The organism is Bacillus sp. FSL W8-0920, assembly GCF_038593215.1.
GTDB lineage: Bacteria > Bacillota > Bacilli > Bacillales > Bacillaceae > Bacillus > Bacillus pumilus.
The window spans coordinates 2,709,435-2,767,105 of record NZ_CP151974.1 but is presented as its reverse complement, the minus strand read 5'-3'; the positions used below and the strand labels follow the sequence as shown (position 1 = coordinate 2,767,105).

At 42.0% G+C, this 57,671-nt stretch carries 60 protein-coding genes, 1 riboswitch and 1 other annotated feature (1 of these 62 only partly in view); of the genes, 39 read left to right on the top strand and 21 right to left on the bottom strand.

Annotation, left to right across the window (positions count from 1 at the left end; translation table 11 throughout):
• Positions 1-117 precede the first annotated feature (117 nt).
• On the top strand, positions 118-522 hold the full coding sequence (locus tag NSS78_RS13985) for a phage holin family protein (RefSeq protein ID WP_003217754.1): 405 nt from the start codon (positions 118-120) through the stop codon (positions 520-522).
• A gap of 43 nt (positions 523-565) precedes the next feature.
• Entirely contained in the window at positions 566-874 is a 309-nt protein-coding gene (locus NSS78_RS13980; protein ID WP_003217683.1) for a hypothetical protein, read from the top strand.
• A 29-nt stretch (positions 875-903) separates the two neighbouring features.
• Here the strand turns inward: NSS78_RS13980 and NSS78_RS13975 are convergent, their stop codons facing one another.
• The gene (locus tag NSS78_RS13975) at positions 904-1,695 is read right to left on the bottom strand and encodes an AIM24 family protein (RefSeq protein ID WP_003217675.1); all 792 of its coding nucleotides are present in this window, start codon (positions 1,693-1,695) and stop codon (positions 904-906) included.
• Positions 1,696-1,717: 22 nt separating this feature from the next.
• Entirely contained in the window at positions 1,718-2,371 is a 654-nt protein-coding gene (locus NSS78_RS13970; RefSeq protein WP_226803847.1) for a TerD family protein, read from the bottom strand.
• 248 nt (positions 2,372-2,619) lie between these two features.
• On the opposite strand from NSS78_RS13970, the gene ytkD reads away from it, so the two are divergent.
• On the top strand, positions 2,620-3,096 hold the full coding sequence (ytkD, locus tag NSS78_RS13965) for an RNA deprotection pyrophosphohydrolase (RefSeq protein WP_034665337.1): 477 nt from the start codon (positions 2,620-2,622) through the stop codon (positions 3,094-3,096).
• A 30-nt stretch (positions 3,097-3,126) separates the two neighbouring features.
• Here ytkD and NSS78_RS13960 read toward each other — a convergent pair whose 3' ends face one another.
• The 3 genes from NSS78_RS13960 to NSS78_RS13950 are packed head-to-tail and all read right to left on the bottom strand — an operon-like array spanning position 3,127 to position 5,695.
• Complete coding sequence (locus tag NSS78_RS13960) at positions 3,127-3,921, bottom strand: ABC transporter permease (RefSeq protein ID WP_003217647.1); 795 nt, start codon at positions 3,919-3,921, stop codon at positions 3,127-3,129.
• Positions 3,908-4,678, bottom strand: coding sequence for an ABC transporter ATP-binding protein (locus NSS78_RS13955; RefSeq protein WP_106035199.1), 771 nt, complete (start codon positions 4,676-4,678; stop codon positions 3,908-3,910). The genes NSS78_RS13960 and NSS78_RS13955 overlap by 14 nt, the downstream gene beginning before the upstream one ends.
• Before the next feature lie 15 nt (positions 4,679-4,693).
• Positions 4,694-5,695 carry an ABC transporter substrate-binding protein gene (locus NSS78_RS13950; RefSeq protein ID WP_212046432.1) on the bottom strand — a complete coding sequence of 334 codons (1,002 nt, stop codon included), beginning with the start codon at positions 5,693-5,695 and terminating at the stop codon, positions 4,694-4,696.
• 173 nt (positions 5,696-5,868) lie between these two features.
• Here NSS78_RS13950 and NSS78_RS13945 point away from each other — a divergent pair, with 173 nt between their 5' ends.
• The 6 genes from NSS78_RS13945 to NSS78_RS13920 are packed head-to-tail and all read left to right on the top strand — an operon-like array spanning position 5,869 to position 11,005.
• On the top strand, positions 5,869-6,597 hold the full coding sequence (locus NSS78_RS13945; RefSeq protein WP_327840748.1) for a carotenoid biosynthesis protein: 729 nt from the start codon (positions 5,869-5,871) through the stop codon (positions 6,595-6,597).
• A complete protein-coding gene (locus tag NSS78_RS13940) occupies positions 6,566-7,312 on the top strand; it encodes a lysophospholipid acyltransferase family protein (RefSeq protein WP_212046430.1) in 747 nt (248 codons plus the stop codon). Before NSS78_RS13945 ends, NSS78_RS13940 begins: the two co-directional genes overlap by 32 nt.
• Entirely contained in the window at positions 7,297-8,424 is a 1,128-nt protein-coding gene (locus NSS78_RS13935; RefSeq protein ID WP_212046429.1) for a glycosyltransferase, read from the top strand. The genes NSS78_RS13940 and NSS78_RS13935 overlap by 16 nt, the downstream gene beginning before the upstream one ends.
• Positions 8,421-9,902, top strand: coding sequence for a phytoene desaturase family protein (gene crtI / locus NSS78_RS13930; protein ID WP_212046428.1), 1,482 nt, complete (start codon positions 8,421-8,423; stop codon positions 9,900-9,902). The genes NSS78_RS13935 and crtI overlap by 4 nt, the downstream gene beginning before the upstream one ends.
• Before the next feature lie 26 nt (positions 9,903-9,928).
• The gene (locus tag NSS78_RS13925) at positions 9,929-10,723 is read left to right on the top strand and encodes a prolyl oligopeptidase family serine peptidase (protein WP_106033018.1); all 795 of its coding nucleotides are present in this window, start codon (positions 9,929-9,931) and stop codon (positions 10,721-10,723) included.
• 39 nt (positions 10,724-10,762) lie between these two features.
• On the top strand, positions 10,763-11,005 hold the full coding sequence (locus NSS78_RS13920) for a DUF2584 domain-containing protein (protein WP_003217584.1): 243 nt from the start codon (positions 10,763-10,765) through the stop codon (positions 11,003-11,005).
• 45 nt (positions 11,006-11,050) lie between these two features.
• Here the strand turns inward: NSS78_RS13920 and pckA are convergent, their stop codons facing one another.
• A complete protein-coding gene (gene pckA, locus NSS78_RS13915) occupies positions 11,051-12,637 on the bottom strand; it encodes a phosphoenolpyruvate carboxykinase (ATP) (RefSeq protein ID WP_003217554.1) in 1,587 nt (528 codons plus the stop codon).
• Between the two features lie 227 nt (positions 12,638-12,864).
• Positions 12,865-12,998, top strand: a riboswitch (SAM riboswitch).
• Positions 12,999-13,193: 195 nt separating this feature from the next.
• On the opposite strand from pckA, the gene metK reads away from it, so the two are divergent.
• A complete protein-coding gene (gene metK / locus NSS78_RS13910; protein ID WP_050943510.1) occupies positions 13,194-14,396 on the top strand; it encodes a methionine adenosyltransferase in 1,203 nt (400 codons plus the stop codon).
• A gap of 148 nt (positions 14,397-14,544) precedes the next feature.
• Entirely contained in the window at positions 14,545-16,443 is a 1,899-nt protein-coding gene (gene asnB / locus NSS78_RS13905) for an asparagine synthase (glutamine-hydrolyzing) (RefSeq protein WP_106028996.1), read from the top strand.
• 143 nt (positions 16,444-16,586) lie between these two features.
• Here asnB and NSS78_RS13900 read toward each other — a convergent pair whose 3' ends face one another.
• Positions 16,587-17,102, bottom strand: a complete 516-nt coding sequence (locus tag NSS78_RS13900; RefSeq protein ID WP_212046427.1) for a gamma carbonic anhydrase family protein — start codon at positions 17,100-17,102, stop codon at positions 16,587-16,589.
• Between the two features lie 45 nt (positions 17,103-17,147).
• On the opposite strand from NSS78_RS13900, the gene NSS78_RS13895 reads away from it, so the two are divergent.
• Positions 17,148-17,927 carry an alpha/beta hydrolase gene (locus NSS78_RS13895; RefSeq protein ID WP_003217757.1) on the top strand — a complete coding sequence of 260 codons (780 nt, stop codon included), beginning with the start codon at positions 17,148-17,150 and terminating at the stop codon, positions 17,925-17,927.
• A 30-nt stretch (positions 17,928-17,957) separates the two neighbouring features.
• Positions 17,958-19,037, top strand: coding sequence for a tetraprenyl-beta-curcumene synthase family protein (locus tag NSS78_RS13890; protein ID WP_212046426.1), 1,080 nt, complete (start codon positions 17,958-17,960; stop codon positions 19,035-19,037).
• A 15-nt stretch (positions 19,038-19,052) separates the two neighbouring features.
• On the opposite strand, the gene NSS78_RS13885 is transcribed toward NSS78_RS13890, so the two are convergent.
• Both NSS78_RS13885 and NSS78_RS13880 read right to left on the bottom strand, forming a co-directional pair.
• Positions 19,053-19,634 carry a class I SAM-dependent methyltransferase gene (locus NSS78_RS13885; RefSeq protein WP_137055389.1) on the bottom strand — a complete coding sequence of 194 codons (582 nt, stop codon included), beginning with the start codon at positions 19,632-19,634 and terminating at the stop codon, positions 19,053-19,055.
• Positions 19,631-20,596 (bottom strand): TIGR01212 family radical SAM protein, encoded by a 966-nt coding sequence (locus NSS78_RS13880; protein ID WP_003217704.1) that lies wholly within the window; start codon positions 20,594-20,596, stop codon positions 19,631-19,633. The genes NSS78_RS13885 and NSS78_RS13880 overlap by 4 nt, the downstream gene beginning before the upstream one ends.
• 152 nt (positions 20,597-20,748) lie before the next feature.
• Between NSS78_RS13880 and NSS78_RS13875 the strand changes: the two genes are divergently transcribed.
• From NSS78_RS13875 to NSS78_RS13845, 7 genes are all read left to right on the top strand, one after another.
• The gene (locus tag NSS78_RS13875; RefSeq protein ID WP_342468147.1) at positions 20,749-21,024 is read left to right on the top strand and encodes a YtzC family protein; all 276 of its coding nucleotides are present in this window, start codon (positions 20,749-20,751) and stop codon (positions 21,022-21,024) included.
• Positions 21,025-21,166: 142 nt separating this feature from the next.
• The gene (locus NSS78_RS13870) at positions 21,167-21,346 is read left to right on the top strand and encodes a hypothetical protein (protein ID WP_212046425.1); all 180 of its coding nucleotides are present in this window, start codon (positions 21,167-21,169) and stop codon (positions 21,344-21,346) included.
• 17 nt (positions 21,347-21,363) lie between these two features.
• Positions 21,364-21,756, top strand: a complete 393-nt coding sequence (locus NSS78_RS13865) for a GntR family transcriptional regulator (RefSeq protein WP_003217551.1) — start codon at positions 21,364-21,366, stop codon at positions 21,754-21,756.
• Positions 21,749-22,627, top strand: a complete 879-nt coding sequence (locus NSS78_RS13860; RefSeq protein ID WP_050943515.1) for an ABC transporter ATP-binding protein — start codon at positions 21,749-21,751, stop codon at positions 22,625-22,627. Before NSS78_RS13865 ends, NSS78_RS13860 begins: the two co-directional genes overlap by 8 nt.
• On the top strand, positions 22,621-23,604 hold the full coding sequence (locus NSS78_RS13855) for an ABC transporter permease subunit (RefSeq protein WP_050943516.1): 984 nt from the start codon (positions 22,621-22,623) through the stop codon (positions 23,602-23,604). Before NSS78_RS13860 ends, NSS78_RS13855 begins: the two co-directional genes overlap by 7 nt.
• A gap of 21 nt (positions 23,605-23,625) precedes the next feature.
• Complete coding sequence (locus NSS78_RS13850; RefSeq protein ID WP_044142163.1) at positions 23,626-24,324, top strand: ABC transporter ATP-binding protein; 699 nt, start codon at positions 23,626-23,628, stop codon at positions 24,322-24,324.
• Complete coding sequence (locus NSS78_RS13845) at positions 24,314-25,624, top strand: ABC transporter permease (protein WP_050943518.1); 1,311 nt, start codon at positions 24,314-24,316, stop codon at positions 25,622-25,624. The genes NSS78_RS13850 and NSS78_RS13845 overlap by 11 nt, the downstream gene beginning before the upstream one ends.
• A gap of 57 nt (positions 25,625-25,681) precedes the next feature.
• On the opposite strand, the gene NSS78_RS13840 is transcribed toward NSS78_RS13845, so the two are convergent.
• Both NSS78_RS13840 and NSS78_RS13835 read right to left on the bottom strand, forming a co-directional pair.
• On the bottom strand, positions 25,682-26,383 hold the full coding sequence (locus NSS78_RS13840) for a hypothetical protein (RefSeq protein WP_137055386.1): 702 nt from the start codon (positions 26,381-26,383) through the stop codon (positions 25,682-25,684).
• Positions 26,384-26,469: 86 nt separating this feature from the next.
• Positions 26,470-27,273 carry an STAS domain-containing protein gene (locus NSS78_RS13835; RefSeq protein ID WP_003217570.1) on the bottom strand — a complete coding sequence of 268 codons (804 nt, stop codon included), beginning with the start codon at positions 27,271-27,273 and terminating at the stop codon, positions 26,470-26,472.
• 425 nt (positions 27,274-27,698) lie between these two features.
• On the opposite strand from NSS78_RS13835, the gene NSS78_RS13830 reads away from it, so the two are divergent.
• The 6 genes from NSS78_RS13830 (at position 27,699) to NSS78_RS13805 (ending at position 35,299) form a co-directional block, all read left to right on the top strand.
• Positions 27,699-28,028 carry a DUF4257 domain-containing protein gene (locus NSS78_RS13830; protein WP_223250657.1) on the top strand — a complete coding sequence of 110 codons (330 nt, stop codon included), beginning with the start codon at positions 27,699-27,701 and terminating at the stop codon, positions 28,026-28,028.
• Between the two features lie 103 nt (positions 28,029-28,131).
• Positions 28,132-28,353, top strand: a binding site (T-box leader).
• A 97-nt stretch (positions 28,354-28,450) separates the two neighbouring features.
• Positions 28,451-30,865: a leucine--tRNA ligase gene (gene leuS / locus NSS78_RS13825; protein ID WP_050943523.1), complete on the top strand. Its 2,415-nt coding sequence runs from the start codon at positions 28,451-28,453 to the stop codon at positions 30,863-30,865.
• A gap of 130 nt (positions 30,866-30,995) precedes the next feature.
• Positions 30,996-31,898 carry a dienelactone hydrolase family protein gene (locus tag NSS78_RS13820; protein ID WP_050943525.1) on the top strand — a complete coding sequence of 301 codons (903 nt, stop codon included), beginning with the start codon at positions 30,996-30,998 and terminating at the stop codon, positions 31,896-31,898.
• A gap of 46 nt (positions 31,899-31,944) precedes the next feature.
• Positions 31,945-32,697 (top strand): NAD(P)-dependent oxidoreductase, encoded by a 753-nt coding sequence (locus NSS78_RS13815; protein WP_050943526.1) that lies wholly within the window; start codon positions 31,945-31,947, stop codon positions 32,695-32,697.
• Positions 32,698-32,916: 219 nt separating this feature from the next.
• Positions 32,917-33,777, top strand: a complete 861-nt coding sequence (locus NSS78_RS13810) for a carbohydrate ABC transporter permease (protein WP_095117953.1) — start codon at positions 32,917-32,919, stop codon at positions 33,775-33,777.
• 25 nt (positions 33,778-33,802) lie between these two features.
• A complete protein-coding gene (locus tag NSS78_RS13805; protein ID WP_050943527.1) occupies positions 33,803-35,299 on the top strand; it encodes an extracellular solute-binding protein in 1,497 nt (498 codons plus the stop codon).
• Between the two features lie 45 nt (positions 35,300-35,344).
• Here NSS78_RS13805 and NSS78_RS13800 read toward each other — a convergent pair whose 3' ends face one another.
• The gene (locus NSS78_RS13800) at positions 35,345-36,184 is read right to left on the bottom strand and encodes an aldo/keto reductase (RefSeq protein ID WP_212046423.1); all 840 of its coding nucleotides are present in this window, start codon (positions 36,182-36,184) and stop codon (positions 35,345-35,347) included.
• A gap of 12 nt (positions 36,185-36,196) precedes the next feature.
• On the bottom strand, positions 36,197-37,384 hold the full coding sequence (locus NSS78_RS13795; protein WP_137055381.1) for an MFS transporter: 1,188 nt from the start codon (positions 37,382-37,384) through the stop codon (positions 36,197-36,199).
• Between the two features lie 155 nt (positions 37,385-37,539).
• On the opposite strand from NSS78_RS13795, the gene NSS78_RS13790 reads away from it, so the two are divergent.
• Positions 37,540-37,911: a winged helix-turn-helix transcriptional regulator gene (locus NSS78_RS13790; protein WP_003217763.1), complete on the top strand. Its 372-nt coding sequence runs from the start codon at positions 37,540-37,542 to the stop codon at positions 37,909-37,911.
• Positions 37,912-37,951: 40 nt separating this feature from the next.
• Here NSS78_RS13790 and NSS78_RS13785 read toward each other — a convergent pair whose 3' ends face one another.
• Positions 37,952-40,252 carry a helix-turn-helix domain-containing protein gene (locus NSS78_RS13785; protein WP_212046422.1) on the bottom strand — a complete coding sequence of 767 codons (2,301 nt, stop codon included), beginning with the start codon at positions 40,250-40,252 and terminating at the stop codon, positions 37,952-37,954.
• A gap of 231 nt (positions 40,253-40,483) precedes the next feature.
• Between NSS78_RS13785 and NSS78_RS13780 the strand changes: the two genes are divergently transcribed.
• The 7 genes from NSS78_RS13780 to NSS78_RS13750 all read left to right on the top strand — a co-directional run bounded on the left by NSS78_RS13780 (position 40,484) and on the right by NSS78_RS13750 (position 45,767).
• On the top strand, positions 40,484-41,449 hold the full coding sequence (locus tag NSS78_RS13780; protein ID WP_212046421.1) for a sugar ABC transporter permease: 966 nt from the start codon (positions 40,484-40,486) through the stop codon (positions 41,447-41,449).
• Between the two features lie 18 nt (positions 41,450-41,467).
• The gene (locus NSS78_RS13775; RefSeq protein WP_212046420.1) at positions 41,468-42,580 is read left to right on the top strand and encodes a glycoside hydrolase family 105 protein; all 1,113 of its coding nucleotides are present in this window, start codon (positions 41,468-41,470) and stop codon (positions 42,578-42,580) included.
• Entirely contained in the window at positions 42,577-43,101 is a 525-nt protein-coding gene (locus tag NSS78_RS13770) for a lipoprotein YteS (RefSeq protein WP_212046419.1), read from the top strand. Before NSS78_RS13775 ends, NSS78_RS13770 begins: the two co-directional genes overlap by 4 nt.
• A 17-nt stretch (positions 43,102-43,118) precedes the next feature.
• A complete protein-coding gene (locus NSS78_RS13765; RefSeq protein ID WP_212046418.1) occupies positions 43,119-44,411 on the top strand; it encodes a Gfo/Idh/MocA family oxidoreductase in 1,293 nt (430 codons plus the stop codon).
• 22 nt (positions 44,412-44,433) lie between these two features.
• Positions 44,434-45,117 (top strand): YesL family protein, encoded by a 684-nt coding sequence (locus NSS78_RS13760; RefSeq protein WP_050943535.1) that lies wholly within the window; start codon positions 44,434-44,436, stop codon positions 45,115-45,117.
• 54 nt (positions 45,118-45,171) lie between these two features.
• The gene (locus NSS78_RS13755; RefSeq protein ID WP_003217560.1) at positions 45,172-45,483 is read left to right on the top strand and encodes a rhodanese-like domain-containing protein; all 312 of its coding nucleotides are present in this window, start codon (positions 45,172-45,174) and stop codon (positions 45,481-45,483) included.
• A 101-nt stretch (positions 45,484-45,584) separates the two neighbouring features.
• A complete protein-coding gene (locus NSS78_RS13750) occupies positions 45,585-45,767 on the top strand; it encodes a sporulation protein Cse60 (RefSeq protein ID WP_003217582.1) in 183 nt (60 codons plus the stop codon).
• Positions 45,768-45,796: 29 nt separating this feature from the next.
• On the opposite strand, the gene NSS78_RS13745 is transcribed toward NSS78_RS13750, so the two are convergent.
• The 4 genes from NSS78_RS13745 to NSS78_RS13730 all read right to left on the bottom strand — a co-directional run bounded on the left by NSS78_RS13745 (position 45,797) and on the right by NSS78_RS13730 (position 49,784).
• A complete protein-coding gene (locus NSS78_RS13745) occupies positions 45,797-46,321 on the bottom strand; it encodes a CbrC family protein (RefSeq protein ID WP_050943536.1) in 525 nt (174 codons plus the stop codon).
• A gap of 325 nt (positions 46,322-46,646) precedes the next feature.
• Positions 46,647-48,179 (bottom strand): BCCT family transporter, encoded by a 1,533-nt coding sequence (locus tag NSS78_RS13740; protein WP_050943537.1) that lies wholly within the window; start codon positions 48,177-48,179, stop codon positions 46,647-46,649.
• 139 nt (positions 48,180-48,318) lie between these two features.
• The gene (locus NSS78_RS13735; RefSeq protein WP_106065786.1) at positions 48,319-48,516 is read right to left on the bottom strand and encodes a hypothetical protein; all 198 of its coding nucleotides are present in this window, start codon (positions 48,514-48,516) and stop codon (positions 48,319-48,321) included.
• On the bottom strand, positions 48,513-49,784 hold the full coding sequence (locus NSS78_RS13730; RefSeq protein WP_212046416.1) for an NAD(P)/FAD-dependent oxidoreductase: 1,272 nt from the start codon (positions 49,782-49,784) through the stop codon (positions 48,513-48,515). Before NSS78_RS13730 ends, NSS78_RS13735 begins: the two co-directional genes overlap by 4 nt.
• Before the next feature lie 175 nt (positions 49,785-49,959).
• On the opposite strand from NSS78_RS13730, the gene NSS78_RS13725 reads away from it, so the two are divergent.
• Positions 49,960-51,582, top strand: a complete 1,623-nt coding sequence (locus NSS78_RS13725) for a polysaccharide biosynthesis protein (RefSeq protein WP_327840766.1) — start codon at positions 49,960-49,962, stop codon at positions 51,580-51,582.
• A 16-nt stretch (positions 51,583-51,598) separates the two neighbouring features.
• Entirely contained in the window at positions 51,599-52,315 is a 717-nt protein-coding gene (locus tag NSS78_RS13720) for a pseudouridine synthase (protein ID WP_327840767.1), read from the top strand.
• Between the two features lie 69 nt (positions 52,316-52,384).
• Here the strand turns inward: NSS78_RS13720 and NSS78_RS13715 are convergent, their stop codons facing one another.
• On the bottom strand, positions 52,385-52,606 hold the full coding sequence (locus NSS78_RS13715; RefSeq protein WP_008356419.1) for a DeoR family transcriptional regulator: 222 nt from the start codon (positions 52,604-52,606) through the stop codon (positions 52,385-52,387).
• A 371-nt stretch (positions 52,607-52,977) separates the two neighbouring features.
• Positions 52,978-54,276: an NCS2 family permease gene (locus NSS78_RS13710; RefSeq protein ID WP_050943541.1), complete on the bottom strand. Its 1,299-nt coding sequence runs from the start codon at positions 54,274-54,276 to the stop codon at positions 52,978-52,980.
• A 94-nt stretch (positions 54,277-54,370) separates the two neighbouring features.
• Here NSS78_RS13710 and pepV point away from each other — a divergent pair, with 94 nt between their 5' ends.
• Both pepV and NSS78_RS13700 read left to right on the top strand, forming a co-directional pair.
• Entirely contained in the window at positions 54,371-55,771 is a 1,401-nt protein-coding gene (pepV, locus tag NSS78_RS13705; protein WP_212046415.1) for a dipeptidase PepV, read from the top strand.
• 22 nt (positions 55,772-55,793) lie between these two features.
• A complete protein-coding gene (locus NSS78_RS13700; RefSeq protein WP_003217567.1) occupies positions 55,794-56,420 on the top strand; it encodes a Type 1 glutamine amidotransferase-like domain-containing protein in 627 nt (208 codons plus the stop codon).
• A gap of 217 nt (positions 56,421-56,637) precedes the next feature.
• On the opposite strand, the gene cysK is transcribed toward NSS78_RS13700, so the two are convergent.
• On the bottom strand, positions 56,638-57,570 hold the full coding sequence (cysK, locus tag NSS78_RS13695; RefSeq protein ID WP_212046414.1) for a cysteine synthase A: 933 nt from the start codon (positions 57,568-57,570) through the stop codon (positions 56,638-56,640).
• Positions 57,571-57,661: 91 nt separating this feature from the next.
• Here cysK and thpR point away from each other — a divergent pair, with 91 nt between their 5' ends.
• Positions 57,662-57,671: the beginning of an RNA 2',3'-cyclic phosphodiesterase gene (gene thpR, locus NSS78_RS13690; protein ID WP_137055367.1), read on the top strand. 542 nt of this gene lie beyond the right edge of the window; only the first 10 of its 552 coding nucleotides appear in the window; its start codon is at positions 57,662-57,664; the stop codon falls past the right edge of the window.

Here is a 57,671-nt window from a genome sequence, read left to right as displayed (position 1 = left end):
ATCACTCTCTCTGATTTAAAAGGCGACGCCTTTATTTTTTGTCGTCCAAGCTATTGCGAGGAGCTGGCATATACTATTGAGGTAAGGAGTTCCACTCTGAAAGGATGTTGATGCCAAGTGAGCAAAGATTTAGGCATCTTTTCGTTGTTTACAGTCAGTTTGTCAGCGATGGGCTTTCTGTTTGGTGGAGCAGGATATTTACTGATGATATTAGTAACACTCATGGCCATTGAATTAATTTGTTCAAGCCTAAGAGAATCTTTGACAGGACAGCTCACAATGAAACGTTTTTCTACACGGCTTGTTCGAAAGATAGTGACGGTCTCCTTAATATCCATGGCGCATTTCTTCGATGTCATGCTGAAGACAAATGGGATGATTAAGGATTTAGCGATCATCTTCTATATTATTTATGAATCTTACCAAATCGTCTCGACAGCCAATGCCCTCGGAATTCCCATTCCACAGTTGTTTATTGATGTGTTGGACATGTTAAAAAATAAATTGCGCAAAAAGCCGTAATTTCTTCATATCTGGTCATACTAAAGGAAAAAGGATGAATCAGATGACGAGACACACATATTATGTATCCGTACAGGATGGGTCGATATCTCAGCATAGAGATGCGGCGGCTTGGCAATTTCAAATAGAAGCAGACGATGATCAAATTTTGCAGCTGAGAGACTATTTCGATGAACAGTATATGACAGATTGGAAAGGCTTCTTTCGAGCGCATGTTCCGTATCTTGAATATCATTATGACAGTCCGAATGATGAAATGGATCGAAAAAGAAAAGAGATATACTCAATGATTTTCGAGCTCGGGAATGAAGAGACAAAGAACTTTATTGAAACAAATGGATTAATGAATTGAAAAAGCATGTAGAGATTTTCTACATGCTTTTATTTTCGCGGTTGTAAGATGCCTCCGATCAGATCACTAAGCCCGCCTCTATTCTCTTGCTGAGATGTCTGTGAATTAGTGAATTCATGAGAGGAGTTCTGGCTCTGAGGCTTATAACGGTTATCATCTAAACCAACCCGTAAGCCGGATGTACGCTCAGATGGCTGGATAATGACAATTTGGTCTTGTTCTTGGAACTCAAATAAGTAGGATTCACCAGATGTTTGTCCGATGAGGGTCTTCCAGTTCACATCTAATTTGACCTTCGGTGCTTTACCTGTCCAAGCGACGATGGCGTCAGGGTCTACACGGCAAGGGGCTTTTAAAATGAGCGGGTTTCCATTTGTTTTAATGGCGACCTGCGCCCCGTGGCCTTGATAGGAGAGCTTTGATGTAAACAGTCCTTTCTGTGATAAAATCCCTACGCCTACTGGTGTCACGCCGTAATGACATTCCTCAGTAAAGGCAAGTAAATCCTCACTTTCTACACTTACATGCTGCCAAGGACCGCTCGGCTCAAGATTAATCACTGTCACGTGCTCGCTGGAATCAGCCAAATAACAAGTACCTTGTCCACTGACCTCCATCACTTCAAGGTTTTCACCTGTCAATTTCCTGCTGATATGGTTAAATACTTGACTGACCATATTTCCTTTGTTCGTACCGAGTAGTCGTTTGCGGTATTGAAACGTACCTTGATCGGCAATCATTGCGCCTTTTTTCGCAAAAAAGATTCCGCTGCCTTCTGCTTGTAAAGTGAGTTCTTCTATTGTGTTGAATTGAAATCCCATTGGTGCCGGCTCCTTTCCTGCGTCAAGATGTGAATCCATAGATGCGGCATAAATCATTTAAATCTAGCGTAGTTCCTTGTCCGGTGGCGATAATTTTCCATTCTTCCTCATCTCTTATGAGTTGGGCGCAAATGATGGAGGTACAATACGAATAATCTTCTGTTAATTGAAAGGTACAAATCTCTTGTTGTGATATTTGATCAGTCAGATGCACATAAGCGTTCGTCACTTGTCCAAAATGATGCTTGTGCTCGTGTGCATCATGTATCGTGGCTGTTACAACGATTTTATGAATATCAGGAGAGACTCTGCTTAATTGCATAATGATCAATTCATTGTCTCGATATCCGCCGCCAACTTGATGATCACCAAGATGGCGAACAGCTCCGTCTAAGCTCTGCTGCTGATGATAATAGATCAGATGGCTTGGAGACAACAGTTTGTCCTCTTCATTTAAGAGAAACACTTGCGTATCTAAATCAATTGGCTGGCCAGCCAAATCCCAGCCAAGCCCGATTTGAATTTGGTCGATATTTGGATTGTCTTTAGTTAAATCTAGCTTTTGCCCTTTGATGAGGTGTTTCTTGATCACCTCATGAGGGGCGTCATCTTTTTCAATTTTACTGGGCGTAAGCGATTGATCTTTTTCTTGTTTTGACCCATTTGTTATCCTCATGCTGTTTTCCTCCTTGTCGTAATAGGACAAACACTAATTGATTTACGTCATCAAGGGATAAAAGGTTTCATGATTAAAATAGGGTGAAGTTGGGGATGATAAAAAGGTTTTAGCAACTAGACCTCATTTTAAATACAGACGAAATGAAACCACTCGTTTGTTTCACTTTTGATAAAAATTCTTCAGAGAAATGTGATCTGTGGTATGATGTTTTACAAGAAGCAAGGACAGGATATGAGGGATTTCACATGCATGTATTTAAAGACTATTATCATAATACGGTCAAGCTCTCCTTTGAAGAGAAGCCTTTTTCAAGTCATCCAAAGCATGTTTGGGCTATCTGCCGTTACCAGGGGAAATGGCTGCTCACTGAACATGAGGATCGGGGCTATGAGTTTCCAGGAGGGAAAGTTGAGCCAAATGAAGAAGCAGACCAAGCCGCTATACGTGAGATTCAAGAAGAGACGGGTGCTGTTGTTCGTGAATTAACGTATATTGGTCAGTATCAGGTGCTAGGCAGAGAAAAGGTCATCGTAAAAAATATTTATTTCGCTGATATTGAAAGGCTAGTGAAGCAAGACACGTATTTTGAAACGAAAGGACCTGTTCTTTTCGCAGACTTGCCAAGATCCATCGCAAAAAATAAGAATTTCAGTTTTATTATGAAAGATGATGTGTTAAGACAAAGTCTTGCTTATTTAGAAAAGAACGGTTTGATTCGTTAAAAAAAGCGCAGGGAGATCTCCCTGTGCTTTTTATTTTTGGAGAAAACGGCGTTCGAGCCATTCCACAAGCTGGTACATGATGGTCGCAAACACAGCAATAATGAAAAGACTTAAGAACACGAGTGTAAAGTTGAAGACTTGAAAGCCGTAAATGATCATGTAGCCGAGCCCTTTTGAGGATACAAGAAATTCCCCTACAATGACCCCAACCCAAGAAAGACCAACATTCACTTTGATGGCAGAAATCATCGTTGGAATACTAGCTGGCAAAATGACCTCACGAAAGACGACGCTTTTTTTCGCGCCAAAGGTTTTCATCACCTTTAAATAATTCTCATCGACCTCTTGAAAGGCAGTGTAAATGACGATCGTCGTAATGATCACACTAATGATCGCACCCATGGCGACGATGCTGATCATACCAGGTCCAAGGGCAACAATTAAAATGGGGGCGAGGGCAACTTTCGGCATGGCATTTAAAATGACTAAATAAGGATCAAGAACGTTTGCTAATCGGGTGGACCACCATAAGGCGGCAGCTAGCAAAATGCCGCAAAAGGTACCAAGTAGAAAACCGAGCACCGTTTCAAATAATGTAATACTCATATGATTCATTAAAGAACCATCTTGAATTTTTTGCACAAACAATTGGCAGACCGCAGATGGTGAACTGAAAATAAGCGGATCAATGAACCTGAAATGACTGGCAAGCTCCCAAAGCGAAAAGAAGCTGGCAAATATGATGAGCTGATAGATACGTGTGATCCGTTTTTCCATTCGGTATTTTTTGCGATAGGCTTCATGTAAAAGGTCACTGTGTTTCAACTGTTTTCAGCTCCTTCCAAATCGTTTGAAAGAGCTCTTGGAAATGCGGGGTCTGTCTCGCTTCAAATGGAGAGAGAGCCCTTATGTCGTCTGGAACGGTAAAGATTCGCTGGATAGAGCCTGGGTGCTTTGAGAATAAGAAAATGCGGTCACTCATCGCAATGGCTTCGCCAATGTCATGTGTCACAAGAACCGCTGTTTTTTGATAGTCTTTTAATGTGTGAAAGACGAGATCTTCTAATGTGAGTTTTGTTTGGTAGTCTAGCGCTGAAAATGGCTCATCTAGTAAAAGCAGACCGGGATCAACTGCAAGCGTTCGGGCGAGAGCCGCACGCTGCCTCATTCCGCCAGACAGCTCCTTCGGATATTTTTCCTCTACTTCAGGCAGTCCAAGCTTTGGCAGTAAATCAAGGGCAGCTGAGACGGACTCATGTGAATCTTGTTTCGCAATTTTTAACCCGAGAATGACATTTTCCTTGATGGTCTTCCAAGGAAACAAATAATCTTGCTGGAGCATATAGCCGATTTGATGCTCCTGTTGATTTGGTTCTTTTCCTTCGATTAAAATTCGACCTTCAGAGGGCGGCGTAATTCCTGCGATGATAGACAGCAAGGTGGTTTTTCCGCAGCCGCTGGGACCAATAAATGAGATGAATTCACCTTGGTCTATCTCCATATTGATGTGCTGTATAGCTGTTGTTTTTTCTTTTAAAGAGAAGTACGTATGGGTCACATGGTCAATTTGAAGGAAAGACATGTGCTACCTCCTATTCTATTTGTGATCTGTGACCTTCTTTGCAATGGATGAATCGACAAGTTGTTTGTACGGAATAAATTCCGGCAATTCACCGCTCTCCTTCATGATTTCCTGCAATTTGTTCCATTCTTCTTCATTTAGAAGGGGATCTATTGCATAGGAATCTTGCTGTTTGTAGCGTTTGATGGCAGTTGATAAGACATCAAGGTCTGTATCAGGAAAATGAGCTTGAATGGCCTTTGCAATCTCCTCAGGCTGCTTGGTTTCTACCCATTTCTGCGCTTTGTAAATGGCTCGGGTGAAGGCTTCAGCGGTCTCTTTGTTTTCCTCTAAGTAACTCTTCTTTGCCATGAAGGTGGTATATGGCACCTTGCCAGAAGCTTCTCCAAAGGAGGCGGTAATGTACCCTTTACCTTCTTTTTCGAGTAAGGAAGCGGTCGGTTCGAATAACTGTACAAAATCGCCAGTTCCAGAGGAGAACGCACCTGAAATGTTGGCAAAATCAATATTTTGAATCATACGAAGATCCTTTTTTACATCAATGCCTTCTTTTTTCAAGACATATTCACCGACCATTTGCGGCATTCCGCCTTTCCGCTGTCCTAAGAAATCTTTACCTTTTAATTGATCCCAAGAGAATTGGTTTACTTTCTCCCTTGAAACAAGAAATGTGCCGTCTGTTTGCGTCAGCTGTGCAAAGTTTATGACAGAATCCTTTGTGTCTTGAGCCTCTACATAGATAGAGGATTCAGACCCGGTCAGTGCGATATCAGCACCGCCTGATAAGAGAGCTGTCATTGTTTTATCGCCGCCCCAAGTGGTTTTTAGTTCAACCTCCAGGCCTTCTTCTTTGAAGAAATCCTCTGATAAGGCGACATATAGCGGAGCATAAAAGACCGAATGGGTCACCTCGGCTACTTGTACGGTCTGCTCCTGTTCTTTTTTACAGGCGACAAATGGAATAAAGAGCAGGACGACGACGATGAATGCCAGTCTGACTTTGATGGAACGATTCAAGAGTAATTCGCCTCCTTTGTTCTAGATCACTATTAAAGTATGTGAAAAGGGATTTTTGGTGAGTGCCTAGATGAAAATAAGAAGCGCATTGTTTATTTATAGAACGCGTCTTTTTTTCTATACTAGAGGCATGAAGGCTTTCTTGAATTTGGCAGAAATAAAGGAGCGGTTTCGTGTATAGATTGAGTTGGGTATTTATTGGATGGTATTTAGTAGGTCTGATCTTAATGGTCTTTTTTGAAGTGCCAGCATGGCTTCAGTTTGCAAACGGAATCTTTCTTGTGCTGTATGCTTGCTACGTCATAGAGATTGGGCGACAGATTTATGGCTCCTGGGGATTTGTCATCAAAAGGGCAGTCATTGTCGGGGTGCTTACATTTACGGTGGAGTGGGTAGGGATCACAACGGGGTTCCCATTTGGTGCCTATGACTATTATCCGACGCTAGGTTTTCTAGTGGCGGGGGTCCCGTTAACCATTGCATTTGCTTGGGTTGGCGTGTTTTTAAACAGCCTTTTTTTATCCAATCAGCAGTCAAAGTGGAGACGAGCCGTCGAAACGGGGATATGGATTGTGTTGCTTGACCTCATATTAGATCCAGTAGCAGCTGAGCGGAAGTTTTGGATGTGGTATGACGGCGGTGGGTTTTATGGTATTCCTTTTGAGAATTTTGTGAGCTGGGGTATGATTGGAGCAGGACTTTCATTTCTTTTCCCGCTTGTCTCAATTGATCAAAAGGCACTCAGCTGGACGAGTCGTATTTATCAGGCGATGGTGTTCTTTTTTGGTCTTTTGGCATTAAAGGGCGGACTCGATGTCATTTTTTATTTAGCACTGATCATTGTCATTTTGTGTGAAGGAAGGGTTCGATTTGAAAGAAAGCGACAAAAGCCGATCGTTTAGACGTCTATTTTCACTTTATCTAGAGCGATATTTGCTCCATAAGCATTTCCGCTGTGTGATGATGAAAGGCTCGGTGGACCCGAAGGAAAACCTGCCTGTTCTTTATCTCGCCAATCATAGCTCATGGTGGGATGGACTGATCATTTTTCTTTTAACAGAAAAGGCGTCTGAACTTGATCACTACATGATGATGGAAGAGAAGCAGCTGAAGCAATATGCTTTTTTCCGTAAGCTTGGGGCGTTTCCGGTTCATAAAGAGAACCTGAGAAGCGTGAAACAAGCTTTAATGATAGCAAAAGAGAACATGCAGGACGGCGGAGCGGTATGGCTTTTTCCACAGGGGAAAATTATGCATCAGGACGTGAGACCGCTTGAACTGGAAGGCGGGGCTTCTTTTTTAGTGAGGCAATTTGAGCAAGTCGTGGTGAAGCCTGTAACCTTGCAGTATACATTTAATCAATATCAAAAGCCGATAGTTTCTGTTGTGTTCGGTGATGATGCCATCGTATCTGGAAGCTCCCTGCGAAGCAAAGATATGACGCGTATGCTTGGCGATCTGCTTGAAACGCAGTTAAACAGGCATCAAGCACAGGTCATTGCGGATCCTGATTTTTCAATAAACGAAGAATTTAAACAGATCACAAGGACAAGTCAGTCAACAAGTGATGCGTTCGATTCTTTTAAAAAGTGGGTGAGAACATGGCGCTCTTCTTAACCGTAATCAGTGTGCTGCTGCTTTGCCAGTTTCTATTCACCATATGGAACATGAAGCAGTTTCCCGTGTTAAAGCCCGCTTTCTTTTCATCAGATGAACCCATTTCGTTATCGATACTGATTCCGGCTAGAAATGAGGAGAAACGGATAGAAGCCTGTCTTCAGTCAATCGTTAATCAACGTCTTTATCCGAAAGAGGTGATTGTACTTGATGATCATTCGACCGATCAGACAAGAGCGATTGTGGAGCGCTTCTCACAAACATATCCATGGATTCGTGTGCAATCAGGCCGGCCGTTAAAGCCAGGCTGGCTAGGAAAATCATACGCCTGTTCTCAGCTCGCTGAGGTGGCGGCTTCTGATTGGCTGCTTTTTTTAGATGCGGATGTCCGGTTGAAACGGGGAGCACTTGAAGCTGTGTACGAGCAGTTATGCGCGCAAAAAACGGGCATGCTGTCAGGCTTCCCCGAACAAAAAACAGGTACATTCTTTGAGCATCTTGTCGTTCCCATGATGATGTTTACCATCGGCTGTCATCTGCCTGTGAAGTGGATCATAAAATCAAAGAATCCGGCTTTTGCCGCCGCACATGGAGGCTTTATTGCCATTGAAAAGAATTGCTATCACAATATCGGCGGGCATGAAGCGATTAAGGATTCGCTAGTGGATGATATGGCATTGGCTAGACGGGTGAAGGAACAAGGCTTTCCGTTCACACTAGCAAGCATTCATCCATTTGTGTATATGAGAATGTATGAGAGTGGACAAGAGGTATGGGAAGGTTACAGGAAAAATTTGTTTCCAGGTGTCAATCGAAGCATTGCTTTGTTAAGCAGTGTCTTTTGTTTATACACCCTGCTTTATTTGGCTCCTGTCATTTGCTTGATGATGGCTTTGCTGCAGCTGAATGTGCTCAGTATATGCTTAGCCATTCTTTGCTACGGACTGGGTGTGTCGATCAAAGCGGCAATTGATATTGAGAACGGAAGAACATCTGCAATGGCCTTTTTATTACCGATCAGCATTTTAAGTCTGATCGCCATTGGCCTTGCTTCTATGAAAATCGGGCTGAAAAAAGAAGGGTATGAATGGAAAGGGAGAAGGTACGAATGAAAAAAGTGATCATCATCGGCGGCGGTCTTGGCGGATTATCAGCAGCGATCCGCTTACAGTCACGCGGAGTTCAGGTCACCATATTAGAAAAAGAAGCGGCTTTAGGCGGGAAATTGCAGCGTCATCAGGGGGCTGGCTACTCTTTTGATCTAGGACCGAGTACCATTACAATGAAGTCATACTTTGAGGAAGTATTTGCTTCCTGTCATAGACGGATGGAGGATTACGTCACATTTTATCCGATTTCTCCTCTGACCAAAAATGTTTTTTCAGATGGACATACGGTCGAATTTACGCCGAATATTGAACAGATGGAATCGCAAATTGCAGCATTCAGTCCTGAAGATGCGAAGCAATACCGTGCATTTTTACAGGAATCAAAGATGCTTTTTCAAAAGGCTGAGGATCAGTTTTTAAATCGCTTGTTATTGACGTGGAAGGATAAGGCGGACGTAAAGCTCGTGAAAGCCCTTCTCTCTGTCAAACCGTTTACAACCGTTCAACGCTTGCTGCGTCAATATTTCCATCATCCGCATACATTGGCGATGTTTGGACGGTATGCTACTTACATCGGCTCTTCTCCCTATCAGGCTCCGGCTATTTTTAATATGATGGCGTATTTAGAAGGGGAGAAAGGGATATATGGCATAAAGGGCGGTACATATCGTTTAGTTGAAGCATTTGAGACTTTGGCAAAGGAATTAGGCGTACAGATTCACCTGAATGAACAAGTCAACAAGATTCATGTGAAGGACCGGCGAATCAAAGGAGTAGAAACGGCTCACCAGATGTATGAAGCAGATCAAGTCATTGCCGGAGCGGACGCGCTGACTGTCTACCGCCATCTGATTGATGAAAAAGACCGCCCAAGCTTTTTAAATCAAAAGCTTACTGCCATTGAACCGTCACTATCTGGCTTTGTTCTCTTATTAGGTGTACCTAAAGTCTATGAACAGCTGTCCCATCACAATGTGTTTTTCCCAGAGAATTATGAGCAAGAATTCAAGGATATTTTTCAGAAAAAACAACTGCCTCAGGATCCAACGCTTTACATCTGTTATTCAGGTCATTCAGAACCAGCTTTAAGCGGAGGACCGGGAAGAAGCAACTTGTTTGTACTGGCGAATGCGCCTTATGTGACAAATGAGCACGATTGGGACATGCTAAAGGAGACATACCCGCAGCATATGAAAACAAAATTAAAGAAAAAGGGTCTCTTTGATCTGGATAAGGTGGCCGAATATGAAGCGGTTCAAACTCCGCTTGATCTGCAGCAGAAAACGGGCGCATATCATGGAGCCATTTATGGTATGTCTTCCAACTCGTTCAAGCAGGCGTTCTTCCGCATCAATAATCAGTCAAAGGACATTGAAGGGCTATGGTTTGTTGGAGGAACGAGTCATCCAGGCGGCGGCACGCCGATGGTGACTAAATCAGGCCAGCTCGTTGCAGAAGCGATCATCAAGTATTTGACGTAAGAACAGATGAAAAGGAGAGAAATCAAGTGATTGTGGAAAAAAGAAGGTTTCCGTCCCCCCATCCGCATATTCACTTATTTACAGTGACCTATGAGGCAGATGGACTTCGGATCAAAGGGCTGCTCGCAGAACCGGCCGGAGAAGGTCTCTATGACGGCTTTTTGTATTTAAGAGGCGGCATAAAAAATGTGGGAATGGTCAGACCAGGCCGGATTGTGCAATTTGCCGCGCAGGGATTTGTTGTATTTGCGCCCTTTTACCGAGGAAATCAGGGAGGCGAAGGGAACGAAGACTTTGCCGGAGAGGACCGGAAAGATGCTTTTGCTGCCTTTCAATTGTTAAAGCATCATAAAAAGGTGAAGCAGGAGCGTATTCATATCTTTGGTTTTTCGCGCGGAGGCATTATGGGCATTTGGACCGCTGTTGAAATGAAACAGGAGGCCGCTTCCTTTGTGACATGGGGAGGCGTCAGTGATATGAAGCTCACCTATGAAGAGCGTGTGGATATGAGAAGGATGATGAAACGTGTGATTGGCGGTCCCCCGCACAAAGTGCCAGAGGCATATGAGAACAGAACCCCTTTAAATGATGTAGACAAAATTGAAGCGCCTGTTCTCATCATCCACGGAGAAGAGGATCAGAATGTATCCATTGAGCATGCGTATTTATTAGAAGATGCGCTGCGCCAGCACGGAAAGTCAGTGGAGACTTGGTATTTCCATGGATACAACCATTATTTTCCGCCGCAGCATAATCGGGAAATTGTCAGAAGGCTGACGACGTGGATGCACAGCCGGAAAAGCGGAAATGTGGTAAAATAAGCAGTATAACGAAATTTAGAAAGTAGGGGGATTTTCAATATGGGAATGCCTGTTGAATTTAATACAATGATTGTCACGAAGGGAAAAGAGACAAGAATTGAAGAGAATGTATTTGAACTCATGAAGGAAGGGTACCGCATATATCCATTAAATATTCCGCTTGAGGTGCGTAAAACGAAAGACGGAGAAAAAACAGGGACAGCACACGTTGAAAAGCTAGAGCTTACAGACAATGTGACAAAGGTCACTTACCGTCTCGTCTCATTACATTCAACAAACTAACAAAAAAAGCTGAGGGAATGATTCCCCTCAGCTTTTGTCATTTGATTATACGAGTGGTCCGCCTTTGGCTTCAATGTCACTTGCTGCGTGGCTGAATTTTTGGAAGTTCTTTTTAAATTCATTGGCAAGGAAGTGTGCTTTTTCTTGATAAGCCTCTTGGTCATCCCATGTTTTAGAAGGTTGAAGCACTTCATCTGGAACGCCAGGAATATGAAGCGGGATGTGTAATCCAAAGATGTCATCAGTGATCATTTCGGCGTTGTCGAGGTCGCCTTCGATCGCTGCTTGCACCATTGCTCTTGTATGCGCTAGGTTCATACGTTTGCCTGTACCATAGCCTCCGCCAGTCCAACCTGTATTCACAAGGAATACTTTTGCGCCGTGCTCATCAATTTTCTTGCCAAGCATTTCAGCATAGACGTGAGCTGGAAGCGGCAAGAATGGTGAACCGAAGCAAGTAGAGAATGTCGTTTCTGGTGATGTGACACCGCGCTCAGTTCCTGCTAATTTACTTGTGTAACCGCTCAAGAAATGGTACATCGCCTGTTCTTTTGTTAAACGGCTGATTGGAGGTAAAACGCCAAATGCATCAGCTGTCAAGAAGACAATGGCAGATGGGTGTCCTGCGATACTTGGCGTCACGATGTTATCAATCATTTCGATTGGGTAAGCAGCGCGTGTGTTTTCAGTAAAGAACGTGTCATCATAATCCGCTTCACGTGTTTCTTCATCAAGCACAACATTTTCAAGAACTGATCCGAAGCTGATGGCTTTGTAGATTTGCGGTTCTTTTTCTTCGCTTAAGTTCACACATTTCGCATAGCATCCGCCCTCAATATTGAAGACTCCTGAGCCAGACCAGCCGTGTTCATCGTCACCGATTAGCTTGCGGCTTGCGCTTGCAGAAAGCGTCGTTTTCCCTGTACCTGAAAGGCCGAAGAATAGTGCGACATCGCCTTCTTGACCGACGTTTGCTGAGCAGTGCATGGATAAAATATCTTGCTCAGGAAGCAGGTAGTTCATGACAGAGAAGATGGACTTTTTCATCTCTCCTGCATACTCTGTTCCACCGATCAGAATGGTACGTTTTTCAAAAGAAACGATAATAAACGTTTCAGAGTTTGTGCCATCTGTTTCAGGATCTGCTTTAAAATGCGGTGCAGATAAGATGGTAAACGGTTTTTCGTTTGAAGAAGGTGTTGATCCGTCAGGTCTGATGAATAGCTGCTTTGCAAAGAGATTGTGCCATGCAAATTCGTTTACCACTGTAATAGGCATACGGTATCTTTCATCTGCACCGGCAAATCCTTCAAAGACGAATAGTTCATCACGTTCTTTTAAGTATGACACAACCTTTGTATATAAACGGTCAAATGCTTCTTTAGAAATCGGCTGGTTGACTTGACCCCAATCAATTTTATGTTCAGAGCTTTCTTCTTTCACGATAAATTTATCTTTAGGCGAACGTCCTGTGTAGGCACCCGTTGTAGCACGGACAGCTCCTGTTGATGTTAAAACGCCTTCATCACGTGCCAAAATCTTTTCAACAAGTTTCGGAACAGATAAATTTTGGTGCGTATTTTCTAATGAGAGCAATGACTGCAAATCTTCTTTTAAATCCACTGAGTTCATAAAAAAACCCTTCCTTTACCGTTGAATTTGTTTTGTTTCGATTAGTATAACACATTCATAACAATAGTCTATACTATTTAAATATTTTTGTGTGTGTTTTTTCATTTCTGCTATGAAAATATGCTTTTTGGTGATGCTAATAACGTGGTGAAAAAAAGGGAAGATAATTCTGATGAAGCATTGACATGATGCAAGTATTTAAGATAAGATATCTTATTGAACGGATACTCTTATCCCGAGTTGGTGGAGGGACAGGCCCGATGAAGCCCAGCAACCGGTTTCTTATGAAAAGGCATGAATATGCTGAGAAACCAAGGTGCTAACCTGATGCAAGGTACAAGAACACCTTGAGCGATAAGAGTGAAAGGCATGCGATCTCAGACCCTTTCCTCGCAATGAAGGAAATGGTTTTTTTATTTTTGGGATATCATATGAACAAATTGCCAATAACATCTCTAATAGAAACGTTTTCAAATATAAGAGGGAACGAGTTCCGTATCATATTGGAGACCTCATCTTGGGATGATGTGGTCTTGTACAGGAGGAAATAGCCATTATGAGTCAAAATCGTCGTTTATTTACTTCAGAATCAGTGACGGAAGGACATCCGGATAAAATCTGTGATCAAATTTCAGACAGCATTTTGGATGAAATTTTAAAGAAAGATCCAAATGCACGTGTTGCCTGTGAAACTTCTGTTACAACGGGTCTCGTATTAGTAAGCGGAGAAATTACAACGTCTACTTATGTCGATATTCCAAAGACGGTGCGTGACACGATTAAGGAAATTGGCTACACGCGTGCGAAATATGGTTTTGATGCGGAAACATGTGCAGTGCTCACATCTATTGATGAACAGTCTGCTGATATTGCGCAAGGTGTAGACAAAGCGCTTGAAGCACGTGAAGGCACAATGACTGAAGAAGAACTTGATGCGATTGGTGCAGGTGACCAAGGATTGATGTTTGGTTTTGCCAACAACGAAACCGAAGAACTTATGCCGCTGCCGATTTCACTAGCGCATAAATTATCTCTCCGTTTAACTGAAGTACGCAAGGATCAAACACTTGCTTATCTACGTCCAGATGGAAAAACACAAGTAACAGTAGAATATGATGACCAAAATAAACCTGTTCGTATTGATACAGTGGTTATTTCAACGCAGCATGCACCAGAAGTAACGCTTGAACAAATTCAAAGCGACTTAAAAGAGCATGTCATCCGCCCTGTCGTTCCAAGTGAACTAATTGATGAACAGACAAAATACTTTATTAACCCGACTGGCCGTTTCGTGATCGGTGGACCTCAAGGGGATGCTGGTTTAACTGGACGTAAAATCATCGTTGATACGTATGGCGGATACGCTCGTCATGGCGGCGGTGCTTTCTCTGGGAAGGACGCAACAAAGGTTGACCGTTCTGCGGCATACGCTGCTCGTTACGTAGCGAAAAACATCGTAGCTGCTGGCCTTGCAGATTCTTGTGAAGTACAGCTTGCTTATGCAATTGGTGTTGCACAGCCTGTATCGATTTCAATTGATACTTTCGGAACAGGAAAAGCTTCTGAAGAAAAATTAATTGAAGTGGTTCGTGCGAACTTCGATCTTCGTCCAGCTGGCATTATTAAAATGCTTGACCTGCGTCGTCCGATCTACAAACAAACAGCTGCATACGGACATTTCGGCCGTCATGATTTAGATCTTCCGTGGGAAAAAACGGATAAAGCCGATACGCTTCGCAAGGAAGCATTAGGACAATAACAACATATAAAACCGCTTATTTTAAGCGGTTTTCCTTTTGATTAAAAAAAATTCTACAAAAAGCGAAAAAATGTGAAACAAAATCGGACAAATAACTGTCTAATTATAGGTCTACTTTTAAGAAATAACATAACGTGGAGGCAATAATATGTGTGGGTTTGTTGGTGTGTTTAATCACCGTCCATTGTCCGAAACTACTGAGCAGGAAGAGTTAATTAAACAAATGAATCGTCTCATCGTTCACCGTGGTCCGGATGATGAGGGGTACTTTCATGATGAGCATGTAGGATTTGGATTTAGACGTTTAAGTATTATAGATGTTGAACACGGAAAGCAGCCGCTTTCTTATGAAGATGAAAAGTACTGGATTATTTTTAACGGGGAAATTTATAACTATGTGGAGCTGAAGGAAGAGCTTGTGAAAAAGGGCTATACGTTCAGCACAGATTCTGATACGGAAGTACTGCTTGCCACATACCGTCATTATAAAGAAGAAGCGGCTTCTAAGCTTCGCGGCATGTTTGCATTTTTAATTTGGGATAAAGAAGCGCAGCAATTATATGGCGCAAGAGATCCTTTTGGCATCAAACCGCTTTATTTCACACAAATGGATGAGCAAGTGTACTTTGCGTCTGAGCGCAAAAGCTTGATGGCTGTGAACGAGAACATTTTATTTGATGAGACTTCATTGCAGCAGTACATGTCGTTCCAATTCGTTCCTGAGCCAAATACGCTTGATCAAAAGGTGCATAAAGTTGAGCCTGGTCATCAGTTTATTTTACGCCCAGGACAGGAGATCGAATTTAAGACATACTGGAAAGTTCAATTCAAGCCTGAGCAAACACAAGAACAGAAGTTAATTGAAGAAGTACGCGATGCGATCTATGATTCTGTGAAAGTTCACATGAGAAGTGATGTACCTGTTGGTTCATTCCTATCAGGTGGTATTGATTCTTCCTTCATCGTGTCTGTCGCAAAGGAATTACACCCTGAGCTAAAGACATTCTCTGTTGGCTTCCAGCAGGATGGCTTTAGTGAAGTCGATGTCGCTAAGGAAACAGCTGACAAGCTAGGCTTACAAAACTTCAGCGCCGTCATTTCTCCAGAAGAATATATGAACGAGCTTCCGAAGATTGTCTGGCATTTAGACGATCCTTTAGCTGATCCGGCAGCGATTCCATTGTATTTCGTGGCAAAAGAAGCGAAGAAACAAGTGACGGTTGTTCTTTCAGGTGAAGGAGCGGACGAGCTGTTCGGTGGATATAATATTTACCGTGAGCCTCTTTCTCTTAAACCATTTGAATCTGTACCATCTATGCTGAAAAAGCTTCTTCTTCGTCTGGCTCGTTTAATGCCAGAAGGAATGAAAGGGAAGAGCTTTATCGTTCGCGGCTGTACGCCATTAGAGGAACGTTATATCGGTAATGCGAAAATCTTTGAAGAGCCAGTGAAGAAAAATCTCCTCAAACATTATGATCCAAGCATCACATATCGTGACATAACGAAGACATACTTCGAGGAAAGCGCAGGCTACAGTGATATTAACAAAATGCAATATGTTGATATCCATACGTGGATGCGCGGAGACATCTTATTGAAAGCAGACAAGATGACGATGGCGAATTCTCTTGAGCTTCGTGTTCCATTCCTTGATAAGGTCGTTTTTGAAGCGGCTTCTAAAATTCCAGAAGAGCTGAAAACAAAAGATGGCACAACGAAATATTTATTGCGTAAAGCAGCAGAAGGCATTGTGCCTGACCATGTGTTAAACCGTAAAAAGCTTGGTTTCCCTGTGCCAATTCGTCATTGGTTGAAAAATGAGATGAATGCTTGGGCAAAAGACATCATCAAAAACAGTCAAACAGATGAATACATTAACAAAGAGTATGTGCTTGATTTATTAAATGAGCATTGTGCTGGTAAAGCAGATCATAGCCGTAAGATTTGGACCGTCCTTATCTTTATGATTTGGCACAGCATTTATGTGGAGCGCAGCATTGATCCAGAGCAGTTGAATCATCAACCGAAAGAAGTTATCTTTAGTTAATGAAAAAAGGTTTTCAGCACAAAGCTGAAAACCTTTTTTGTTATGATAGAAAGCGGCGGAAAAGGGTAAAATAACAAGCGGTTCATAGTTATTGCTTAATATCCTGAAAAAAACATGATAAAGTGAAGATAACGCGTATGATGTTAACGGGGTATAAGGGAACGATAGTATTGTCCTTTTTCTACATATTCTCTACGGATTCTGTCCATGTCTTGGATATCTTCATCTGTTAACTGCCGGACGACCTTGGCTGGACGGCCGAAAGCGAGTGATCCTTTTGGAATGATCTTTCCTTGAGGGACAAGACTACCTGCACCGATAAAGGCACCTTCGCCAATTTCTGCACCATCGAGAATGATAGACCCCATACCAATGAGGGCATTTTTTCGAATGATTGAGCTATGTAATGTGACTTGGTGTCCAATGGTAGCACCATCTTCTATTAGAAGTGTTTTTCCAGGACTTTGATGCAGACAGGATAAATCTTGAATATTGACGTTTTTTCCAATTCTCACAGGAGCGACATCGCCTCTGATGACGGTTTGGAACCACACGCTCGAATATTCTCCAATCGTGACATCTCCTGTAATGGTGGCGTTATCTGCGACAAAGACCGATTCATGAATCTCAGGTGTAAACTGCTGATATGGATAAATCACTTTTTCGACTTCCTTTCTTAATACAACATTTGTGAGGTGTTTACTTTGTGGACTTGGCATGCTGAAAGACCAGTTGGTACAATTGTGATAGTACATGGTGCGAGTGAATATCACGGCCGATATAAATGGCTGATCGAAATGTGGCGAAATGCCGGCTATCACGTCGTCATGGGTGACCTGCCTGGGCAAGGGACGTCGACACGTGCGCGCGGCCACATTCGTTCGTTTCAAGAATACATTGATACAGTAGATGAATGGATCGAACATGCGAAATCATTCAGGCTTCCTACTTTTTTACTTGGACACAGTATGGGCGGACTCATTTCAATTGAGTGGGTCAAGCAGTATACCCATACGAAGATTGATGGCCTTATTTTATCATCACCTTGTTTAGGTCTGCAATTTAAACCGAAGAAGCTAATGGATTTTGCATCAAAAGGTCTAAATGTGCTCGCACCGTCCTTTAAAGTCGAGTCAGGGCTGTCGATTGAACTAGCCACACGAAATCAGGCTGTGATTGAAGCAGACTCAAATGATTCCCTTTACGTAACAAAGGTGTCGGTTCGCTGGTACCGAGAGCTGATCAAAAATATTGATGCAGCCATGCAGCCTACGAATGTATTTAAATCGATTCCGCTCCTTTTAATGCAGGCGGGCGATGATAAGATCGTCGATAAAACGAGGGTGATCAAATGGTTCAATGGCATTGAATCAACCAATAAATCATATCGTGAATGGGAAGAACTGTATCACGAAATTTTTAATGAACCGGAAAGAGAAGATGTGTTTAAGGCAGCAAGAGCCTTTACAGATCAATATATTTGATGGTGAGCTTTAAGTTAGGGGTGGATTGATTTGTCAGTACCAGAGCGTCCTTTTGCACTGATGACAAAGGTGTATAAAGATATTTTTCCGCTTGTTCATCAGGAGCTAAAAAAGTGGCGGGCTCATGCAGAAATGATTGAAAATGAAGAACTGCGTACGCAGGCGTTAGCGAGCATATCGAGTAAAACCTTCCACTGCGAAGGTGGAGGTATCTTATCTCTTCTAGCAGGTGAGGCGAAAGAAACGTGTATTGAATTCATTGTGGCGTATCAAACCATCAGTGATTACTTAGATAACCTGTGTGACCGCAGTACGTCGCTTGATCCAAAAGATTTTCATATGCTGCATCAAGCGATGAGAGATGCGCTTGATATTCATGCTGAGCTCAAGCCATACTACCAATTCCGTGATGATCAAGAAGATCATGGATATTTACACTCGCTTGTCCGCACATGCCAAGACGTGCTGTCGCGTCTTAAGCATTATCCGATCATTCAGCCATATTTACACACGCTGTGCGATTACTACAGTGATTTGCAAGTACATAAACACGTCGTTCCTCATGAGCGGGTTCCGCGGCTAGAATCGTGGTTCCGCCAATATGAAAAGGATTTGCCTAAGATGGAATGGTATGAATTTTCAGCTTGTGCAGGATCAACGTTAGGGATTTTCTGTCTTGTGGCGTATGCGTTGCAGTCGGACTTTACAGAAAAGCAGGCGAAGCAAATATACGAAAGCTATTTCCCTTATATTCAAGGTCTGCACATTTTACTTGATTATTTAATTGACCAAGAAGAAGACCGGCTTGGAGGAGATCTGAACTTTTGCTCCTACTATGCTTCTCATCATGAGATGATGGATAGACTTCAGCATTTTATTGAAAAAGCGGATGAGCAGCTGAAAGGCATTCCGCACGAAAACTTTCACAAATTAATTAACAGAGGATTATTGGCAGTCTATTTGTCCGATGAAAAAGTAACAGCCCAAAAAGAGATGAATAAGCTGGCAAAACGGCTGATCAAATCAAGCGGGAAAACATCGTTCTTTTTCTATATCAACGGAAGAGCCTACCGGACCTATCAGAAAATGCCTTGGATGAAATCCTCATAAAAAAGCTCAAATCCATTAGGATTTGAGCTTTAGCTTTTTTTCAATGGCGACCACAAAAGGCGGGTCGTTTTGAATATTCATGTATTGATATGATAAAACTTGTACCTCTTCATGAGGAAGTGATCTGCAATAGTCGAGAAGTACTTCTTTTTCTTTTTTCCCTTCGGGGTGTCCATGATAAATCACAAGGACGATCAGACCTCCGGGTTTAAGCCAGTCGAGGAGCTGCTCAATGGCTTTAATGGTTGTTTCGGCCTGAGTAGTGACGGCTTTATCGCCTCCTGGCAAGTACCCAAGGTTAAACACCGCGCCAGAGATATGTCCATAAACATCTCTTGGCAAGTGTTGAGCCAGTTTTTCATGACCATCGTGAATGAGATGAACATATGGATATCCCTCGCCAAGCCTTTTACGCGTCTGCTGTATGGCTTCTTCTTGTACGTCGAATGCGAAAACTTGTCCATCATGACCGACAAGATCAGCTAAATAGAGTGTATCGTGGCCATTTCCCATCGTTGCATCAATGACGATGTCGCCTTTTTGACAAGCCCGTTCTAACAGCTCTTTACTAAAAGGGAGCATGCGTTTCAAGATCATTTTGCTGCTTCTTCCAATCTGACGAAACGTTTGCCTTGGTAGCTGTTACGTCTTTCAAGCTCAGCATTAATGGCATTTAATACTTCCCATTTGTTTACACTCCACATTGGACCAACCATTAATTCAATCGGGCCGTCGCCTGTAATACGATGAATAATCATTTCTGGCGGCAGGATCTCCAGCTGATCACAAACAAGCTGGACATATTCTTCCTGGCTTAGAAACTCCAATTTGCCTTTTTCATATTGCTTGACCATTGGGGTTCCTTTTAAAAGGTGAAGCAAATGAATTTTAATTCCTTGCACATCTAAATCAGCAACAGCTTTTGCTGTCTCCATCATCATGTCCCGGTTTTCAAGAGGCAAGCCGTTGATGATATGCGAGCAGACACGAATGCCGTGTTTTCGCAGTTTTTCTACACCTTCTACGTAGCATTCATAATCATGGGCACGGTTAATGAGCATCGCTGTCCGTTCATGAACCGTTTGAAGACCAAGCTCTACCCAGAGATAAGTACGCTCATTTAATTCAGCTAAATACTCCACCACGTCATCTGGCAGGCAGTCAGGTCTTGTCGCAATAGATAAGCCAACCACACCATCCAAATTCATCACGGTTTCAAATTTTTCCTTTAAAACAGGAAGCGGGGCGTGTGTGTTTGTATACGCCTGAAAATACGCCATATATTTTCCGTCTTTCCATTTAGTATGCATCCGGTCTTTGATTTCGTTAAATTGAGTGATGAGATCATCCGCACGGTTTCCTGCAAAATCACCAGATCCTGCGGCACTGCAAAATGTACAGCCTCCATGGGCTACAGTACCATCACGGTTTGGGCAGTCAAAGCCGCCGTCTAAGGCCACTTTAAAAACTTTATGACCAAAGTGCTCTCGCAAATGATAGTTCCATGTGTGATAGCGTTTTTCGCTGTTTGAATATAAAAAAGGGTTATGCTGATCCAAGTCAGTAACCTCCTTGCGTAATAATAGGCATCCTTAAAGTTTAACAAAAATCATGAAGGAGGACAATTGAATCTGTCCAACATTTTCTTTAGTGAAAAAGCTTTACGTGGGCAAAATAGGCGGGAGCAATGATGAAATGGAGGGAATGCAAGATGGCAACAAGGCAGTCAATCGATGAATTTATCCAAAAAAGTACTGAAACCCTTGAGTTTGCAAATGAGCAATTTGATTTGAACTTACGCCAAGAGCATTATAATGAGGACGGATTTTCTAAGGCACAGCTTATGCTTGAAGATGCGGTGAACGAATTAGAAAAATTAAAAGATGTCGCCAATGACCAGCAAAGAGAGCGGTTAGACAGGGCACGTGTTCAAATGCAAAGCTTGCAAAATCAAATGATTTTAGGCATTTCTTACGACAACGAATGATGAACAGATCCTTTTTTAAAGGGTCTGTTTTTTATTTTTTGAAAGGCTATTGACTTTTTATTTAAGTGTCTATATTGTATTAAGTGTACTATATCAACTAATACACTAAAGACACTTAAAAAGTGAAGAAAGGTGTTTAACCATGAAAAAAGAAAAAAAACCAATCAATTTGAAGTGGATGGTGCTGGCTGTTGTGTTAGCATGTACATTTTTTTTCGTTCTCGTTTTCATTGGTTTTGAAGTTCAAAAAGATTTGATACTTAATTCAATCCCTTTAATGCAAGGGCATGAACATGCAATAGGACTGCAAAAGCATGAATGAGGAAAGAGGGAGCCATCATGATTCAAATAGATCCACGAAGCGCTGCGCCAATATATGAACAAATCATTGAGCAACTCAAAATTTTATGTCTAAAAGGTGTAATGAAACCTGGTGACAAACTGCCCTCTGTCAGAGAGCTCGCCACTATTATCATCGCCAATCCGAACACCGTCAGTAAAGCATATAAGGAGCTTGAGCGGGAAGGGATTATTGAAACACTAAGAGGGCGCGGTACGTATGTAACAGAAGAGGCTCGGTTAAAGCTGAATGAAGGGAAGGTATTGGAGATGAAGGAGCAATTAAGACAACTCATTATAGAAGCTCATTATGCCGGTATTGATATTCAACAACTGAAGGAATGGATAGAAGAGATTGGCTCAAGTCTCGAGGGAGGAAATAAAGTTGATTGAGGTTAGAAATGTATCGAAGACATTAAATGGACGTGAAGTACTCAGTAACGTTTCCTTCAAAATAGGCGAAGGTGAGATCTTTGGTTTGCTTGGCAGGAATGGCTCTGGTAAAACAACACTTCTCCGCTTGATTCAGCAAATTCTTCTTCCAGATGAAGGAGAGATTTATTTTAAAGACGTGCTTGTGAAAGACCACCCGTTAGTAAAGCAAAATATTGTGTATATGCCAGTCGTCAATCCCTACTTTGACAGATACAATTACGGGCAGCTTGTCCAGCTGTTAAAGCATATTTACCCGAAGTTTGACGTGACATATGCCAATGAGCTTGTGAATCGCTATGAAATTCCGGAAAAAGTGAAATATCGTGAACTATCGACAGGGTTAAAAAAACAGCTCTCATTAATTTTAAGCTTTGCGATCAAGCCAGCCGTGATTCTGTTAGATGAACCAACAGATGGTATTGATGCCGTCACAAGAAATGATGTTCTTCAGCTCATGATCGACGAGGTAGCGGAACGTGAAACGTCGATTCTCATCACATCGCACCGATTAGAGGATATTGAGCGTATGTGCAACCGAATCGGGTTTTTAGAAGGAAATCAACTCACAAGTGTCATGGATCTAGATGAATTAAAGAATGATTATGTCAAAATCCAGATGGCTTTTGAAGAAGATATGAACTTGAGTATACGAAAAAATGGCGTTGCTATATTAGATCAAGCGGGCATTTTTTATACAGCACTTATTCTTAAAACCGATGTAGAGGCCAAAGAGTACTTGAAGTCGCTGCAGCCAAAAGTATGGCATGAACTGCCTGTGAATTTAGAAGAAGTATTCATTGCAAAGTTTGGAGGGAAACGGAGATGGTAAAGCGGCAATTATTATATAAGGAATGGAAGCAATCAGAGCTGACATTTATTTTAGTGATGCTGGTTGCGGTGTTTGCGACGCCATTATCTCTCTTTATGGGTTACTCAACTTTTCAAGATTGTTTGAAAAGTCCATCTTGTATAAGTGATACAGCAACATTCACTTATATGTTTAACCAAGATGCATTTCTCTCACTTTCATGGATAATGGGAATATTTTTTGCTGTGATTCAGCTAGGATTTGAGAGAAATAAAGGGCAAATAGACTTTACATTATCCTTGCCATTTAGCAGAAGTGCCATCTTTCATTCCAAGTTTTTTTTAGGGGCTGGAATCATTGCAAGCGTTCATGTTGTCTCATACCTTATCATTTATTTACTTAAATTAGGTCTTCATCCAATAGAGACACCTGAGTTCAACAGTCGTTATTTTTATGCACTGTTGTCAGCCTTGATGGTCTATAGTTTATTTTTAGCAGCAGGTACATTAACAGGAAGTGCCATATCTCAAACAATCGTTGGATTCAGTACATCCATTCTACCATTTTTGATGATTGGACTTCCGATCGTTCATTTAGATTTTATCATTAGACCAACTGAGAATTGGATAGATACGAGCTTCAATTATTTGATATCGCCTCTATCTCCAATTACTTATATTACAAATGACTATTTTCAACAGGATTATCAGCGTTGGTTCAATGGTGAAGAATTCATCATTCCACTTGTCATGATGGTCATATTTTACCTAGTTGGTTTGTTTAGCTTTACCAAACATCCAACCGAACGAAATGGGAGGTTCTTCCTCTTTTCAGCGATGGATTGGCCAATTCAAATTATGGTCATCGTGTTCGGTGTTTTAGGTTTTGGCTGGGTTGGCTTCTCTTCCGATTCGTTATTAGGTTATTTTGTCGGCATGATCATAGGCGGCGTTGTAGGTGCACTAACAAGTTATTTCTTAATATATCGAAAAAGATAAACAGAGAGTAGGGGAGTAGAGATGATTCAAGTTCAAGCGTTAGATCATGTGTTTACAATTGGTAAAAAGGGCAGAGAGAATGAGATTCCTGTGCTGAAAGGGATTGACCTATCCATCAAAAGAGGCGATATTGCTTGTATAGTGGGGCGAAGTGGTTCGGGGAAATCTACCCTATTGAACTTAATTTCAGGATATATTACGCCAACGAGCGGACAAATTGTCATTGATGGTACCGATGTGACTGGGTTTAATGAAAAAGAATGGGCGGACTTCCGCTTAGATCACTTTGGTTTTATCTTTCAAAGCTTTCAATTGATCGGGAGCTTAACGACGTATGAAAATGTTGAACTTCCGCTCACTTTAAAAGGTGTGAAGCCGTCTGAACGAAAGGCGAAAGTAGAAGAAATGCTGAAACGAGTAGGTTTAGAACATCATGCAGGGCATTACCCAAATGAGTTGTCAGGCGGGCAGCAGCAGCGTGTGAGTATTGCAAGAGCCTTGATTTTAAATCCATCTATTATTTTAGCGGATGAACCAACAGGCAGTCTAGATTCAGAAACCGAAGGAGAAATCTTAGCCTTTATCCAGCAGCTTAATCGTGAAAAAGGAATCACGTTTGTCATTATTACACATGACGATGAAGTCGCTTCAATCGCAGATACAACGTTCCAGCTTCATGATGGTGTATTAAAGAAAGGGGAACAATCCATTGAAATTTAGAGATCAGGTCAAATTTATTAGAAGAAACATGAAGAAAAATAGATTGCGTGTGTTTATGACCATTCTTGCGACGACAATGGCATGCTCTTTCTTAATCGTTTTAGCATCTGTCGGTTTTGGTCTGCAAAAATCGGCGCAAGATGAAATCATGAAACAGCAAATCATCACAGAAGTGAAAGTGTTAGGCAAGGAAAAAGGTGACGTCAAGACAGATGATTTAAAGAAATATGATCATGTGAAATCTGTCGTCTCAAGAACGGCGCTCATTCCATTGGTAAACGTCGAGCTCGATGATCGCTCAGGTGAAACGCAGGCTGCTCTAACCGATATGAAAGAAGAAAAAGAAGCAGGGCTTGAGCTAGACCGAGGAAAAGTCCCAACATCAGCGAACGAAATTGTGGTCGGGTATCATATGGCTGAACAACTGTGGACAAAAAAAGAACGCCAAGCCTATGAAAAAAAATTAAATCAGACATCAAATGGTGAAGAAACACCAAAAGAGCCTAAGGGCTACACGAAAGATATTTTAAATAAAGTGATTCAAGTCAAGGTACCAAAACTCAACGAAGAAAATGAAGTCGTCAAAGAAAAAACATTTGATTTCCGTGTAGTAGGTGTTTTGAAAAAGCCGAATCTGGAGTGGCAAGAGGATCATAAAATTTTTATTCCGAATGCGTATGAAAAGGAATTTGGTCAAGTACTCGATCTATCTCCTGAAGCAGGAAATGTCGAGAAAAAGACCTCTGTTTATGCAGATAAATTCGACAATGTCGGTGCACTCACGAATAAGCTGACAGATGAGGGCTATCAAGTCATCTCTGTGACGAATCAGCTCGAAGGAATGGATATGTTCTTTACAGTCTTCAAAATTGGACTTATTTTTGTTGGATGTATTGCGGTCATTATTTCTGCAATTGGTATTTTTAATACGATGACAATGGCAGTAACAGAGCGGACACAAGAAATTGGGATTATGAAAGCCATTGGCGCGAATCCATCGATTATCAAGCGAATGTTCCTCATGGAAAGTGCTTACATTGGGGTGATTGGGTCGATCATCGGTATTATCATCTCATATATCATTAGTTTCGCCGTCAATTTAATCATTCCAGCCATTTTGTCGTCCATGTCAGAGGGAGGGTCAAGCGATCAATTCTCGATCACCTTCTCCTATATTCCGCTCAGCCTTGTAATTACAGCAACAGTGATTAGCGCAGGGGTAGCAATCCTTTCAGGGCTTAACCCAGCACGTAAAGCAACAAAAACGAATGTATTAGCAGCATTAAGAAGAGAAATCTAAAAAAAGAACCTCCTAAGGCACCCAATTGGGCTGACAGGAGGTTCTTTTTTCGTATAGCTATTGCTTAGGTGCCCGGTACCCTGCACGCTCTGCCTCTTCTACAGAGCAGAATAGCTTGGTTACATTCTTTGTTCTAGAGTAGTATCTGCTGCTCGGTGTGTGATAAATACCGTTGACACTTCCTTTGATGTTACAGGCTGCAGATTCTTTTTTTGTTTCCTTCTGTGACTCATGACCGCCTGTGCTTTTTCCTTCATCTTTAGGAGCGGACCGCTGAACGGTAGAAGACTCCGTATCGCTGCTGCTTTTCTTGTTCTCTTTTTTGAGTGTTTCGTTGCTTGAGGCAAGCTTGTCTATTTTCTCTTCAAGCGCTTGAATGGTCTTTTCTTGCTTTTTGATTGTTTCTTTTTCTGAGGTGATGGTTTCTAGCTTTTTCGCTAGTTTTTCTTTATCCTTTGTTGCGTCCTCTAAAGAAGCGGTAAGCTCCTCTTTATCAGCTTTTAAGCGCGTTATGTCAGATGTGAGCTGCTTTTGATCCTTTAACAGCTGTTCTGAAGATGGATCTGCTTGTGCCTTCGGTGCATCTGTGGCAGCAAACGGTAATGACATAATGGAAAAGATGAGACCCAAGATCAAGAAAGGATAAAATAGTTTCTTTGAAAAGATCTGCGCATTCTGGTGTTTGAGTAATAAGAAATTGACGGCATATCCTATGGCAAAACAAACACATAAAAGACCTATGAAGAGTAACATCATCATCTAGTAGCCCCCCTACATCCTTTATTACACCTATCATACCTCATTTTTCCATTTTTAGGGGGCGTTTCAACTAAAAAAACCCTGTTTTACACAGGGTTTTCAGCTAATGGTAATCCTTTGATTGCTTCCTTAACCGTCAAATAAGTGATTGTATCCTGAAAATCTGTATCCAAGTCTTTCATTTTCATTGCAAGCTGAGGTTTGATCCCTGTGATGATCAGTTCGGTTCCGGTTAGATTAAGAAGACGATGCAGCTTGAAAATGCGTGCTGCAACGGAATCATCGACATCGATTAAACCAGAAAGATCGACAATTAAATAATCATCCTTTGAATCATCTAATATACAAGTTAACTTCGCGACAATGGCATCAAAGCGTTCTTCAGATAGTTTTCCAATGAGTGGCAGAGCAGATACACCATTTTTGATTGGGACGATTGGCGTCGAAAGAGAGGTGACTTCCTGTAAGGAATCTTCTAGGAGCTGTTCATATTCTTTCTGTTTCGTAATATCCTTTTGAAAGCCAATGAAAAATGTTTTATCATCTTGTTCAATGTATAGAGGATCTATATTGAGTTCATTCCAAAAAAAAGTACCGTCTTTTTTATAATTTTTTAGCTGTGTGGTAATAGGTGTTTTATTCTGTATTCCATGACGTATTAAATCAAGCTGCTTTTGATCTGTGTCTTTCCCTTGAAGGAATCGACAATTACGCCCAAGAATCTCATCTGGTTTGTATCCAGTCATGTGTGTAAAGCCATGATTCACATAAACGATAGGGTTATCCTCTAAAGAAGGGTCTGTAATGACAACACCGATCCGCGCATGATCTAGCGCTTTTTTTATGAGTTCAAGCTGTTTTTGTAAGCCGAAGATGTTCGAGCTGACCATATTACCCTCCTTTGTTGCTACTATCAGACATATCAAATGGTTGTCTTTTCAACCAAAGGTATTCCTTACTAACGTAACATAACATATGTTCTGTTTCAACGATTGCAATGGCTTTGTTAAATTTGTCATCATAGTTTGTCCTCCATTAGAATATAGTAAGTAAGGAGACTTTTCTTTAGAAAAAGAAGGAATCAATTGCTCATAATTCATAAAATGACAAAAATAGTCAATATGGATTAGGTAAAAATGATTCCAATGCATCAAGATTGTTTTGGGTCATTCACATATAATGGAAGAAACAAGCTTTTTTTCTTCGTTAGAGAGAATAGACCTTTTACATGGATTATGACGGAACAGCAGAATGGCATTACAGGGGGCTGGACAGCCTGAAGTCGCTTTACTATTCTAAGGGCTTTAGGAAGGTGATGAAAATGCTGCAACAAGTCATTATTGCTTGCGCCATTGGAGGGGTCATGGGCATTCTCGGTCACGTAAAGAAAAAAGGCAGGCTAGAGAAGCCCAGAATGACAAAAAAGTTTATTTATTTAGGGTTTATTGAAGATTGGCTCGTTGGGATGATTGCCGCTACACTGCTTGTCTTATCCTCAAATCCCGATTCTAGTCTGCACTTGGTCATCTTATCAATTATTTCAGGTTACGGAGGAGAAGCAGTTCTGCGAAGCTTTGATTTTGTAAGAGAACAGCATTCACAGAATGCAGACTCCAACCGTCATAACCGATCTCCACACGAATAATATCCTCTACTTTACCCTGATCTAGGGTACATTCCCATTGTATACAAACCTGCTTGCACTTATGATCATAATTCTATAAAATACTACTTAGATGACGGTTACGATAAGAACAGTGAAGAGGAGTAGTAGGAAAGCAGTATTTGTCTTTAGAGAATTGACGGCTGGTGAAAGTCAATCAAATCTGCTTCTGAACTCGCCTCAGAGTTGCAGTTGCGTTAAAGCTTCTGTCGCATGTCTGCGTTAAAGATATTAAGTGAGCGTACAAACAGAAAGTTACGCTAACAAGGGTGGTACCGCGGGAACCAAAAAATCTCTCGTCCCTTTCCAGGGATGAGGGTTTTTTGTTGATTTTAGAAAAATCTGAATTCTCGCAGTGGTCATCTGAGCAGATACAGCCGTACATATTAAAGGAGGTTTTCACATTGAGTTTTCAGCATCGGGAAATTGAAAAGAAGTGGCAGGATTATTGGCTGACACATAAAACATTCGCCACATCTGACTCGGAAGATAAACCAAAGTTCTATGCACTTGATATGTTTCCATATCCATCAGGAGCAGGACTTCATGTCGGCCACCCTGAGGGCTACACAGCAACGGATATTTTATCACGCATGAAACGTATGCAGGGATATGATGTTCTTCATCCAATGGGATGGGACGCATTTGGTCTTCCAGCAGAACAGTATGCGCTAGATACAGGGAATGATCCGGCGGTCTTTACAGAAGAGAACATCAATAACTTCCGCCGCCAAATTCAATCACTAGGGTTCTCATATGATTGGGATCGAGAAATCAACACGACTGATCCAAATTATTATAAATGGACACAATGGATTTTCTTGAAATTGTACGAAAAGGGATTGGCGTATATCGATGAAGTACCAGTGAACTGGTGCCCAGCGCTTGGCACAGTCCTTGCAAACGAAGAAGTCATTGATGGAAAAAGTGAACGCGGAGGGCATCCGGTTGAAAGACGTCCGATGAAGCAATGGATGCTAAAGATTACGGCATATGCGGACAGGCTGTTAGAAGATTTAGAAGACATTGATTGGCCTGAAAGCATTAAAGATATGCAGCGTAACTGGATCGGACGTTCAGAAGGTGCACATGTTCATTTCGAAGTAGAAGGACATGATGAACAGTTTACTGTTTTCACAACGCGTCCTGATACATTGTTTGGGGCAACCTATGCGGTACTTGCACCAGAACATGCACTTGTTGAAAAAATGACAACAGCTGCTCAAAAAGAAGCAGTCGAAGCATATATGAAAGAAATTCAATCTAAGAGCGACTTAGAGCGGACAGATCTTGCAAAAACGAAGACGGGTATTTTCACAGGCGCTTATGCCATCAATCCATTAAATGGTGAAAAGATGCCGATCTGGATTGCAGATTACGTGCTGGCTACTTATGGAACAGGTGCGATTATGGCGGTACCTGCCCATGATGAGCGTGACTATGAATTCGCCAAAACATTTGATCTTCCAATCAAGGAAGTTGTCGAAGGCGGAGACATTGAAAAAGAAGCTTACACAGGCGATGGAAAACACATTAACTCTGATTTCCTCGATGGATTAGGAAAAGAAGAAGCGATTGAAAAAGTCATTGCATGGCTGGAAGAACATCAAAAAGGCGAAAAGAAAGTCACTTACCGTTTAAGAGACTGGCTATTTAGCCGCCAGCGTTATTGGGGTGAGCCAATTCCAATTATTCATTGGGAGGACGGAACGTCTTCAGCTGTTTCAGAGGAAGAGCTTCCACTCATTTTGCCTAAAACGACTGAGATCAAGCCAAGTGGCACAGGTGAATCACCTTTAGCCAATATTAAAGATTGGGTTGAGGTTGTCGATCCTGTCACAGGTAAAAAAGGACGCCGTGAAACCAATACAATGCCGCAATGGGCAGGCAGCTGCTGGTATTTCTTACGTTATATTGACCCGCATAACTCAGAAGAGCTTGCATCTCCTGAAAAGCTGAAGAAATGGCTTCCTGTTGATGTATATATTGGCGGAGCAGAACATGCTGTACTTCATCTTCTATATGCGCGCTTCTGGCATAAGTTCTTGTATGATATCGGCGTTGTTCCGACAAAAGAACCTTTCATGAAATTGTTCAACCAAGGAATGATTCTTGGGGAAAATAATGAAAAAATGAGTAAATCAAAAGGAAATGTTGTCAATCCAGATGATATCGTAGAATCTCATGGTGCGGATACATTGCGCCTTTATGAAATGTTCATGGGACCTTTAGATGCATCAATCGCTTGGTCTGAAACAGGACTTGATGGTGCTCGCCGCTTCCTTGATCGTGTATGGCGTCTATTCACAAACGAAGATGGCACAATCAGTGATAAAATAACAGAGCAAACTGGAGGCGCATTAGAACGCAGCTATCATGAAACCGTGATGAAGGTAACAGACCATTATGAAGGCCTGCGCTTCAATACAGGGATCTCACAATTAATGGTGTTTATCAATGATGCCTACAAGGCTGATACACTACCGAAAGAATATGCTGAAGGCTTTGTGAAACTACTTTCTCCAATTGCACCGCATGTAGCGGAAGAGCTTTGGAATAAACTTGGTCATGAAGGGTCTATCTCTTATGAAGCATGGCCGCAATATGACGAGTCAAAGCTTGTCGACGATGAAGTAGAAATTGTCGTACAATTGAATGGGAAAGTGAAAGCAAAATTAACTGTTCCTGCTGATGCAACTAAAGAACAGTTAGAAGAGCTTGCAAAAAATGATGCACGTGTAAAAGAACAGCTTGAAGGGAAAACCATTCGCAAAGTGATTGCGGTTCCTGGGAAGCTTGTCAATATTGTTGCGAATTAATGATGACACCCATCGGTATGAACCGGTGGGTGTTCTTTATTTCCCGGGACATAATTTTGTCGAAAACAAGGTGATTGCACGATCGATCTCGTATGTTAACAGATGATCAACAAAAGGAGGAGTGACGTCAATGGAAAAGGAAAGCAAACGTGAACAACTGCTCAGTCTGTTAGGAGAAATGCCAGAACGCCATCGCGTGGAGGCATATACGTTAAAGGTCGAGGATCGTGAATCGTACGTTATCGAAACACTCATTCTTTCAATCCATGGTGTAGAGGAAGTGCCCGCTTATTTTGTGAAGCCGAAGGATACGGTGAAAAAAAGACCAGTTGTGCTGTTTCAGCACTCTCATGGCGGGAACTACGTCGATGGGAAGGAAGAGCTCATCAAGGGTGCTCATTATTTGCAAGCGCCTTCATATGCGAAAGAGTTCACCTCAAAAGGCTATAGTGTTCTGGCTATTGATCATGCAGGATTTGGTGAGAGAAGAGGAAGAACCGAAAGTGAAATTTTTAAGGAAATGCTTTTAACAGGGAAAGTGATGTGGGGCATGATGCTGTATGAAAGCATGTGTGCAATTGATTATGTGCTGTCTCGACCTGATGTGCTGCCGGACCGGTTAGCTATTTTTGGAATGTCAATGGGCGGGCTTCTTTCCTGGTGGACGGCTGCGCTTGATGAGAGGGTCAGTGTGTGTATTGATCTTTGCGCACAGGTCGATCACCACACATTAATTGAAACGAACAATTTAGACAGGCATGGCTTTTATTACTATGTACCAAGCTTAGCAAAGCACTTTACGGCAGCTGATATTCAGGAAATGATTTTTCCAAGGCCGCATTTAAGCTTAGTTGGAAAACTTGATCCACTCACGCCTGCTGAAGGCGTCGCTCGCATTCAAAAGGGATTGAGCCAAACTTATCAAGCGGCTTCATTGAAAGAACGGTATCAGCTTGTTGGTCTTCATGCAGGTCATTTTGAAACAGCCGCTATGCGTCACGAGGCCACTCGATTCTTAAAAAAATGGCTGTAATCTATAAAGGCTTGGACATACTACGTCATTAGAAAGGAGGAGACACATGAAGAAGATCACGATCATTGGCGGGTGCGGTGTGATCGGCCGTATTTTAACAAAAACGCTCTCTTCTGAGTATGAGATCACCATTATTGATCAAACGGGCTGTGTAAAAGGAGACATTTTAGCAGATGCAACGAATGAACAGGAATTATATGAGGCGATTCCGCGAGATACAGATGTCATCATACACCTTTTAAACATGGAGATGACGCATGATGTGATGAATCATGAGGAGTTTGAAAAAATGAATGATATTTTTTGGAGGAGCTCTTATTCTATGTTTCGATCAGCTGCAAGTCTCGGCATACGAAAAGTCATTTTTGCAAGCAGCAATCACGTGACCGATCGTTATGAAAAAGATGGACGCTCCTTACTAGGGAGACATATTACAACAAACGATGTACCTGCGACTCAAAATGTCTATGGCATTTTAAAATTTGCTTCTGAACAGCTAGGCCGTTTGTTCCACGATCAAACGGGAATGTCTGTTATCAATTTACGGATTGGAACGGTTGTGACAGATGAGATGGAGGCATTACACGAGAAAGAACGGACGAAACGAACACTTCTTTCACACGAGGATCTAGCACGGATGATAAAGGCAGCGATTGAAACGACCGTTCCCTTTGGGACATATTATGCCGTATCAGAAAACGAAGAAAAGCCTTGGTCTACGGAAAACACGAAGCAGGAGTTAGGCTATAGACCCGATGTGAATACGACGGAAATCCTTGAAGAAAACGATCAGGCATAGGGCATAATCATGTCATTAGCTGATGATCTTATTCTTTTGTTTCATGAGCATAAAAGCACGACTGACAGGATCGATCCAGTTGGTCTGTCAAGATGATTATAGACGCTTTCTTCCCCCGTTTGTTACATTTTAATCACGATATCGTCACAGGCTGCAGCTCATTTTCGGATAAAATGATAACGCTTTCAAAGAAAGGGTGTGATGAACATAGATCGTTCTATTAAAGACCGATTGTTCAACTTATTTAATTACTCTTTTCTACTCATGTTCGCATTAATATGTGTGCTTCCGTTCATCCATGTCATTGCTGCCTCTTTTGCTACAGTAGAAGAGGTCATCACGAAGAAGTTTATCTTGTTCCCGACCACGTTTTCTTTAGAGGCCTATCGGTATATTTTCTCTACGGATATTGTGTACCGCAGCCTTATCGTGTCCATTCTTGTGACACTCGTTGGAACAGCTGTCAGCATGTTTTTGTCCTCACTCATGGCATATGGGCTGTCTCGTCAGGAGTTAAAAGGCCGGAGAACATTGATGTTTCTCGTTGTCTTCACGATGCTATTTAGCGGGGGTATGATTCCGACGTTTATTGTTGTGAAAACTCTTGGTCTACTTGATACCTATTGGTCACTGATTCTACCGGTTGCGATCAATGCGTTCAATTTGATCATCTTGAAAAACTTCTTTCAAAACATTCCCGCAAGCCTTGAGGAATCAGCGAAGATGGATGGCTGTAACGATTTAGGGATTTTCTTTAAAATTGTGCTGCCACTTTCTTTGCCAGCTATTGCGACCATTTCACTTTTTTATGCCGTGACGTATTGGAATACGTACATGACCGCCATCCTGTATTTAAATGATTCAGTGAAATGGCCGATTCAAGTACTTCTAAGGCAGATTGTCATTGTTTCGAGCGGAATGCAGGGAGATATGTCGGATATGGGATCATCCACACCACCGCCAGACCAAACGATTAAAATGGCTGTCATTGTGGTAGCCACCATTCCCGTTCTGCTTGTCTATCCATTTATTCAAAAGCATTTCAACAAAGGGGCATTACTAGGTTCTGTAAAAGGTTAAAAAGAAGGAACAACGGAGGGATCTTATGGGGAGAAAGAAATTATGGTTGATTGCGTTTGTTCTGTTATTTGCAGCAAGCGGTATTTTATCCGCATGTTCAAGCAAAGGAAGTTCATCGAATGAAAAGGTTGATTTAGACAAAAAAGTGAAGCTGACATGGATGGCGATTTTGTATCATCAGCAGCCGCCGAAAGATTCGGTTTTAAAAGAGATTGAGAAGCTTACAAATACAGAACTTGATATTACGTGGGTGCCTGATGCTGTGAAGGAAGATCGGTTAAATTCTGCCCTTGCAGCTGGGAATCTGCCGCAGATTGTGACGATTCAAGACATTAAGAATTCATCTGCTATTAATGCATTCAGATCAGGTATGTTCTGGGAAGTCGGTCCGTATTTGAAGGATTATCCAAATTTAAGTAAGATGAACGAACTGATCAATAAAAACGCCTCTATAGACGGTAAGCTTTATGGTATTTATAGAGAGAGACCACTTTCAAGACAAGGAATTGTCATTCGAAAGGATTGGCTTGAAAATTTAAATTTGGATACACCAAAAACGTTGGATGATCTTTATGAGGTAGCGAAAGCCTTTACTGAAAAAGATCCGAATCAAAACGGAAAAGCGGATACAATTGGCTTTACGGATCGGAACGATTTGATTTATGGGGCATTTAAAACGCTGGGTTCATATGAGGGAATGCCAACAGACTGGAAAGAAGATAACGGCAAATTCACGCCAGACTTTATGACAGATGAGTACATGAATACGATGAAGTACATGAAGAAACTGCGTGATAATGGCTATATCAACAAAGACTTCCCTGTGACAAGCAAAACACAGCAGCAGGAATTATTCTCACAAGGAAAAGCAGGAATCTATGTTGGAAATATGGTAGATGCTGTGAACTTGAGAGATGACGCGACAGATAAAAACATGAAAGTCGATATCTTGAACCGAATCAAAGGTCCAGATGGCAAAGAACGGGTGTGGGCATCAGGTGGTCATAATGGCATCTTCGCATTCCCTAAAACAAGCGTGAAATCAGAGGCAGAATTAAAGCGAATTTTGGCCTTCTTTGATCGCATTGCAGAAGAAGATGTCTATGGTCTCATGACGTACGGTATAGATGGTGAGCATTATAAGAAAGAAGAAGGGAATACATTTGTCAGGGAAGAAAGCCAAGTGAAAAGCTGGCAGACAGATGTACAGCCGCTTGTCAGTCTAGTAGGCATTGATAAACGCTACTTGAAAAATAAAGGGGATGCGGTTCGTACAAAATATGAAGAGCTGGAAGAAGACAATCAAAAGATCATCGTCGCCAACCCTGCTGAAAGCCTGTATTCAGAAACAGCCTCAGAACGAGGAAATGAATTGAAAAAAATCATCGATGATGCGACCTATAAGTTCATTCTTGGAGACATCAGTGAAGATCAATTTAAGAAAGATGTAGAGAAGTGGAAATCAAATGGTGGCAATAAAATCATAGAAGAATATGAAGCTTCCTTTAAAAAATCAAAATAATCAACATCAACACCCCCGCCTAGTTAAAGAGCGGGGGTGTTTCTATTAAAAGTCAAAGTTGTCTGGGTCTGGACCGATCCGTTTGTTTTCATTTAAATCAGACAGGCGTTTCATATCCTCATCAGATAAAGCAAAATCAAATATATCTGCATTTTCTTTTAAACGATGCGCTTTCGTTGATTTTGGAATGGTGATGACGCCTTTTTGCACATCCCAGCGCAAAATAATTTGAGCAGGTGTTTTGCCGTATGTGTCCGAGAGTTTTTTGATCACCGGATGATGAAGCAGTTCCCCCTGCATGAGCGGTGACCAAGCTTCCATTTGAATGCCATGTGTGTTCAAATACGTATAGAGTGCTTCCTGCGTTAGTTTTGGGTGAAACTCGACTTGATTGATGGCTGGTATGATGTCTGCATCTTTTAATAGTTCGTCTAGATGATGCGGCTGGAAGTTGCTCACACCGATTGCTCTCACCTTTCCTTCACGATACAAGGTTTCCAGCGCACGCCAAGCGTCTTTATATTTGCCCTCAACCGGCCAATGGATTAAATATAGATCCAAATAGTCAAGCTGAAGTTTTTTCAAACTTTCCTCATATGCTTTTAGAGTGGATTCATATCCTAAATCGGCATTCCACACTTTTGATGTCACAAAGAGGTCTTCGCGGCGCAGTCCTGTTTCTGCAAGACCAAGTTGTATGCCTCGTCCAACCCCTTCCTCATTGCCATAAATAGCCGCTGTATCAATACTGCGATAGCCTATTTGAATGGCTGTTTTGACGGCGTCTATTAATTCTGCACCATCTTCAACCTTGAATACACCGAGACCAAATCCTGGCATGTGGACTCCATTGTTTAATGTTTTTGTACTTTGTAAATGATTCATATTGAACACTCCTTAGATGGTTTGATTTTGTTCTTGTTGTTCGATTCGAAAACTAATCATCGTGAGAATCGCAGCGATGAGGACCATGATACCACCGACCCAGCCTGTATGCACAAGCCCAAGAGTATCTGTCACGATGCCGCCTAAAAATGAGCCGATGGCGATACCAGCATTAAAGGCAGCGATATTCATAGCGGAAGCGACGTCGACTGCTCCTGGTGTGTATCTTTCTGCAAAATCAACGACAGCTACTTGAAGCCCTGGGACATTCATGAAAGCAAACAGTCCCATCAGCATGACGGTTGCGATGCCTAGCACCGTAAATCCAGCAGTCAAGCTAAGGATAAACAAAATGATGCTTTGGATGATAAACATGTAAATGAGTGCTTTCATTGGCTTCTCATTTGCAGCCTTTCCGCCAATGACATTTCCAGCTGCGATCGTGATCCCGTATAAAAGCAGGATCAATGCCACCGCCCCAGGCGCAAGACCTGTCACATGCTGTAAGAGAGGGGATAAATACGTAAAGACGACAAAGGTTCCTCCGTATCCTGTTGCTGTAATGACAAATAGAAGCAAGATTCTTTTTGTTTTTAATAAAACAGCTTGATCCTTAAATGATGTTTTCACGCCTTGCTTTAATTGAGATGGAACAAGAAAATAGTTAGATATTAGTGCGATCAGACCAATAATGACAATCACACCGAATGATGTCCGCCAGCCGAGCTCATGACCAAGAAATGTCCCGAATGGCACGCCCGTCACAGTCGCTACTGTTAAACCAGTGAACATAAAGGCAATCGCGCTTGCCCGTTTTTCTTTCACTACAAGGCTTGCAGCGATCGTAGAGCCGATGGACATAAAGATTCCATGGGATAAGGCTGAAATGACCCGGCCGATTAATAGCACTGAAAAGGTCGGAGCCATCGTGGCGAGTGTATTTCCAATCAAAAAGACGAGCATAATGAGCAAAAGCAATGTTTTTCTTTTCATCGCTGAAGTCAGAGAAGTCAAAATAGGGGCGCCGAATGTCACACCAAGTGCATATAAAGAGACGGTCCAGCCCGCCTGGCTGACGCTCACTCCAAAGTCCTCTGAAATCATCGGCAAAAGACCGACACTAATAAACTCAGTGGTTCCTATAGCAAAAGCACTAATAGCTAGTGCGAGAAGGGCAAATTGGTTTTGTTTTTTCTTCATGAATCAGTTCACATCCTTCTGAGATGACATTTTGATAGACGAAGCCGATCGGCAAGAGTTATTATCTAACATGGATGACGAAAAAAAAAGTACGTACTTTTTTGTAATATAGGTACTAAAAAGTGCCTATTCGTATAAAGAGGAGTGAGGATTTAATGGAAAAGAAAAAATATAATATCTCCGTGGAAGCGACCCTTGAGGTCATTGGCGGGAAGTGGAAGTGCGTGATTTTATGTCATTTAACACATGGAAAAAAACGCACAAGTGAATTGAAGAGACTCATGCCAAACATCACACAAAAAATGCTCACGCAGCAGCTGAGAGAGCTTGAAAGTGATGGAGTGATTAACCGGATTGTGTATGAGCAAGTACCGCCTAAAGTGGAATATGAATTAAGTGAATACGGTCAGTCGCTCGAAAGAATTCTGAATGCGCTATGTGATTGGGGAGCAGCTCATATTGAACGTGTGTACGGAGAGCCGCTTTCAGTGCTAGAAGACAGCATTTTAAATGAACAATTTAAATAAAAAAGTCCCGCTTCCTCCTATGAGAGCGGGACTTTTTGTCTTATATGCCTTTTTTCTGGTCGCGGTATTTGCCAGGGGTCGTGCCTTCTAGTTTTTTGAAGGAACGGATGAAGTTTTGCGGGTTTTTATATTTCAGTTTTTCCGAAATTTCTTTGACGGACATATCGGTCTCCACGAGCCAGTTTTTGGCGACATGGTGTCTGTAGGATGAGAGATATTCACTAAAGGAGATATCCATTTCCTTTCTAAAGATACTGCTTAAATAATTTGGGTTGTAATGCAGGCGTGTGGCGATTTCATCCAATGTGAGATCTGAGTCGAATTCTTGATGAATGATATGGATGATCTTTTCTGAGATGTTTTTGTATTGTGATTCCTCGCGTGCACCTAGCTGGTCAATAATCGGCCGAATGATCTCATGTTTCAGCCATGCTTCGGTATCTTCAAACGTTTTAAATTCAAAAATCGTATCATACAGCATTTTATTGTCTTCGACCTCAAATAATTCAATGCCAAGCAAATGCATCAGCTCAATCAAATTGTTTAAAAAACGGGCGAGGGCGATATGGTACTCGTGCGGTCCTGCATTTTTAGAGAAAATGGATTGCAGGAGCACATGTAAATAGTGATCTGCCTTGCCTTGATCACCTGCTTTCATCGCATCAAATAAATCATGTTGAAGCTGCTTTGGAAAATGAGTTTTAAACGTTTTTCCTTGCTGGATATGTTCATATAAGATAATGGACTTTTTCTCTGCTTTGAGTCTGTATTTTAAGGCCTCTTTTCCTTCAATGTAAGCCTGTTTTGCCATCGTGAGCTCCTGAAACTGACGGCTGATTCCGATGCTGATCGATAAACCAAGCTCTTCCTCGATACGTAGCTGAGTCGTTTCCGCTAATTGGTTTAAATATTCAGTAAACTCTTCATCTGACTTTGAGTGATTTAGGATAATCGTCGTTTGATGCTGATTGACAACTGTTGGCTGAAGGTGCTCCTCTTGCGGAATAATCTGCTCAATGAGTCCATTGATCGCAAATAAAAGTAAGTCAGCATCCTTTTTTTCATAAGGTGTCCCTTTTAGCGTATCAATTTGGGTCACAAGCATGGATAAGTGAGACCAGTCCTGAGGGAAGCCTAAACTTTGGAACCGGTTGTTAATTTCTTCTTCTGTCAGCTTTCCGAGCAATAGCCGCACCATAAAGTATTGCTGGAGGTGCGTGACTTGCTGCTCAATACGTTCCTCTAAATCATTGTTTTGATCCTTCATTTGTTTAATACTCGACTCAATCAACTCAAATTCATTTTGAAAAGGCTGCTTTTGCAAAAAGGATTCATTGCGTGCAAAGGACTCGTATAACAAGCGGATTGGTTTATAAAAATGTCTGGACCCAAACCATGAAAATAACAATGAAAGCGCTAACAAAATAAAGCAGATAATAAAGGTGATCCACCCAATTGATTTCGTTTGTGCCTTGAGTTCTGGTATGGAAACAAAGGATAGGTACGTCCATTCGTTATAGTCTGATTTTTGAAACGTAATTTGATAGTTTAGTTCCTCGATCTTCATGTTAAATTGACCTGAGCGTTTTTCACGCGATAGGACATGCTTGACGAACTCTTGATTTTTCAAGGATTCACCAATTTGTTCTTTGCGGTTATGTAACAGCACTTTTCCGTTAGTATCAATGACAAACATACTGTCAGATTGAGAGAAGTCAGGCATATTGTCAGCAATCGTGCAGCTGGGAATGCTGGCGACAGCGATCCCTTTTTTCTGGACACTGTTCATAGGGAGTTGTTTGATTAAGTTCACATTGTATTTGCAAAAGGAGGCCTTTCCTTCCTTTGTCACAACAAGTGGATTATTCTCTTCAAGTGCCCAGCTGGAATGACTCGGAATATTGAGGTAAGAGGTGAGCGCTTTCTCTTGGTCCCCGCTTGTGACATGATAAAGCCCCGAATTGTTCATGTACCAGTCTTCCATTTTACTGACGAGCGTAATATTGGAAAGATCGGTGTCAAAGGTTTGCAGGTAGTTCAGTTCCTGCTGTACTTGATTATAAAGCTGGAATTGGTCTGGATTTAAAGGTTCTGCCAGTGTTTGAAGGAGAGGCGGCGAACTGACATAGTGAGTGAGAGAGTGATCAACTGTCTTTAAAATATGCTCAATATTGGATTGCGTTTGTTTAACGCTGTCCAGCTTTTCATTTGAGATATTTTCGAGTGCTGTTTTTTGTGAATGCTGATAAGAAAAAATACCGACAATGATGACAGGAATCGTACTAAGCATGAAAAAAAACGTGACGAGCTTGTAATAAAATTTATATTGCCTTCTTTTCATAAAACCCCCCATTTCAAACGGAACAATCTTTTCCTCTTTATTTATTAATCCAAAAATTTGGTAGGTTTGTCAATAATCATTTTCTGAGATTAGGATCATTTTCTCATGTTTTATGTAACGTTTTGAGTAGCTTCCCCTAAGTAAATATGATCTGATGATATGATTGTAGACGGATTTTTCATCCTTAAGATACAGTTAACACATGCACCAGCATGAGGGGAGGCTTTATCTATGAAAACAGAGGATGTTACTGCCAAGGGTGTGCCTGCGGCAGCTTTGAAAAAAGAAAGAAGAAAGCGCTTACTTAATCAAATGTTTAGTCAAAAGTTTTTGTATGTCATGATTTTGCCAGGGCTCATTTATTTTCTTGTCTTTAAATATGTGCCGATGTGGGGGCTGATCATTGCCTTTCAAGATTACCAGCCGTTTCTCGGTATTCTCGGTAGTGAGTGGGTTGGCTTCAAACACTTTATTCGATTGTTTACAGAACCAACATTTTTCATCTTATTAAAAAATACACTGATTTTATTTGCCATGAATGTCGTGATTTTCTTTCCAATTCCGATCTTATTGGCCCTGCTTTTAAACGAGGTCAGATTGGCATTGTTTAAGAAATTTGTGCAGACGATGATATACATTCCTCACTTCATGTCATGGGTGATTGTCGTGTCCTTATCCTTTGTTTTGTTAACAGTAGATGGTGGGTTAATCAATGAATTAATTGCTTTCTTTGGAGGGGAAAAGATTAACTTCCTTCTTAGTCAGGAATGGTTCAGGCCGATGTACATTTTACAAGTAATCTGGCGGGAAGCAGGCTGGTCGACGATCATTTACCTTGCGGCGATTACAGCGGTAGATCCGCAGCTATATGAAGCAGCGAAAATGGATGGAGCCGGCAGACTGAGACAAATGTGGCACATTACGCTCCCTGCCATTAAAAGTGTGATTGTCGTTCTGCTTATTTTAAAAATTGGTGACACATTAGAGCTTGGCTTTGAGCATGTCTATTTATTACTCAATGCAACGAACCGGGAAGTAGCAGAAATCTTTGATACGTACGTTTATACAGCTGGTCTTAAGCAAGGGCAATTCAGCTATAGTACCGCTGTTGGTCTATTTAAAGCAGCCGTTGGACTCATTTTGGTTATGCTGGCGAACCGTTTAGCGAAGAAATTTGGGGAAGAAGGTATTTACTAAAAAGGGAGATGAAAAAGAATGACATTATCGACTAAAAAGGGATCACCACTTGAGCATGCAGAGAAATTAGCACAAACAATTATGAAAGCGCATACACCAATCGAGCTACCTCCAGCTGGAAGATGGCATTATCATCAAGGCGTTTTTCTTTGCGGTGTGATGAAGCTATATGAGTCAACGTGGAACGAGACGTATTTCAATTATGTGAAAAGCTACGCAGATTCGCTCATTGATGAGTATGGAAACCTGTTATTTCGAAGAGATGAGCTTGATGCGATCCAAGCTGGGCTCATTTTATTCCCTCTTTATGAACGAACAGGAGAGAAGCGGTATGTGCTGGCAGCGGAGAAGCTCCGCGGGCTTTATCGCACATTGAATCGCACATCTGAGGGCGGATTTTGGCATAAAGACAATTATGCTTATCAAATGTGGCTGGATGGTCTCTACATGGGCGGACCTTTTGCCTTAAAGTATGCAAAGCTGAAAGATGAAGAGGAACTGGTGGATATGGTGATCCAGCAAGAGCATCTCATGAGAAAGCATACAAAAGATGAAAAAACAGGTCTGTATTATCACGCGTGGGACGAACGAAAAGTGATGCCATGGGCTGATCAAAAGACAGGCTGTTCTCCCGAGTTTTGGGCAAGGTCATTTGGCTGGTATGTCCTTGCATTAGCAGATATGATCGAGGATCTGCCAGAGCAGCATGAAGGGCGAAAGATGTGGAAGGAAACGCTGACAGACATGCTGGAGAGTGTAGCTAGGTACCAGGATCAAGACACAGGTCTCTGGCATCAAATCATTGATAAAGGTACTCATAGCGACAATTGGCTTGAAAGCTCTGGATCGTGTTTATTCATGTACGCCATGGCAAAAGCCATGAACGAAGGGTATGTCAGCCCCCGCTACACAGATCATGTGGTGAAAGCTTACCAAGGCTTAATTCAGCATAAGACGGCTGTGACAGAAAACGGTGATCTTACCATCAATGATATATGTATCGGAACATCCGCTGGATTTTATGATTACTACGTCGGTAGAGAAAGAAGCACAAATGATTTACACGGGGCAGGCGCTTTTATTATGGCGTTAACTGAGCTAGAGAAGCTGCCTGTTTTTCAAAAGGCATGAAGAGGCAAAAAAGGGCTGTGGCATGGCTCCTCAGCTTTATCGCTGCCTTTTGTTTGTCAGCCTGTCATGGGAAAACAAACGGTATCGATGTTCTGATTTTTTCTGACATGTCAAAGGGGATGAAGGATCAATTAGTCGAGAAGGCTTTTCAAACGGAACAAGAAACGTATAGCGTCCACATCTTCCCGGCGATTCCCGAAAAGCTTCTTGTTGAAATTACCGCCAAAGAGGGGGACATCATGCTTGTCCCGGAAGAAATGTTTCGAACATATGATGATCCTGAAAGCTTTCAGCTGCTTGAAGAGATGGGTATTGATGATCAAGCGGCAGGGCCATATACGATCGAGGATCAAAGGACAGGTGAAACGGTTGATTATGCGGTTCAAGTTAGTAAAGGCACGAAAAAGCTAAACGGCTATACCTTTCGATTACATCGAGATATGGTCGCTTTTATTCCCGTGTATGCAGACAAGTCTAAAGAGGCGCTGTCTCTCATGAAACAGCTTCGTGAAAATCGATAGAAAAAGGGGTGGGGCCTGTGAAACGGGTCGTGGTTTGCGGACTCAGTCATCGTGCGTTCAATATGTTTATTAAACCGCTCACAGAGGATTTCAATGAGCATTACAGGATTACAGGGCTTTTAGATATAGATCATCATCGGTATACACTTTGTCAGGAGCGTTTTCCATCACTGCGGGGCGTCTCGTTTTTTCATGAAGAGGCATTTGACCAAATGGTGAAGGAAGCAAAGCCAGATATCGTCATTGTGGCAGGCAGGGATGACACACATGTCACCTATATTTTGCAAGCACTTGGCCATGATCTCGATGTCATCACTGAAAAGCCAATGGTCACAACAGCAAAAGACGCCAAAAAAGTAATGGAAAAAGAAAAGGAAAGTAAAGGAAAGGTCACAGTCACTTTCAATTATCGCTACAATCCATTTCATCGAAAGATCAAAGAACTCATTTTAGAAGGAAAGATTGGTAGGGTCACATCTGTTGAACTGAGCTGGCTCATTGATACGTATCATGGCGCTAGTTATTTCAAAAGGTGGAACCGCACGCGGCAATTCTCTGGCGGACTATCCATTCATAAATCGACGCATCATTTTGATTTGGTCAATTGGTGGATCAATCAAAAGCCGAAGCAAGTATTTGCCTACGGGGCGCTGAACTATTACGGAGATAAAAGTCCTTGGAATCCTTTGCAGGGGGAAGAAAACAGGTATTGCGGAACATGTCATGTGAAGGATACATGTCATTATGAAGCAAGGTGGAATCCGAGGGTAGTACGCTCAAATGTCGAGGACGATCATATTGAATCCGGTCAGGAGCAAACGCAGCAATACACCAATTATCGCCCAGACGCCTGTATTTTTGATGAGGAAATTGACATTGAGGATACATATGTGGCATCAGTGGCATATGACCAAGGGGCTCTCTTCAGCTATTCGATTCAATTCTCAGCACCCTACGAAGGATACCGGCTTGCTATAAATGGGACGAAGGGGCGTATTGAAACAAATGAGTTTCATGTGCCATCAAGAATTCCTTTTCAATTCCCAGAACAGACGATTTCTTATTATCCGATGTTTGGAGCAAAAGAGACGATTGAAGTTGTGAAGCAGCCAGGAGGACATGGCGGCGGAGATCCTCTGCTTTTGGCCGATTTATTTATCGGGAAAGATCCTTTAATTCACTATGACATATCAGCAGGGGCAGAGGCTGGTGCTTATTCAATTGCACTTGGGGAAGGCATGTGGCGGTCTGTTGCAGAGAAGCGCCCAATTGACATAGAAGAGTTGCTTCATAAAGAGACGGTGTCATAAAAAAAGAGAGGAGGGGAAAGAGATGGATCATGATGGTTCAATGAGCAGAATGCTTCGAATGTGTGAGTGGGTGATGCGACTCGCCTATACAAATTTGCTATGGTTGCTGTTCACCATGCTGGGACTTGGGATCTTTGGATTGATGCCTGCGACCACTGCGTTATTTTCGGTGATGAGAAAGTGGATACAAGGGCATGAGCAAGTGAGCGTTTTCCGGACTTTTTGGAAGGTGTACCGTGAGGAGTTTGTACGCTCTAACTTGATTGGATTGGCGCTATTGATCATAGGAACGATTATATATGTAGACCTTGCGTATATTTATCCAACGAGCTGGTTTTTGCATGTGCTTCGTTTTGCCATTTATATCTTTGGATTTCTCTTTGTTGTGAGCTTGTTTTATATTTTTCCGCTGCTGGCTCATTATGATTGGAAAAAACGTCTCTATCTGAAATTCTCTCTTTTGCTTGGTATCTCATATTTGCAATATACACTCTGTATGCTCGTTTTCTCGGCTCTGCTGTTTGTTCTCTTTGCTTATTTGCCGGGAATTGTGCCGTTCTTTAGTGTGAGTATACTCGCCTATGGTCATATGTGGCTCGCCTATCAAGTATTCAAAAAAGTAGAGTTTGAAAGTGAGCAGCAGACAGCCGAAGTAAAGAAACGCCTGCCGTCTTTCCTGCAATCGAAGCGGGTGAATACACAGTAATGGGGTTCATTTGCTATAATGGTGTCACTGTGATTAAAAGGAGAGATGAGCGTCGTGTCAGTAAAAGAAATCTCAATAGAAGAATTAAAACAAAAGCTAGAGCAAGAAGAAGCCATTCAGCTTGTTGATGTGCGTGAGGACGAGGAAGTAGCAGAAGGAATGATTCCAGAAGCTGTCCACATCCGAATGGGAGATATCCCTGAGAAACTGGATGCATTCGATCAAACGCAGGAGTATTATATTATTTGCCGCTCTGGTAAACGTAGTGAAAATGTCTGCTATTTCCTAGAAGACCAAGGCTATCAAGCGACCAATGTCGTTGGCGGAATGCTTGCTTGGACAGGAGAAACAAAACCGAAGCTGTAAACAGAAGTCCTTTCATCTTATAGATGAAAGGCTTTTTTTGTTCATATGCCCGCCCTCATGTGCATAAAGATAGAGTAGCGAGAGAAGGGAGAGTGGCATATGTGCTAAAGGTAGCTGTCTTTGATGAAGAGCACGAAAAAGATTTGCAGAGCGAAATCAATCTTTTTTTAAAAGGAATGGATGACGACCAAATCATTGACATCAAGTACAATGTAGCAGTGATCTGTGAGCAAGGAGGAGAACAGCTCTACTGTTTTTCTGCCCTCATTTTATATAAAAAATAGGACCTATTTGAAGGGTCCTTTTACTTTGTTTAACTAGCGTCAATATATAAACGATGCTTGTTGCAGTGAACACATTGAAAGAGATAGCCTTGCAGATCTCCGCCGTTGACGAGCCATTGTTTTAGGTTTTCTTTCGTTAATCCTCCGCCGCTGCAAATGTCTTCGATATCTTCTGTGAGCTCTTCCTCTAAATGTTCTATCTCTTTCCAACCGACATACTGGACGATCGCGCAAAAATCTCCGCAATGGCTTAACCAATATTCCTGCTGCCAGCCGCGATAACCTGGCGTTCTAAAGATCAGTTCATCTATATATTCCTCTTGCTCAACGTCATCACAACTTGCATCGTCTTGAAAGGTGCCATCGTATTTTTTAGCGGCTGAACCATCTTTAATGCACCAAGGGCAAATTCCTTTCACACCTTCAACAGAATAAAATGGACCATGATACACATATTCTCTATCTTTTTCACAAACAGGACATGTCGTAGGCTCTTTTTTGATCACGTTTAACGAAACTGGATCTGGGTTGTACTTGAATGTAGGCAGCGTCATATAAACCTCCATTGTAGAAATGATTTCATTATTATTTTACAGGAATCCTCCTGCTTGCAACAATCTTAAATTGTCTATATAGAAAAAAGCCGTTCTTATGAGGAACGGCTTTCAGCGTGTAGACAAACCCTCGCATTCGGTGTCAGTCCTGCGCGTCGGTACTCACGAATGTTAAATTCGCTCCGTTCCGGTGCTCGTCCTTCCTAGACTGCAAAGGTTTTCTATCACGCTGAAAAGAAGACAAAGGGCTAAAATAAACATCATTTTAGCCCTTTGTCAACAATCTGAAAGCCGTTCTTATGAGGAACGGCTTTTTCGCTTGAGATTATGCTTTTTTTACTCTTGGACTTCGTGGTTTACTGACTTTATTGGCTTGCTTGATGGCTCTTCGTTCATCATTCAGTGACTTGTACAGTGAGACAATCATCAAAATAATGACAACGGAGAACGGCAAGGCAGCGAGCTTGGCTGTATTTTGCAGGGCTTCAAGTCCCCCTGAAAATAAAAGTACGGCAGCAACAGAAGATTGGATGATACCCCAGCTAACTTTGACACTGCCAGAAGGGTTCAATGATCCATAGGTTGTCTGCATTCCAAGCACAAATGTAGCTGAATCAGCCGATGTAATAAAGAATATAGCGATTAAAATAAGTGCTAGAATCGATGTGATCATCGCCAGCGGATATTCATTTAGTACACCGAAGAGCATTGTTTCTGTTGATAGACCCGCAACATCGACAATATTCTTTTGCTGTAAATCCATCGCAGATACACCGAAAATCGAGAACCATAGGAATACTAGGATAGAAGGAGCCACTAAGACACCTACTAAAAATTCTCGAATCGTTCGTCCGCGTGACACCCTTGCGATAAAGATTCCGACAAATGGTGCCCAAGAAATCCACCATGCCCAATAAAAGATTGTCCATCCATTAATCCATTCTCTCTTCTCAGGATCATTTGGAGATAGACGGAAGCTCATTTGAACGATGTTGGATAAGTATTGCCCAATTGAGTCAGTAAATGAATTTAAGATAAAAACAGTTGGACCTACCAAAAGTAAGAAAAACATCAGAACAGCTGCTAATACCATGTTGATATTACTTAAATATTTAATGCCTTTTCCAATCCCGCTTAGAGCAGATGCAAGGAAAAGCACCGTCACAATCATGATAATGATCAATTGTGTGCTAAAAGCATTCGGAATTTGAAACAGGTAATTCAATCCACCGTTTATTTGTGCCGCGCCTAATCCTAGGCTTGTCGCAACACCAACTACAGTTGCAAATACCGCAATACAATCGATGGTTTTTCCGATCCATCCATTCGTTTTATTTCCTAAAACCGGCTGCAACGTTGCACTGATTAAGCCAGGTGCATCTTTTCTAAATTTAAAGTAAGCAATACAAAGTGCAACAATGGCATAAATAGCCCATGCATGAAGCCCCCAATGGAAAAAAGTATATCGAAGGGAATCTCGGAATGCCTGCGCCGTTTCAGTATCACCCGTTGGTGATTGGATGGCATAGTGGCTGATCGGTTCAGCTGCTCCGTAAAAAACAAGACCAATTCCCATACCGGCACTAAATAGCATCGCAAACCAAGAAAATAAGCCGAATTCAGGCTCTTCCCCAGGTTTTCCTAGCGTAATCTTACCGATTGGGCTAAAAATAAAGAATAGACAAAAGCCGACGAGTAGTGACACCACTAACAAGTAATACCAGCCAAAGTCATTTGTAATGTATGTTTGAATTTGATCTGTGACATTTTGCAGTGTTTCTGGAGAAAAAGCTCCCCATATGACGGCAACAAATGTGATCGCAATCACAATCCAAAATACACTTGATACGTTTTTCACACCATCTCACTCTCCTGTTGTTCTACACGTTTAAGCAGAGGATTTACTTAATATCCCCTAACTCAACTAATTTCAAACAAAAAGAGGCGAGCTTCTCACTCGACCTCTACTTTACCGTAACATGTTTTGCTTCCATTAATCAACTATCGATATGTGAAGATGATTTTTCTTCAATACGTTTACGAAGACGATAAACGTATTCTTTTAAACAAACAGCGAAGATGGTAAACGCCAACACAATGGCAACTTTTAATGGGGTAATGGACAGCTTCAAGAAAAAAGCGGCTGTCAAGCTAATAACGACTGCAAATACAATTGGAAATGCACGTCTGATCATTGATCTCTCTCCTTTGCTTCTAGTGCAGCATTCATACCAGCAAGCCTGCCAGTCACAAGTGCTGACGTGATATTGTATCCGCCTGTATAACCATGAATGTCTAGAATTTCTCCGCAGAAATAAAGACCGGGCATTTTTTTAGACGCCATTTTCTTCGGTTCAATTTCTTTCACAGAAACGCCGCCTCCTGTAACAAACGCTTTGTCCAAGGAGAGCGTACCATTGGCATGAACGATAAAATGTTTGCAATCATGGGCGAATGCGCGCAGTTTGTCTTTAGCAAGACCAGAAAAAGTGTCTTGCGGATCTATACCGTTCCTCTCTAACAAAAACAATAAATAGCGTTCTTGCATCCAAGACTTTAGGACATTTTTAATGGCTTTTTTTGGTTCGTCTTTTAGGTCTCGATGAAGCTTTTGGAAAAGCTCTTCGTCATTAAGCTTCGGATATAAGTCTATTTGCAGACGGACGACCTGCTGCTTTTTCAATTCTTTCACCACAAATCCGCTGCATCTAAGAACAGCTGGGCCGGATAAGCCAAAGTGTGTAAAGATCATATCCATGACATGTGTGACGACGGGTTTTCCCTTTTTATTTAAAACGCTGACAGCCACACTTCTTAAAGAAAGCCCTTGGAGCACTTTTTCTTTTATAAAACGTTCATCTGATGTGACCGGTACTTCTGTTGGGAAGAGCTCTGTAATCGTATGACCAGCGGCTTCTGCCCATGCGTAGCCGTCACCAGTAGAACCAGTATGCGGCACACTTTTTCCGCCAACAGCAATCACAACAGCGTTACTTGAAATTTTTTCATCATTATTTGTAACAATTCCGGCTGCTTGTCCGTCTTGATACAGAACTGTTTTAATCTTCTCATTCGTTCGAATGGTCACATTGAGGTTACGGAGCCTGTCTAAAAGGGCATCCACAACAGATTGTGCTTTGTTTGAGACAGGGAACATACGTCCATGGTCTTCTTCTTTAAGTTCAATGCCGAGGTTTTCAAAAAACGAAATAATATCCTCGTTATTGAACTCAGAAAATGCACTATATAAAAAACGGCCGTTTCCGGGAATATGCTTGATGATTTCTTCTACTGGAAGGCGATTGGTGACGTTACAGCGTCCACCGCCAGAAATGGCGAGCTTTCTGCCAAGCTTGGTTCCTTTGTCAATTAACAGAACAGTTGCACCGTGCTCTGCTGATGCAATAGCGGCCATCAGTCCAGAAGGTCCACCGCCAATGACAATGACATCATAATGTTTCATGTTACATTCCTCTTTCTACTTTCAGTCATTCATCTATTATAACGAAAATTGGGGAAGGCTGAAATATGAATTGATTGGTTTTGTGCCTTCTGTATTGGATTTGTTACCTGTGCGTCGAAATGATGTGGTAAAATAGTTGAGTTGAATATTCATTAGAAAAATGGTGGTTAAGCGCATGTCTAATAAACTGCTTCGTGGTACGTTGGTTTTAACGATAGGGACTTATCTCTCTCGTATTCTTGGTATGATTTATTTAATTCCATTTAGCGCAATGGTTGGAGCTACTGGTGGAGCGCTATTTCAATATGGATACAATCAGTATACGATCTTTTTAAGTATTGCTACGCTTGGTTTTCCAACAGCGGTATCAAAATTTGTTTCTAAATATAATGCAATTGGCGATTATGAGACAACAAGAAAAATGTTCAGGGCGGGTATGTCGGTCATGCTTGTCACCGGGATTATCGCTTTTTCTCTTTTATATTTGAGTGCACCAATTTTCGCCAAGATTCAGCTTGGCGGATCAAATGAAACAGGCGGTTTGACCGTCGACCAAGTGGTATATGTGATTCGGATGGTCAGTTTAGGTCTTTTGGTTGTACCAATTATGAGTCTCGTGCGAGGGTTCTTCCAAGGACACTCTATGATGGGACCGACAGCTGTTTCCCAAGTCATCGAGCAGCTTGTCAGAATCATCTTCCTATTAACAGCAACGTTTATTATTTTAAAAGTGCTTGACGGCGGTCTTGTCATCGCTGTCGGATATGCTACATTTGCAGCACTTATCGGCGCATTTGGCGGCTTATTCACGCTTTATTTATATTGGCTGAAGCGCAAGGATCGGCTCTTATCCATGCAGCCGAATACAGGTGCTTCCTCTGACTTATCTTATAAGCAAATGTTTACAGAGCTATTTAGCTATGCCGCACCGTATGTGTTTGTTGGACTGGCGATTCCAATTTATTCTTATATAGATACAAACACGATTAACAAAGCCATGATTGCATCAGGCCATCAGGATATTAGTACAGCGGTATTGTCTATTGTGACGTTATATTTACCGAAGCTCGTGATGATTCCTGTGTCCCTTGCAACAGCGTTTGGCTTAACCTTGATTCCAACGATTACGGAATCATTTACAGCTCGTAACTACAAGCTGCTCAATAGACAAATTGATCAGACGATGCAGGTCATATTATTTTTCGTGCTGCCTGCTTCATTTGGTATCTCGGCATTAGCTGGACCGGTTTATTGGTTTTTCTATCCGTCTGTTCATCCTGAGATTGGGATGTCAATTTTGTTCTGGTATGCACCTGTTGCGTTATTGTTTTCTTTATTCACCATTAATGCAGCGATTTTGCAGGGAATTAATAAACAAAAATTTGCCATCGTCAGTCTGTTGTTAGGGATCATCATTAAAACGGTTCTGAACATTCCGCTAATCAGCTGGCTGCAAGGAAATGGTTCTGTGCTTGCGACTGCGTTAGGCTATAGTGCGTCCATCTTGTATATGTTTATCATGATTAAGCGCCATGCCGGCTATTCGTTCCGCAGGATTTTCAAACGATTTATTCTCATTGGTATTTTGACTGCGATTATGGCTGTAGTGGCGTATGCGACATGTCAGCTTGTGAGCCAAGTGATTTCGTATGAAGGTGGAATTATTAACGCGGGTATCGTCATTTTGATTTCAATGATCACTGGCGGCGGTGTGTATCTGTTCTTGTCATATAAGGTAGGATTACTTGAGCGTGTACTCGGCAGCCGTATGCCGAAATTTTTAAGAAAAAAGAGTTAAGAAGAGGTGGAGTTTCATGAGGCTTGATAAATTGCTTGCTAGCAGCGGCTTTGGTTCAAGAAAAGATGTAAAGAAGCTGGTCAAGGCACGGGCAGTCACCGTGAATGGAGAACTGGCGAAGCAGGTGAAAGATCATGTTGATCCATCGAATGATGAAGTGCTCGTACACGGAGAGCGTGTAGAATATAAAGAATTCATTTACTTAATGATGAACAAACCGGATGGGGTCATCTCAGCTACTGAAGATTTGCGGGATGAAACGGTCGTCGATTTACTTGAGCCGGAGGATATCGCAAGGGAGCCATTTCCTGTCGGGAGACTAGACAAGGATACAGTCGGTCTTCTCCTCCTCACAAACGATGGACAGCTTGCTCATCAATTACTTTCTCCAAAAAAGCATGTGCCAAAAACGTACGAGGTTCATTTGAAATATCCATTAGGAGATCAAGATATCAAGCGTCTTGAAGAGGGTGTTGTCATTTTAGATGATTACCGCACGAAGCCGGCAAAGGTTGAAGTAGATGCGAATGAAAGTGAAGATACATGCATTCGTTTAACAATTACTGAAGGAAAGTACCATCAAGTGAAGCTGATGGCGCAAGCAGTGGGAAATGAAGTCATCTTTTTAAAAAGACGCTCGATGGGGGCTGTCTCTTTAGATGAAGATCTAGCGCCAGGGGAGTACCGTGAATTGACGGACGAAGAATTAGACAGCTTAATCAATCGACCATAAATGTAGAACAAAAGAAAAGAACCGGCATGTCGCCGGTTCTTTTTGTTATATGGACAGTTCATTATACGCTTAAGATGATATTTTTACTTTTTTTCTCGTTGTTTCCCATTTGCCTCTGCTTGGACTATGAACAAGATCGTTATAGGCAAGCACGTTTAAGTCTCTTTGAATGGTTCTAGGTGTGATCCCGAATTCATCAACCAGCTCTTGTGTCGTCACAAGACCTTTCTCTTGAATGAACATATAGACTGATTTTATTCGAGTCATCATACGGTTTGTTGAAGGTTTCAAAAAACCACTCCCTATCAATAAGATCGGATGGACTTGACTAACCACAACTTACTACACTAAAACTGCGAAATAAGGACATGCAACAATGGTAAATGTTCGTGTTTCTTAATGTTTTATTCTATTATACACGTTATTATGCATCTAGTTCCACCAAAAAGTCAACTTTACATGTTATTTAACTTGTCTTCATGAATCGAAACATGGTATATACCATGTTTTGAATTCGGTTACAACCCAATGGGCGTAAGGCGTATGGTGAATACTGTCACATTCAAACGTCCAAAAATGAAACACAGAAAATTTACAAAATAAAAAATTCACTCATCTTAAAAAGACACATCCCTTGTTAGAATGTGCCTTTTTTGTTTCTGTTATCCTTCTAAGAAAAAGAGCTGAATGAAAAATAAAATGGCAAAGATGAGAACAAGTACATGTACTTCTCTCCATTTCCCTTTTGCCAGTTTCACAAGTGGATATGAAATAAATCCAAGTGAAATTCCGGTTGAAATACTAGATGTCAGCGGCATGGAAAGGATCACTAGAAAAGCAGGGAATGCTTCGTCTAGCTCGTTCCAGCGAATGCGTGACACGGAGTTCATCATCAAGCACCCGACAATGATGAGAACAGGTGATGTGATGGATGGTAAAGAAGAAATGGCCTGAACGAGCGGACCGAAAAACAATGCCACAATAAACAGTGCAGCGACCGTTAAAGAAGTGAGTCCAGTTCTTCCGCCAGCAGCAACCCCAGATGATGATTCAATATAAGCTGTTGTTGGGCTTGTTCCAAACATAGAACCGATCGTCGTTGCAGCAGAGTCAGCGAGCAGGGCTCTGCGTACCTTTGGCAGCTGCCCATTTTTCATGAGTCCTGCTTGTTCGGCCACTCCGATCATTGTGCCCGTTGTATCAAAAATCGTCACTAGTAAGAAGGAGAAGACGACAGCGTATAAATGATGAGAGAATACATCGCCGAAGGCAGCGAATGGGTTTGTAATCAGCATGCCTTCTGGTAGTGCAGGGATGTCCATCAGCATTTTCGGAAAATGAAGCTGGCCTGTTACGACCGCAATCAGTGTCGTCGCTAACATGCCGATAAACAGAGCGCCATTTACTTGAAGTACCATTAAAATAACAGAGATCATTAAGCCGACAAGCGTTAAAATGACAACAGGCGAGCTTAAGTTGCCAAGCTTCACTAAATTTTCCGGGTCAGCTGCGATAATCCCAGACTGACGGAGGCCGATAAATGCAATAAAAAGCCCGATTCCGGCTGTAATGCCGTATTTTAAATTATCTGGAATGGCTTGAATCAGTTGTTTTCTAAGGGATGTTAACGATAAAATAATAAAGAGTATTCCAGCAACAAATACCGCACTGAACGCTGTTTGATAGCTGATGCCGCCACCACCGACAACTGTAAAGGTGAAATAGACATTCAGCCCCATGCCTGGTGCAATCGCAATCGGATAGTTTGCAAATAGTGCCATCCAGAGTGTACCGACGACAGCAGCGATAATTGTTGCAGTAAAGACTTGGTCAAAAGGAATGCCTGCTTTTGAAAGAATTCCTGGGTTAACGGCAACAATATATACCATAGTAAAGAATGTCGTCATACCAGCGATTAATTCTCTCTTTATGTTGGTTTGGTTTTCTTTTAACTGAAACATAAAATCCTCCATTTACGAACATTATTACAAAACAATTAATATAATATTCGTTTTAAGGGTGGATTGCAACCTTTTTTCAAGGAGGAATGGAAAAATGAATTGGGAAGCTGAAGTCATACGAAAAAAAGACGATTTGATTGAGGACACACAATCTTTTTTACAAATTGAAAGTGTCCTTGATGAAGAAGGTGGAAAAGAAGGAAAGCCATTTGGTGAAAAAGTCGATCAGGCCCTTCAGTATATGCTGAAAAAAGGGGAAGACGAAGGATTCACAGTCAAGAATGTGGATGGCTATGCTGGTCATATTGAATATGGAGAAGGCGAAGACATTGTAGGTGTGCTATGCCATGTGGACGTTGTGCCTGCTGGTGACGGCTGGACAACCCCGCCATTTTCAGCGGACATAAGAGAAAATAAAATATTTGCACGAGGCGCAATTGATGATAAAGGGCCAACCATGGCGGCTTTCTACGCACTGAAGATGTTAAAAGATACAGGGATGAAGCTGTCAAAAAAGATTCGAATGATCATTGGAACAGATGAAGAAAGTGATTGGCGCTGTGTGGACCATTATTTCAAGCACGAGGCGATGCCGCAAATTGGATTTGCACCAGATGCTGATTTTCCGATTATTCATGCTGAAAAAGGGATCATTGATGCCATTGTGTCATTTACATATCAACATACAGAACAACATCAGCGCTATACGCTCAAGCAATTCACATCGGGTATGCGGCTGAATATGGTGCCGGATGAGGCAACTGCCACTGTGACAGCGGCACAAGAACACGATGCTGAATCATTAAAAACAGCTTTTGAAGCTTATCTTGCTGACAATCAATTATCAGGTGAGGTAAAGAATGTAGCGGATGGACTGCATTTCACATTAAAAGGTGAATCAGTTCATGCTATGGAGCCGGCGCATGGCATCAATGCGGGCATTCATATGGCCAATTTCCTATGTGGACAAGAATTAGATGAAGACGGGCTTGCTTTTACCTCCCAAATCAACGCTTTATTTGATCAGGATACACGAGGGAAAAAGCTGGGGATTGCTTGCAAAGATGACATTAGCGGAGATTTGACCTTGAATGTTGGCACGATCCGCTATACACAAAGCGGGGAAGCGAAGCTAGGATTAAATGTCCGCTATCCAGTGACAGCAGACGGCAAGGACGTTAAAAAAGGGATCGAAGGCATCAAAGGGGCTACCCTTCTAAAATTTGATGACAGCCCCCCGCATCACGTCTCAAAAGATCACCCGCTTGTCAAAACATTGCAGCGGGTATATGAGGAACAAACGGGAGATCCAGCTCACCTGATTGCCATTGGTGGAGGAACGTATGCGAGATCTTTAGAAGCAGGCGTTGCCTTTGGTCCTCTCTTCCCTGGCAGACCAGATTGCGCACACCAGAAGGATGAATATATCGAAATCGATGATCTACTAAGAGCAACCGCTCTATACGCACAAGCCATGTATGAATTGGCAAAATAGAAAAAGAGAAGAGGGATTCACAGTGAAAAAAATGTTCTTATGCTCTTCATTCAAAGACAGCTATTCTCTCTTATCTGACTTTACGGGTGAATCATTAAAAGGAAAACGCGTGACATTTTTCCCAACAGCTAGTGCTGTGGAAGAAGTCACGCACTATGTGGAGGCAGCGAAAGAAGCCTTTCATCAACTCGGTATGCAGCTAGAAATCGTTCAAATAGCTGAGCAGTCTACCGAAGAAATCATAAAGATGATAAAACAAAATGATGTGGTGTACGTATCAGGAGGCAACACCTTCTATTTGCTGCAGGAATTGAGAAAGCATGGTCTCGATGACGTGCTAAAAGAAGAAATCAATAAAGGCAAGCTGTACATTGGCGAATCCGCAGGGAGTATCATCATGGCGCCAAGCATTGAATATATCTCCGTGATGGATGATCGGCAGAAGGCACCAGAGCTTTCATCTTATCAAGGATTCAATGAGATAAGCTACTGTCCGGTACCGCATATGTACAATACCTATTTAGGCGAGGCTGCGCAGCAAATCATGGAGCAGTATGAGCAGACGCTCGATTTATGCCCGCTTACTGATGAGCAGGCTTTACTCATCACAGGGGAGCAGGCTGAGGTGAAGTCCGACAAATCGTCCTAGCCTTGAAACAGCATGTAGACAAACCCTCGCATTCGGTGTCAGTCCTGCGCGCCGGTACTCACGAATGTCAAATTCGCTCCGTTCCGGTGCTCGCCCTTCCTAGGGCTGCAAAGGTTTTCTATCACGCTGAAAAGAAGACAAAGGGCTAAAATCAAGATCATTTTAGCCCTTTGTCAACAATCTGAAAGGAACAGGGATTCATGACCCTGTTCCTTTTTTAATCTTGAAAAACATCACTTGATAAGTATCGTTCGCCTGTATCTGCTGTCATACAGATCACCATTTGATCTGCCGGCAATTGCTTGGCTGTTTCAATCGCAGCATAGCAGGCTGCACCAGAGGATGGACCAACTAAAATTCCTTCAATACGGGCAAGCTGACGTGTGATATTGTACGCATCTTCATCGCTTACTTGCACGATTTCATCATAGACATGCTCGTTTAAAATTTTGGGAATAAATCCTGGGCTTGTGCCAACAAGTTTATGTTTGCCAGGTGTCCCGCCAGATAAGACTGGAGATCCCTTCGGCTCTGCCACACGTATGGTCAAATGAGGGAATGCTTTCTTTAATTCCTCACCAGTTCCTGTAATGGTTCCGCCAGTTCCTGCTGTTGCGACAAAGGCTCCAAGGGGCTTTCCAAGTTGCTTGACAGCTTCTATGATTTCAACAGCCGTTGTGCCTCTATGTGCATCTGGATTCGCTCTATTATCAAATTGCATTGGGATAAAGCTATGAGGAATTTGAGCTGCCAGCTCCTCTGCCTTGCGAATACAGCCTGGCATTTTTTCTTCCCCTGGGGTTAAAACGACCTGCGCCCCGTAAGCCTTCAAAATATTGATTCGTTCCTTTGTCATCGTATCAGGCATCACAAGGATGGCTTGATACCCTCTAGCTGCTGCATTCATAGCTAAACCAATCCCTGTATTCCCACTCGTCGGTTCAATAATGGTCGCTCCTTTTGTAAGCTTCCCTTGCCTTTCAGCCTCGACGATCATATTGTAAGCAGCGCGGTCCTTCACACTGCCGCTAGGATTAAACGATTCCAGCTTTAAATAAACAGCTGCCGCATTGTCTGGCTGAAGCCGCTGTAATTGAACAAGTGGTGTATCGCCAATCAGCTCCGCTATATTTTGTGCAACCTTCATCATGTGACACCCTTTCTTCTCATTCCGCATTTCTTTAGTTATACTATCATCAATGGGGATTCGTAAAGTTTGTTATAAAAGGACAGGTGATATTGTGTCAGAAA

What these genes read in the sequence shown, in the direction of transcription:
- NSS78_RS13980 (WP_003217683.1), top strand. Translation starts at nt 566, where the DNA reads ATGACGAGACACACATATTATGTATCCGTACAGGATGGGTCGATATCT.
- NSS78_RS13975 (WP_003217675.1), bottom strand. Translation starts at nt 1,695, where the DNA reads ATGGGATTTCAATTCAACACAATAGAAGAACTCACTTTACAAGCAGAA.
- NSS78_RS13970 (WP_226803847.1), bottom strand. Translation starts at nt 2,371, where the DNA reads ATGAGGATAACAAATGGGTCAAAACAAGAAAAAGATCAATCGCTTACG.
- ytkD (WP_034665337.1), top strand. Translation starts at nt 2,620, where the DNA reads ATGCATGTATTTAAAGACTATTATCATAATACGGTCAAGCTCTCCTTT.
- NSS78_RS13955 (WP_106035199.1), bottom strand. Translation starts at nt 4,678, where the DNA reads ATGTCTTTCCTTCAAATTGACCATGTGACCCATACGTACTTCTCTTTA.
- NSS78_RS13935 (WP_212046429.1), top strand. Translation starts at nt 7,297, where the DNA reads ATGGCGCTCTTCTTAACCGTAATCAGTGTGCTGCTGCTTTGCCAGTTT.
- crtI (WP_212046428.1), top strand. Translation starts at nt 8,421, where the DNA reads ATGAAAAAAGTGATCATCATCGGCGGCGGTCTTGGCGGATTATCAGCA.
- NSS78_RS13920 (WP_003217584.1), top strand. Translation starts at nt 10,763, where the DNA reads ATGGGAATGCCTGTTGAATTTAATACAATGATTGTCACGAAGGGAAAA.
- pckA (WP_003217554.1), bottom strand. Translation starts at nt 12,637, where the DNA reads ATGAACTCAGTGGATTTAAAAGAAGATTTGCAGTCATTGCTCTCATTA.
- metK (WP_050943510.1), top strand. Translation starts at nt 13,194, where the DNA reads ATGAGTCAAAATCGTCGTTTATTTACTTCAGAATCAGTGACGGAAGGA.
- asnB (WP_106028996.1), top strand. Translation starts at nt 14,545, where the DNA reads ATGTGTGGGTTTGTTGGTGTGTTTAATCACCGTCCATTGTCCGAAACT.
- NSS78_RS13885 (WP_137055389.1), bottom strand. Translation starts at nt 19,634, where the DNA reads ATGATCTTGAAACGCATGCTCCCTTTTAGTAAAGAGCTGTTAGAACGG.
- NSS78_RS13875 (WP_342468147.1), top strand. Translation starts at nt 20,749, where the DNA reads ATGGCAACAAGGCAGTCAATCGATGAATTTATCCAAAAAAGTACTGAA.
- NSS78_RS13870 (WP_212046425.1), top strand. Translation starts at nt 21,167, where the DNA reads ATGAAAAAAGAAAAAAAACCAATCAATTTGAAGTGGATGGTGCTGGCT.
- NSS78_RS13865 (WP_003217551.1), top strand. Translation starts at nt 21,364, where the DNA reads ATGATTCAAATAGATCCACGAAGCGCTGCGCCAATATATGAACAAATC.
- NSS78_RS13855 (WP_050943516.1), top strand. Translation starts at nt 22,621, where the DNA reads ATGGTAAAGCGGCAATTATTATATAAGGAATGGAAGCAATCAGAGCTG.
- NSS78_RS13850 (WP_044142163.1), top strand. Translation starts at nt 23,626, where the DNA reads ATGATTCAAGTTCAAGCGTTAGATCATGTGTTTACAATTGGTAAAAAG.
- NSS78_RS13840 (WP_137055386.1), bottom strand. Translation starts at nt 26,383, where the DNA reads ATGATGATGTTACTCTTCATAGGTCTTTTATGTGTTTGTTTTGCCATA.
- NSS78_RS13835 (WP_003217570.1), bottom strand. Translation starts at nt 27,273, where the DNA reads ATGGTCAGCTCGAACATCTTCGGCTTACAAAAACAGCTTGAACTCATA.
- NSS78_RS13830 (WP_223250657.1), top strand. Translation starts at nt 27,699, where the DNA reads ATGAAAATGCTGCAACAAGTCATTATTGCTTGCGCCATTGGAGGGGTC.
- NSS78_RS13820 (WP_050943525.1), top strand. Translation starts at nt 30,996, where the DNA reads ATGGAAAAGGAAAGCAAACGTGAACAACTGCTCAGTCTGTTAGGAGAA.
- NSS78_RS13815 (WP_050943526.1), top strand. Translation starts at nt 31,945, where the DNA reads ATGAAGAAGATCACGATCATTGGCGGGTGCGGTGTGATCGGCCGTATT.
- NSS78_RS13805 (WP_050943527.1), top strand. Translation starts at nt 33,803, where the DNA reads ATGGGGAGAAAGAAATTATGGTTGATTGCGTTTGTTCTGTTATTTGCA.
- NSS78_RS13800 (WP_212046423.1), bottom strand. Translation starts at nt 36,184, where the DNA reads ATGAATCATTTACAAAGTACAAAAACATTAAACAATGGAGTCCACATG.
- NSS78_RS13795 (WP_137055381.1), bottom strand. Translation starts at nt 37,384, where the DNA reads ATGAAGAAAAAACAAAACCAATTTGCCCTTCTCGCACTAGCTATTAGT.
- NSS78_RS13790 (WP_003217763.1), top strand. Translation starts at nt 37,540, where the DNA reads ATGGAAAAGAAAAAATATAATATCTCCGTGGAAGCGACCCTTGAGGTC.
- NSS78_RS13785 (WP_212046422.1), bottom strand. Translation starts at nt 40,252, where the DNA reads ATGAAAAGAAGGCAATATAAATTTTATTACAAGCTCGTCACGTTTTTT.
- NSS78_RS13780 (WP_212046421.1), top strand. Translation starts at nt 40,484, where the DNA reads ATGAAAACAGAGGATGTTACTGCCAAGGGTGTGCCTGCGGCAGCTTTG.
- NSS78_RS13775 (WP_212046420.1), top strand. Translation starts at nt 41,468, where the DNA reads ATGACATTATCGACTAAAAAGGGATCACCACTTGAGCATGCAGAGAAA.
- NSS78_RS13770 (WP_212046419.1), top strand. Translation starts at nt 42,577, where the DNA reads ATGAAGAGGCAAAAAAGGGCTGTGGCATGGCTCCTCAGCTTTATCGCT.
- NSS78_RS13760 (WP_050943535.1), top strand. Translation starts at nt 44,434, where the DNA reads ATGGATCATGATGGTTCAATGAGCAGAATGCTTCGAATGTGTGAGTGG.
- NSS78_RS13745 (WP_050943536.1), bottom strand. Translation starts at nt 46,321, where the DNA reads ATGACGCTGCCTACATTCAAGTACAACCCAGATCCAGTTTCGTTAAAC.
- NSS78_RS13735 (WP_106065786.1), bottom strand. Translation starts at nt 48,516, where the DNA reads ATGATCAGACGTGCATTTCCAATTGTATTTGCAGTCGTTATTAGCTTG.
- NSS78_RS13730 (WP_212046416.1), bottom strand. Translation starts at nt 49,784, where the DNA reads ATGAAACATTATGATGTCATTGTCATTGGCGGTGGACCTTCTGGACTG.
- NSS78_RS13725 (WP_327840766.1), top strand. Translation starts at nt 49,960, where the DNA reads ATGTCTAATAAACTGCTTCGTGGTACGTTGGTTTTAACGATAGGGACT.
- NSS78_RS13720 (WP_327840767.1), top strand. Translation starts at nt 51,599, where the DNA reads ATGAGGCTTGATAAATTGCTTGCTAGCAGCGGCTTTGGTTCAAGAAAA.
- NSS78_RS13710 (WP_050943541.1), bottom strand. Translation starts at nt 54,276, where the DNA reads ATGTTTCAGTTAAAAGAAAACCAAACCAACATAAAGAGAGAATTAATC.
- pepV (WP_212046415.1), top strand. Translation starts at nt 54,371, where the DNA reads ATGAATTGGGAAGCTGAAGTCATACGAAAAAAAGACGATTTGATTGAG.
- cysK (WP_212046414.1), bottom strand. Translation starts at nt 57,570, where the DNA reads ATGATGAAGGTTGCACAAAATATAGCGGAGCTGATTGGCGATACACCA.